The organism is Porphyrobacter sp. GA68 (assembly GCF_022605525.1).
Lineage (GTDB): Bacteria > Pseudomonadota > Alphaproteobacteria > Sphingomonadales > Sphingomonadaceae > Qipengyuania_B.
Genome location: NZ_JAKQYJ010000002.1, coordinates 391,248 through 446,362, shown reverse-complemented (window position 1 = coordinate 446,362; position 55,115 = coordinate 391,248). Strand labels below are relative to the sequence as shown.

Genomic DNA, 55,115 nt, shown 5'->3' with positions numbered 1-55,115 from the left:
GCCGGTCGACCTTGTAGACAACGCCGTCGATTTCATAGCCGAGGTCCGCCCGGCCATCGGCGATCCGCCGATAAGCGGCGAACATCTCATCCAACGTGTTGCACAGCACAAGGTCGCGCGAGATGCGAAACCCCCACTGTTCCAGCTGCGCCATGACCGCATGCTGAGTTTCGCCCGGTACATTCGAGGCCGCGCCCCAGCCGTGCGCCAGAAAGCGCAGCGACCGTTCGGCCGTGACCGCCGCATCCTTCTGCCTTAGCGAACCAGCCGCGGCATTGCGCGGGTTGGCGAACAGCTTGGCCCCGGCGGCCTGCTGCGCGGCGTTAAGGGCGGCGAAGGCTGCGCGCTCCATGTACACTTCGCCGCGCACTTCGAACACGTCCGGCGCGGCCCCGGCCAGGCGCTGCGGTACGTCCGCGATGTGGGCGACATTGGCTGTCACATCCTCGCCCACCTCGCCATCGCCGCGGGTTGCCGCGCGCACCAGCCGCCCTTGTTCGTAACGGAGGGAACACGACAGTCCATCAATCTTGTCCTCGGCCGTGAACGCGACCGGCGCCCCTTCGGTCAAAGACAGGAATCGCCGGACCCGACCTACGAAGTCAGTCACTTCGTCATCGGTGAAGGCATTGTCCAGGCTGAGCATGCGGACTTCGTGCCGCACCTTGGCGAGGGGTGAGGAGGAGACTTCGTGTCCAACCGCCGTTGCCGCGCCGGCGCCCGATGCAAGCTCTGGATAGGCCGCCTCAAGTTCCAGAACCCGCCGCACCAGCGCGTCGTACTGTGCGTCGCTGATTTCAGGCGCGTCCTCGGCATGATAAAGCCGGTTATGACGCGCGATCTCGGCAGACAGGCGAGCGTGTTCTTCGGTGGTTTCGGCCAAAGTGTTTGCCCGGTCGCCATAGCCCTGTGCGGATGAACTGCGCTGGTCGCCCGTGCGTGCCATGTACCCTCCGTGTTCAACGCGCTACTACCGCAGACAACCGGCTGCCGCCAGTAGTCGCCGATCCGCACCTGCCACCCTTCCGGCAAGAAAAAACGGCTGTCGGCGCTAGGCCGACAGCCGCTGCGGTCATTCACGACGCTGACAGAGGATGATCAGGCGTAGCGTACCCGCGCCTGCACTGCCTGCTTGCGGCGCATGGCTCCGCCAACCGCGGCAAACCCGAGGATCATCATCAACCAGGTGGCCGGTTCCGGCACGGCCGGTGTCTGGAACGTGCCAGTGCTGTAGAGCCGTGCGTTGGAGAGTCCTGCACGGTTGAAGCCGATGGTGTCGAGACCGCCCACCAGATTGCCAGCATCGAAAAGGTAGAACGCCGTTCCGCTGTAACCGATGCCTGTCGCCTGCCCGTTGGCGCCTCCGACATGGAAGCTGACCACCGTGTTGCCGTACAGCGGTGTGGCGAAATTGACGCTGTTCCCGCTGATAGAAGGAAGTGTCTCAGTGAAAGTCAGATTGGCAGCGGTAAACGTGCTCACACCCAGCAGCGCATTGAGCGCCGCTGCCTGAGCGGCCCGATCGGCTGGGCTGTTGCTGTTGAGATTGCCTTCATACCAGCCGCGGCAGGCGACGGCAGTCGGCGAAATGTCGCCGAGGCTACAGGTCGTGCTACCCAGTGTCACCGCCGCACTCGCGCCCGATGCTGTCATGGTGGCTGTGCCGACCAGAATTGAGTAAAACAGCTTCCGCATTTTGCACCTCCCGTGGTTTGCGACGAAGGGGCTGCGACTCGGCTTAGTCTGTTCTAAAACGGTACGCCCAATTAGCCCGGTGGATGGTCTTTTACCTAGCTAAACGCTTCTCCGCCAACGTAATCGAGCGGTTGTATCGCTGTGAGACACTTTCTCGCGCTCACATTCTTTCGCCTCAAAGTCTGGCGAGGAGCCGATCAGCTTGTCCGCGAGCTTCCGCTGTAATCTCGGCTCCGGACAGCATTCGCGCGATTTCCTCCTGTCGGCCCTGCGTGTCGAGCAGGTGCACAGAAGTGCGGGTTACGATGCCGCTGCTCGCCTTGTGGATGAGGTATTGATGATCGCCCTTCGCCGCGACCTGCGGGGAATGGGTCACTACCAGCATCTGTCCACCGGCAGCCAGCCGCGCCAGGCGTTCGCCGATGGCACTGGCCACCGCACCGCCCACTCCCCGGTCGATCTCGTCGAAAATGACGGTGGCCGCGCCGCCTTCTTCAGCCAGAGCAACCTTCAGCGCCAGGATGAAACGTGACAGTTCGCCGCCGCTCGCGATCTTCGTCAGGGGCGCGAAATCAGCACCGGGGTTGGTGGCGATCAAGAACTCCACGGCGTCCGCGCCTGCCGCGCTCCACCGTTCGGGCGGCAGCGCATCCACCCGTGTCCTGAACCTCGCCGCGTCCAGCTTGAGCGGAACCAGCTCCGCCGCGACTGCCGCATCCAACCGCCCGGCAGCCGCCAGCCGCTGTTCGTGCAGGCGCGCGGCTGCCGCTTCGAACTCTGCACGCGCTTCCCGCACCTCCGCTTCCAGGGCGTCCAGCTCCGCCTCGCCGCCTTCTATCATGTCAAGCGCGGCGCGGAACTCGCGCATTTTGGCGGGCAGCGCATCCACTTCGCAGCGGTGCTTGCGGGCAATGGCGCGCAGGTCGAACAATCGCGTCTCCGCCGCCTCCAGCGCCGCGGGGTCGAACAACAGCGCCTCGGCCGCTGCGCGCAGCTTGTCCTCCGCCTCCCCCGCCTCGATCACCGCCCGGTCGATCGCGGCCAGGGCATCGGCCAACAAGGGATGTTCTTGCGCTATCCGATCTAGCCGCCGCGCCGCGATCCGCAGCGCCGCCAGCGGCGAGTCCGAGCCATCCCACAGGCTTCGCAGCTCCTCCAGCTCATCGGCCAGCTTCTCGCCCTTCTGCATGGTCGCGCGGGCGTCCGCCAGCCGCGCCTCCTCGCCGGCGACCGGTTCAAGCGCGGTGAGTTCGGTCAGGTGCGCCAGCAGCAGGTCCTGTTCCTCCGCCGCGGACGCCACCCGCTCACGCACGCTGGCCAGGCTGGCCTCGGCCTCGCGCCAGCGGCGATACAGCCGTGCCATCTCCTGCGTGTCGGCACCGGCATAGCGGTCGAGCAGCTGCAGATGTCCGCGCGGGTTGACGAGGCCGCGATCATCATGTTGTCCGTGCAACTCGACCAGCAGCGGGGCGATCATGCGCAGCAGGGCCACGCCCACCGGCTGATCGTTGATGAATGCCTTGCTGCCGCCGTCGGCGCGCAGTTGCCGCCGGATCAGCAGCGGTTCACCTGGCTCCAGCTCGATCTGCGCTTCGTCCAGGGCATCGGCTACGCCTTTCGGCAGCCTCGCGAACTCGAAGGTTGCGGTGACGCTCGCCCGCTCCTCACCGCCGCGCACAAGCCCGCTGTCGGCCCGGTTGCCCAGAACGAGGCCCAACGCGTCGAGCAGGATGGACTTGCCCGCCCCTGTCTCTCCGGTAAGGACGCCCAACCCGTTGCTGAACTCCAGGTCCAGCGCCTCGATCAGGACGATGTTGCGGATGGATAGGCGGGTCAGCATTGCCGCACCCGTCCTAGCGCCTCAGCACGGCCGTGTCAGCGACCAAATCCTGTGCCCCGACAGGATCCCTCAGCGGACGGCTAGATTCGGCGAATGGTTCTGCACCAGGCGGTAGGCTTTGCTGTACCACTCACTCCCCGGATAGTTGGCGCCCAGCACGGCAGCGTATTTGACCGCTTCCTGCGGCAGCCCCAACGCCAGGCTGGTTTCGGTCAGCCGGTACAACGCTTCGGCGGCGTGGCTGGTGGTCTGATAGTCTTCGACCACGTTCTGAAAGCGGATGTTCGCCGCCAGCCAGCGGCCCGACCGCTGATACAGACGGCCGATCTCCATCTCCTTGCCCGCAAGGTGATCGGCGACCAGATCAAGTTTAAGCCGGGCGTCCGCCGCGTATTCCGTGTTGGGATACCGGCGCACCACTTCGGTCAGCGCTTCGCGTGCCTGCTGCGTGGTTTTCTGATCGCGCTGCACATCGCTGATCTGCTCGTAATAGGACAGCGCGATGAGGTAGAAGGCGTAAGGGGCGTCCTTGTTGCCGGGATGAATCGACAGGAACCGCTGTGCGCTCTGGATCGCCTTGTTGTAATCGGCCGCGGCATAGTAACTGAACGCGCTCATCAACTGTGCGCGCCGTGCCCACGGGCTGTAGGGGTGCTGCCGCTCAACCTCGTCGAACAGGGCGGCGGCCACTGTCGGGTTGCCCCGATCCAGCCGGGTCTTGGCCTCGGTGTAGAGGGTTTCCACGTCCCGCGCGACATAGGCGGTGTCCGCCGGCCGGTTGGTGCCGCCGCCGCAGGCGGTCAGCGCGAGGGCGGAGGCAAGGACGACAGCGGAGTTGCGCAGGGTTTTCATGCGCGCCCTATAAGCGCACCGCCGCTGAACGCCAAGTGAAGTTCACGCGGCCCGGCTGTTGCAGCGAGCCGAATATCTCCCACTGGAGCCGGTGGCCACTATCCCGCCGCAGAGCGCCCTATTCCTCGCCCATCCGCAGCGCCGCGATGAACGCCTCCTGCGGGATGCTGACGTTGCCGTATTCGCGCATCCGTGCCTTGCCCTTCTTCTGCTTTTCCAGCAGCTTCTTCTTGCGAGTTATGTCGCCGCCATAGCATTTGGCGGTCACGTCCTTGCGCAGGGCGGCGATGGTTTCGCGGGCGATCACCTTGCCGCCGATCGCGGCCTGGATCGGGATCTTGAACAGATGGCGGGGGATCAGATCCTTCAGCCGCTCGCACATGCCGCGCCCGCGTTCCTCCGCTACCGAGCGGTGAACGATCAGGGACAGGGCGTCGACCGGCTCGTTGTTGACGAGGATGTTCATCTTGACGAGGTCGCCTTCCCTGAGACCAATCTGCTCGTAATCGAATGAGGCATAACCGCGGCTGATCGATTTCAGCCTGTCGTAGAAGTCGAACACCACCTCGTTCAGCGGCAATTCGTACGTCACCTGCGCCCGCCCGCCGACATAGGTCAGCTGGGTCTGGATGCCGCGGCGATCCTGACACAGTTTGAGGATGGAACCCAGGTATTCGTCGGGGGTATAGATCGTCGCCTTGATCCACGGCTCCTCGATGGACTCGATCCGGCTGGGATCGGGGTAATCGGCCGGGTTGTGCAGTTCGATGGTCTTGGCGTCTTCGTTCTTCGTGTGGCCGAGACGGATGCGATACACGACCGAGGGCGCCGTGGTGATGAGGTCGAGGTCGTATTCACGGCTGAGGCGTTCCTGGATGATTTCCAGATGCAGCAGGCCGAGAAACCCGCAGCGAAAGCCGAAACCCAGCGCGGCGGACGATTCCATTTCATAGGAGAACGAGGCATCGTTGAGGCGCAGCTTGCCGATGCTTTCACGCAGTTTCTCGAAATCGGCCGCATCCACCGGGAACAGGCCGCAGAACACGACCGGCTGCACTTCCTTGTATCCGGGCAAAGCCTGCGCCGCGCCGTTCTTTACGGTGGTAATGGTGTCACCGACGCGGGCCTGCTCCACCTCCTTGATCTGTGCGGTGATGAAGCCGATTTCGCCCGGCCCGATCTCGGGCAGGTCGATGCGCTTAGGGGTGAAGGCGCCCACCCGGTCGACGAGATGCTCGGTGCCGCCCTGCATGAAGCGGATGTTCAGCCCCTTGCGGATCACCCCGTCGATGACGCGCACAAGGATGACGACGCCGAGATACGGATCGTACCAGCTGTCGACCAGCATGCCGCGCAGCGGCGCGTCGCGATCGCCCTTGGGCGGAGGGATGCGGGCGACCACCGCCTCCAGCACCTCGTCGATGCCGATGCCCGACTTGGCCGAGGTGAGGACCGCGTCGGACGCGTCGATGCCGATGATGTCCTCGATCTCGGCGCGGACCTTGTCCGGTTCCGCGGCAGGCAGGTCGATCTTGTTGATGACCGGCACGATTTCGTGATCATGCTCGATCGACTGATAGACATTCGCCAGTGTCTGCGCCTCGACCCCCTGCGCGGCGTCGACCACCAGCAGCGCGCCTTCACAAGCCGCAAGGCTGCGGCTGACCTCGTAGGCGAAGTCGACGTGGCCGGGCGTGTCCATGAGGTTGAGGGCGTAGGTCTGACCGTCACGCGCCGTGTAGTTCAGCCGCACCGTCTGGGCCTTGATCGTAATGCCCCGCTCGCGCTCGATATCCATGTTGTCGAGCACCTGTTCGCTCATTTCGCGATCGGTCAGCCCGCCGGTGGCCTGAATTAGGCGATCGGCCAGGGTGGACTTGCCGTGGTCGATGTGCGCGATGATTGAAAAATTGCGGATCAGGTGAAGGTCGGTCATCGCGCCGGGCCTTAGCGGCGGGCGCGTCATCCCACAATCGGGCAATCAGCCCGGCCCGGTCCCCTGCCGCGGCGCATTCAGCGAAAGCGCGAAGCGGGACAGGCCGCTACCCGATGATGGTGCTGGTGCACCGGGGTATCTCCCCGCAGGCAGGGCCGCCAGCGGCGCCCCGGCGGCCGCCAGTTCATAGGGTGAAACGCGGGCACGGGTGCACAATCCCCCTGCCCCGTCATCCACCAGCGGATGTTCGAATTCCAACCCTTGGGTGTCACCATCGGTGCGCACCACCGTTGCGACCGCCAGCTGGCCGCCACCGAAGTCGAGCACGAACTGCATTCCGACCGGCACATCCTCCAGCCCTTCGATCATGGCCCCGGTGCGCGACAGATTGCGCATGGTGACATCATAATACTGATCCTCGTGGATGAGGCCGACGCGGCGGAACACGGTGCGCCGCCCGGATCTATGCGATCCGTCGCGGTCGGGGCTTAGCGACCATCCGCCTGACTCGATGCGCGCGGCAACCTCGTCCGCGGGAAGCGCGTCGGCAAAGACGAAGCCTCGCGCTTCATCAACCCCGCATTCCTTCAGCGCTTCAAGCAGGACGAGCGAGTCGACCTTCGCTGCGCCTGTCTCCAGCCGCAGAACCTTGGCCAGTTGCACGATCCCCTTGACCATTTCCATGTCGCCGAGCGCATCGCCGATATTGCCCTGCAGGAAAGCCTGACCGATCGTGATCGCGCTGAACGGCGCGCGGCGAAGGTAGCTGAGGGACACCGACCCGCTACCGAAATCCTCCAGCGACAGGCGCACTCCGAGCCTGAACAGGGCCGAGACGGTCGCCTCCACCTCTTCGGCACCGGCCGCGAAAACCGCCTCGCTGATCTCGATTTGCAGCCGCTCGGACGCAAGCCCCGACGCATCCAGCGCAGCCTTCACCGCCGGCACAAAGCCGCGGTCCGCGAACTGCACGGGCGTGGCGGAAAACACCAGACGGACCGACGCCGGCCAACCGGCCGCTGCCGTGCACGCCTCGCGCAGCGCCCATTCCCCGATCGGCACGGTTAACCGGCTGCCTTCGGCGATGGGCAGGAAGGTTTCCGGCGTCACGCGCCCGCGTTCGGGATCCTCCCACACATAAACGACCTGCAACGCGACCACCTTGCTGCTGCCGATCGCGACAACCGGCTGGTATTCCAGCACCAGCTGCTCGGCCTCGATGGCGCCCGACAGATCCTCTTCCATGCGCCGGCGCAACCGGTCGTCCAGCTCCAGATCCGCGGAATAGAAGCGGAACTGCCCCCTGCCCCCGTTCTTGGCCGCATAAAGGGCGAGGTCGGCCGCCCGCGTCAGCGCCTCACGGCCGATCCCGTCATAAGGCGAGATGCCCATGCCGACCGACGCGCCGATGGTGCAGCGCCCATCCTCCAGCGAGTAGGGTTGCGACAGGCTGGCGATCAGCTTCTTGGCGATCTCGCCCAGCTGCCCGCGGTCGTCCATGTCGGGCACCAGGATCTGAAATTCGTCACCGCCAAGCCGGCCGATCTGTCCTTTAGCGCCGATCACCCCTTCAATCCGGCGGGCCACCTGGACCAGCAACTCGTCACCGGCGGGATGGCCCAGCGTGTCGTTCACCTGCTTGAAACGGTCCAGATCGATCATGAACAGCGCGCAACTGCGCTTCGCACTGGCAAAGGATGACAGGGTCACATCGATCAGCCGCGCCATCCAGTGCCGGTTCAGCAATCCGGTCAGCGTATCGTGCCGGCTGAGCCGCGCCGTTTCCTGCTGGTGCCGGTATTCATCCGTGATGTCGAGCGCGCTGCCCCTGAACCCCGCAAAGCTACCGTCGGCCGCGTGCACCGGGCGTCCCGACAGGCGCAGAACGGCCGCGTCGGTATGGTCCACCGCCTCCACCACGAAATTGGCAAACGGCTTGCGCATGCCCAGTTTCAGGTTGAGGGAGCGCACTTCCTGGTCAGTGGCGTCGGGCGCGAACAGCGCTTGCAGCGGCATGCCGAGCAGGGCGGTGATAGGCTTGCCGAAACCTTCCGCCAGGCTGGGGCTGAGATAGGCAAGCCGGCCGGCCTCGTCGGTGGCCCAGAACCAGCCGAGCCCGCTTTCCTCCAGATCCTCGACAATCGCCAGCTTCGCCTCCGGGCTCAGCCCGGTGTCCCGCGGCGGCAGGTCCGCCGGAGCGATGGCAGCCGCCGGCTCGTCCCGCCGCCGGGTACGAAAACGGTCAAAGAAGGGCACCTCGCCCATTGGTCAACGGCCTTTCACGAACTCGGTGCAGCGGGAATAACGGAAAATGGTTATCGCCCTGTTAAAGACCGCCGGTTCCGAATAGCCTGGTCCTGTAAGCAGACCGCGTCATTTCAGATACTTGCTCCAATTCAACTCGACCTGTACAAATTTACTGTGCGGCGCAAACGCGTCGGTGACGCCGCGGTCGGCAGGGTCGGAATGCCTGAGCGGTATCGCGGCATTGCTGGCGGCGTGCAGTGCATAAGGTGAAACACGGTAGCGGGTGCACAGCCCGCCTGCCCCGTCGCTGACCAGCGGGGTTTCGAATTCAACCCCCAGTTCGGCCTCCTGCGACCGGCGCACGACCGCCACGGCCAGTTGCCCGTCGCCCAGATCAACGACCACCTGCGTGCCGACCGGCACGTCGAGCAAGCCTTCGATCCGGGCGCCCGTCCGCGACAGGTTGCGCATGAACGCATCGTAGCGGTGGTTCTCGTGCACGACGCCCACCTTGCGGATTACGGTCATGCGGTCGGCACGGAAGTAGGCCGGTCCGCTTGGCTCGTACACGTCGCGCCCTTCCGCCAGGCGGCTCAGGACATCAGCCTGCGCCTCCGCCCTGGCGTAGATGAAGCCTTGCGCGTGGCTGGCACCAAGCGATCGCACCAGTTCCAGTTCATCGTGCGCCTCCGCGCCTTCCGCGACGGTATCCATGCCCAGGCTGCCGGCGAGATCGATGATCGCCTTGAGAATGGCCCGGTTGTTGTTGTCCGGCGCGGTCGCCCCGCGAACGAAACTCTGGTCGATCTTGATCTTGTCGTAGGGTGCGTTGGAAAGGTAGCTCAGCGAGGAGTAGCCGGTGCCGAAATCGTCGAGCGCCAGGCGCACACCCAGCTTTTTCAGCCGGCGCAGCATGTGCTCCGCCACCTCGACATCGCCCAGGAACACACTTTCGGTGATTTCCAGCTCCAGCCGCGCGGGGTGGAGGCCGCTTTCATCCAACGCTTCCCTGACCCTTAGCGGAAAGTCGTCGTCGGCGAACTGAATGGCCGACACGTTGACGGCGACCTTGATGTGCGCGGGCCAGGCGGCAGCGTCGCGGCACGCCTGCATCAGTGCGGCCCGCCCCAGCTCGGCAATCATGCCGGTGTCTTCCGCGACGGGGATGAAGATGGCTGGCGAGATGAACCCGGCGTGCGGCCGGTTCCACCGCAGCAATGCCTCGAAACAGGAGACCTTGTTGCTGCGCAGATCGACGATCGGCTGATAGAACATTGTCAGCTCGTCGCTGGCGATGGCGTCCCGCAGGTTCTCTTCCACCTCCCGGCGCAGTTCTGCATCGCTTTTCAGCTCGCTGGAATAGAAGCGGAACTGTCCACGACCCGCGGCCTTGGCAGCATAGAGCGCCAGATCGGTGGCAGCGGTCAGCGCGTCAGCCCCGTCGCCGTCAAAAGGCGCGACGGCGATGCCGGCCGAAGCGCCAACGGTCGCCCTGCTGCCTTCCACAAGGTAAGGCTGGGAAATGATTTGGATGCACCGCTGCGCCAGACTGCCCAGCAGTCCGCGGTCCTCGCAATCGGGCAGCAGGATCTGGAACTCGTCGCCGCCCAGCCGGCCGATCTCGCCCTGATCGCCGACTATCTGCCTCAGCCGCTGCGCCACCTGAAGCAACAGCGCGTCACCAGCCTGATGCCCCAATGTGTCATTGATGTGCTTGAACCGATCGAGGTCGAGCATGATAAGCGCGCAAGGACGCTTCTGGGTGCGGGTCAGGATCAGTGCCTGTTCCAGCCGTTCGGTGATGGTCCGCCGGTTCACGAGGCCGGTCAGCACGTCGAATCTGACCAGGCGCGTCGCTTCCTCCTTCTCAAGCCGGTCGAGCGTGATGTCCTTGGCGCTGCCGCGATAGCCTTGGAAGGTGCCGCCAGCGTCGTAGCACGGTCTGGCCGAGATTTCCCACCAGACGGGTGGCCCAGCTTTCAGGATGCGAACGGGGAAGCGGTTGAAGGAATTGCGCGCCCGCAGCATGAACGGGAGGGATCGCTGCGCTTCGTCCCTGGCCGCTGCCTGCATGTCGAAGACTTCGCCAACGGCCTTGCCGGCAAATTCCTCGTCCCCGCCCAGTGTCTTTGCCGCGCCCGGCGAAAGGTAGGTGAACGCATCGGCCGCATCGGTGGCCCAGAACCAGCCGAGATCGGCATCCTCGTACACCTCCAGCAGTTCCAGCCTCTGCCGGACGGACAACGAGGAAGCTTTGGCTGCGGCACCGCTGGTCGACGCGTGGCCGGCCCTGCGTGCTAGAAAATTGTTGAACGCCATCGGTCGCGATCTGTGGGCAAGAAACTGTGCGGCCTTCGCGATAGCGGAACAGGTTTTGAGAAATGCTTAACCTCCCTACCCGCATCAAACCGGTGCCCGGGGTTGCATTGCCCGCTGGCGAGGCGCAGTCTGCCGCGCGGCAAGGCAGCAGGGGAGCGGCATACCGATGCGCCATCTCGCGATCGTGGGTTCCGGTCCGGCGGGTTACTACACTGCCGAAGCCGCCGTGAAGGCATGGCCCGACGCGGTGCGGGTCGATGTGATCGACGCCCTGCCCGTTCCGTTCGGGCTGATCCGCGGCGGCGTCGCGCCCGATCACCAGTCGATAAAGGCGGTGTCGCGCCGTTACGAACAGGTGGCGCTGGGCGAACAGGTCCGCTTTGTCGGCAATGTGGCCATTGGCGGGGATGTGGCGGTAGAGGAATTGCTGGAACTGTATGACGCGGTGGTGCTGGCAACCGGCGCGCCGGAAGACCGCCGGCTTGACCTGCCGGGGGAGAGTCTCGCCAATGTCTTCGGCAGCGCAGCCTTTGTCGGCTGGTACAATGGCCACCCCCGTTTCGCGCAGCTTGATCCCGATCTGTCCGGCAAACATGCCGTTGTCATCGGCATGGGCAATGTCGCGCTGGATGTGGCCCGGATCCTGGCCAAGACACAGGAGGAATTCGCCGGGTCGGACATCGTCGCGCACGCCTTGGCCGCGCTGAGTGACAGCGGCGTCGAACAGATCACCATCCTTGGCCGGCGCGGCCCGCACCAGATCGCCATGACTCCCAAGGAACTGGGCGAGCTTGGCCGGCTGGAACGCGCTGTGCCGTGCGTGGACGCGGGCGACCTGCCGCCGGTCGAGGCGGACGCAGCACTGGAGCCTGGACTGCGCAAGTCAGTGGCGCTGCTGCGGCAGTTCGCAGCCATTGGCGCGAATGGTGACAAGCCGCTCGTCATCCACTTCGACCTGTTCGCGGCCCCGGTTGCATTCACCGGCACCGACCGGGTCGCCGGGGTCAGGGTAGAGCGCACCCGGCTGGATGGGGATCGCGCCGTTGGCAGCGGGGACTTCTACGAACTGCCCGCCGATCTGGTGGTGACCTGCATCGGCTATCGCACCTCCCCCATCAAGGGCGTTCCCTATGACGAGCGCGCCGGACGGTTCGTCAATGCCGGTGGTCGGATCTCGCCACGACTGTACTGCGTTGGCTGGGCGCGGCGCGGGCCGACCGGCACGATCGGCACAAATCGTCCTGACGGCTATGACGTTGTGGAGCGCATCGCGGAAGACTGGGCCAGTGACGGCGCCAGCCTCGACAGGAAAGGACGGGACGGGCTGGACGCTTTGGCGGCGCAGCGCGGCCTCGACATCGTCACTTTCCGCGACTGGCAGAAGATCGACGCAGCCGAGGTGGCGGCGGCGCGGGAAGGTGCGCCGCGCGAGAAGTTCGTGGATGTGCCTGCGATGCTTGAAGCGCGAGGGTAGTCTTTACTCGCCCGCCTCCGTAAGGCGCTGCCCTTCCTGCTGCAAGCGCGCGCCCCATTCCTGCAGACGCAGTCCGATTGCCTCGGCTACAGCCTGGCACCGGCCTCCCGCTTCTTCTCCGCCCTTCTGCAGTTCAGTCAAAAGCGCCAGTACATCGGCGGATTCGAAGGAGTTCCCCGTGCGGCCCTCGTATCTGCCGAGCCAGTAGGTGAACACCGAGTACAATCCCGTCTTGGCAGTCTGATCGGCGATCTGTTCGGAAGCGTATATAGCGAGCAGGGCGCACTGCATTTCCTGCTCAGGGCTAAGCTGCGGTGTCGCCTGCACCGCGGATGAGTTTGCCAAGACGATTGCGGCCAACGAGCTCAACACCATGGTCAAACCCGCATCGGCATCAGCACATACAGCGCCGCGCTCTTGTCGTCCTTGCGGATCAGCGTCGGCGCGCCGGCGTCGGCCAGGTGCACTTCCACCACGTCCGAGTCGATCTGGCTCAGGATGTCCTTGAGGTAGTTGGCGTTGAAGCCGATCTCGAAACCGTCCGCAGCGTATTCGGCCGCAACCTCCTCGGCCGCGGTGCCGTTGTCGGGCGAAGTGACGGACAGCGTGACCTTGTCCGCGTCCAGCCCCATCTTGACCGCGCGGGTCTTCTCCGTGGCGATGGTGGCGACGCGGTCCACCGCCTGATAGAAGCTCTTGGGGTCGAGACGCAGGAGCTTGTCGTTGGCGGTGGGGATGACGCGGCTGTAATCGGGAAAGGTGCCGTCGATCAGCTTGGAGGTCAGGACCACTCCGCCCTCGCCGCCGATGGTGAAGCGCACCTTGCTGGGCGACAGGTCGACGCGCACGTCGCCGTCCAGCGCTTCTTCCAGCAGCTTGCGCAGTTCGGCCACTGCCTTTCGCGGCACGATCACGTCAGGCATCCCTTCGGCCCCGTCGGGTCGCGGCAGGGTGAAGCGGGCGAGCCGGTGGCCATCGGTGGCCGCCGCCTTCAACAACGGCTGGCCGCCGTTTTCCCCGTCCGACACATGCAGGAAGATGCCGTTGAGGTAGTACCGTGTTTCTTCCGTGGAGATGGCGAACCGGGTCCGATCGATCAATTCGGCCACCGTGCGGGCCGGCAGAGTGAAGCTGGTCGGCAGGTCGCCTTCCACGATGGTCGGGAAATCGTCCCGCGGCAGGGTCGGCAGCTGGAACCGGCTGCGCCCGGCCTTTACCGTCATTCGGTTGTCCGCCGTTTCGATGCCGACCTGGCTGCCGTCGGGCAGCTTGCGGGCGATGTCGAACAGCAGATGCGCCGACACCGTGATGGCGCCGGGCGCCTCGACACTGGCGGCCTTCATCGTTTCCACCACCTGCAGGTCGAGGTCGGTCGCCATCACCTTGAGCGACCCGTCTGCATCGGCGTCGATCAGGACGTTGGACAGGATCGGGATGGTGTTGCGCCGTTCGACCACCGACTGCACATGCGACAGGCAGCGCAGCAGGGTCGCGCGTTCAAGAGTGGCTTTCATCCGTGGTTCCCTACCCCTGTCCAGTCGCCGGCGCGGCGGAATCGCGCAGCGGTGCCGTCTATCTCGCCCTCATCCATAGCCGCCCCGCGCGTTCCGGCAAGTATCCTTCGCCGCCCTGTGCGCAGCCTTGGGGAAAACCGCTTCAGCCCAGCATCGCCATGCCGCCGTTCACATGCAGGGTCTGGCCGGTGATGTAGGCAGCCTCGGGCGCGGCGAGGAAGGCTACCGCCGCACCGACATCCTCGCCAGTGCCCATACGGCCCATTGGAATGCGCGCGTTCAGCGCCTCCTTGGTTGCATCGGGCAGGGTGTCGGTCATGGCGGTATGGATGAAGCCGGGAGCCACGCAATTGACCGTGATGCCGCGGCTGGCGACTTCCTGCGCGAGCGACTTGGTCATCCCGGTTAGACCCGCCTTGGCTGCGGCATAGTTCATCTGCCCGGGATTGCCGGTCGCTCCCACCACCGAGGTGATGGAGATGATCCGGCCCGAACGCGCCTTCATCATCGGCTTGACGCAGGCGCGCATCAGCCGAAATGCGGCTTCGAGGTTCAGGCGGATCACCTGATCCCACTCCTCGTCCTTCATGCGCAGGGCCAGATTGTCGCGGGTGATCCCCGCGTTATTGACGAGGATGTCGAGGCTGCCCAGCGTTTCCAGCGCCGCCGGGACCAACTCCTCCACCTGCGTGGTATCAGACAGGTCGCAGGTGATTTCCACATGGTCGCCGCCATGTTCGGCCTGCAATTGTTCGCGAAACGCGCGCAGCTTGGCGCCGTTGGAGCCGGAAAGCGCCAGCCGCGCCCCTTGCCGGGCGAGAGCAACTGCGATCGCCGACCCTATTCCGCCGCTCGCTCCCGTGACCAGCGCGGTCTTGCCGTTAAGTGAAAACATTTGCTTCTCTCCAGACAATCTGCCGCCTGCAATGGCGCAAAGGCTAGGCGGGTCAAGCCCGCGCAACCAGGCGGCGCGGCATGGAACCGCCAGCTGGCGCACCCCGCGCCCTGACCTAAAGCGAAGCGGCGAACGCTTCCAGATCGTGCATCGTCACCAGGCTGTGCACCTCTGCCTCCTTGTCGATGCGGCTGACCATCGGGCCGAGCACCTTGCCGCCCAGCTCCACGAACTGCGCCACCCCGTCAGACCGCATGGCCAGCACGCTTTCGCGCCAGCGTACACGGCCGGTCACCTGCTCTACCAGCAGCGCCTGCTCCTCTGCGGGGTCGCAAACCCTTGCGGCCGTCACATTGGCATACAGCGGCAGCGCCAGCCTGCCTGGCGGCGTTGCACTCAACGCCTCTGCCATGCGATCGGCGGCGGGCTGCATGAGCGAGGAGTGAAAGGGCGCCGAAACCGGAAGTTTCACTCCGCGCTTGATGCCGTGTTCCTTCACCATGGCGAGAGCCCGTTCGATGGCTTCGGCATGGCCGGAAATAACAACCTGCGTGGGATCATTGTCGTTGGCAATCTCGCACACCTGCCCCTTTGCCGCCGCATCGCACAAGGCTTTCGCCGCCGCCAAGTCTGCACCCAGCAAGGCGGCCATCGCACCCACCCCGACCGGCACCGCATCCTGCATGGCGGTGCCGCGAAGCCGCAGCAGGCGCGCCGTGTCGGCCAGGCTGAAGGCGCCCGCTGCGCACAGGGCCGCATATTCGCCCAGCGAATGTCCCGCGACCGCAGCGCCGTGCGCGGCAATTTCCACCTCGAAGTCGCGGGCCAGTACCCGCGCCGTGGCAATGGCGTTCGCCATGATCGCAGGCTGGGCATTGGCGGTCAGCGTCAGCTCGTCCTCCGGGCCTTCGCGCATCAGACGCGACAGGTTCTGCCCCAGCGCATCGTCCACTTCCTGCAACACTTCGCGCGCAGCGAGGCTGGCGGAGCATAGGTCCATGCCCATGCCGACCTTCTGACTGCCCTGTCCCGGAAAGATAAAAGCTCTCATGCCGTAAGCACCTGGTTGTAGCGTCCGAACGGCACGATCTTGTTGCCCGCGTCGTGTCCGATGTCGGCGAAGTTGAGATAGGGGATGTCGGACTTCGCGCACCAGTAGCGCGCAATGTCCTCTTCCGACGCGCCGAAGGGGCGGTCGTTTTCCGGCACGTCGCTGATCCGGCCCAGCCTGATGCCCGCGATGCCGCGCAGATGCTGCGTTACATGGAAGAACAGGCGGTCGACGGCATAAAGATGCTCCGACACTTCCTCCACCAGCACCACATGGCCAGCCAGCCCCGGCATGAGATCGGTGCCGACCAGCATGGCCAGCGTCATCAGATTGAAGGCGACGGTCGGCCGTTCGTCCAGTCCGGCTTCCAGCCCCGCCGTGCCGCCGCGCAGGAAGTCGAACACGCGCGCGATTGCGGCCTCGCCGCCGGAATGGCGAATGTCCGCCACCATCGGTCCATGCACCGGCCGACCCACCCCGTGCCGGTACAATCCAGCGAGGAAATAGCCCGCGTCCGAGTAGCCGATAAATGTCTTGGACCGGCCGACCTCGCTAAGCTGCGCCAGCGCGGCACCCGCGATGCGGTTCGTCCCGTAGCCGCCATGCGCGAACCAGACGGCATCGAACGCCGGATCGTTGGCACACGCCACCAGCGCGTCCAGCCGGGTCGCATCGTCACCTGCGAAGTGGCCGTGGCGGGCAAAGCACTGCGGATGAAAGGTGAGGTTGATATCCCCCTCGGCGGCCGCCATGTCCAAGACCCGGTCGGCCAGGTCGCGTTCCAGCCGTTTGCCGGGTGCGCAGATTGCTACATTGATCGTCATGCGCGGTGCCTCTAGCCAGCTTGCCACCGTCCGCACAACCGAATAGCGCATGGCGGCATGAGCGATTTTGCCGATCTCACCGACCTGCTGTCCCGACCGTTCTTCTTCTGCGGCCTGGGCGGTTCCGGCATGCTGCCGCTGGCGCAGATCCTGCAAGCTCGCGGAACGCAGGTCGAAGGGTCCGACCGCTCCTATGATCAGGGGCGCACGCCGGACAAGTTCGCGCAGTTGACGCGACAGGGTTTTGTCCTTTGGCCGCAGGATGGCACCGGCGTCCGCTCGCCCGAACAGGTGCTTGTCACCTCAGCCGCCGTTGAGGGAACTGTGCCCGAAGTGGTCCGTGCGGCGGAGCTGGGTTGCCTGCGAATGAGCAGGGCGGAACTGAACGCCGCGCTGTTCAACGCCGCCGACCTCGGCATTGCGGTCGCCGGAACCAGCGGCAAGTCCACGGTCACCGGCATGCTCGGCTGGATCCTGCACGTCGCTGGCCGCAGCCCCACAGTGATGAACGGCGCCGTGATGAAGAACTTCATCACCGCAGAGCGCCCGCATGCCAGCAGCGTGGCGGGTTCGCACGAGCTCTACGTCAGCGAGGTGGACGAAAGCGACGGGTCCATCGCGCTGTACAGGCCGGCGGTCGGCCTTCTGCTCAATGTCAGCCTCGATCACATGCCGATGGAGGAACTGCGCGAACTGTTCAGTAACTATCTCGCCGCCAGCGAGGTTGCGGTCGTGAATATCGACGATGCGGAGGTGCTGGAACTGCTGCCGGCGGCGAATACGGTTCTTACCTTCGGCATCAGTGAGCCACTGGCCCAGTTGGGCATCGCGCCGGACAGCGTGGTGGGAACCGGACCCGGGCAAAGCGCCACCGTCATCGATCGGGAAAGCGGCGCCGACTACCCGCTGACGCTGAGCATGCCGGGCCGGCACAACCTCGCCAACGCGCTTGCCGCCATTGCTGGCGCAGTAGGGGCGGGAGTGGAGGTCGGCGCAGCGGTCGCGGCACTCGGCTCGTTCAGCGGGCTGGCCCGCCGCTTCGACATCGTGGGCACTTCTGCCGCCGGTGTGACGGTGATCGACGATTTCGGCCACAATCCGGAAAAATGCGCCGCCACGCTGCGGACGCTGAACAGCCAGCCCGGCCGCGTACTCGTGTTCTTCCAGCCCCACGGATATGGACCGTTGCAGCAGATGGGGACGGAACTGGCGCAGACCTTTGCCCGCGAACTCAGGTCGGATGACATGGTGCTGATGTGCGATCCAGTCTATTTCGGCGGCACGGTGAACCGCAGCCAGGGCGCGGAACGGATCGTGCGGCTGATCGAGGAAGCGGGGGGCCGGGCCGAATACATGCCCACGCGCGAGGAGTGTGGAGACCGACTGGTGGAGCTTGCCCAGCCCGGTGACCGGATCGTGGTGATGGGCGCCCGCGACGATACTCTGAGCGGGTTTGCCCGGGCGTTGCTGGATCGGCTGTGACTGGTCAGTGGGCGGCGGCTTCCGCTGTGTCGTCGTGCCCGACCTTCAGCACCTTGTGCAGCACGAACACGATCACTGCCCCGACCAGCAGGCCGAACAGTGCTGACAAACCGGCAAAGGTCACCCAGCCAAGCACGCCGCCGCCGACCGTCTCGGCCGCGTGTTCCAGCCCGTGTGCGTACTTGTAGAGGCCGTCCACACCCAGCTCGTGCAGTCCGTGCAGGATGATACCGCCGCCGACCCACAGCATTGCCACCATGCCGATGAACGACAGTGCCGCCAGCAACCACGGCATCGCGCGCAGCAGAAACCGCCCCGCACTCTTGGCCGCAGCGGACGGTTTCCGGGTCAGGTGCAGGCCGACATCGTCCATCTTCACGATCAGCGCCACCGCGCCATACACCAGCACGGTGATCGCGATCCCGACCACCGCCAGCACTCCGGCCCGCGTCCACAGCGTTTCCGCCGCCACCTCGTTCAGGGTGATTGCCATGATCTCCGCCGACAGGATGAGATCGGTGCGGATCGCGCCGCTGACCCGTTCCTTTTCGAACTGCGCCGGATCCGTGATCGGGTCCTGCAACGTCTTGCCATGCTTGGCGCCGCCCAGCTTCTCCAGCACCTTTTCCGCGCCTTCATAGGCAAGAAAGGCGCCGCCCAGCATCAGGATGAACACAATCACGGACGGCAGGAATTCGCTGAGCAGAAGGGCGCCGGGCAGCAGGATCAGCAGCTTGTTCTTCAGGCTGCCCAGCGCGATTTTCCAGATGATCGGCAATTCGCGCGCCGGGTTGAGGCCCGTGACGTAGGAGGGGGTGACCGCCGCATCGTCGATCACGACACCCGCAGCCTTGGTGCCGGCCTTGCCCGCCGCCACGGTGACATCGTCGAGTGACGCGGCCGCCGCGCGGGCTATCACCGCGACATCGTCGAACAGGGCTACAAGTCCGCTGGGCATCGTGCTTCCTCTAAACTGCTGCTGCAGCGCCCTGCCCGTCGCCGGACGGAGAGGCAAGCCTTGCGCTTCGCCCGAAATCCGCTATGTGCGGCGCTTCCCCAGCATTGGTGGATGGAAGAAAGCCGGAGGGGCTCCTGCGATCCGCGCGGGGCAAGCCAGCGATCGGCATGTGAAAGGACGTGACCAACATGGCTCATTACGAGCACGTGTTCCTGGCGCGGCAGGATCTGAGCCAGGCTCAGGTCGATGCGCTGGCGGCACAGGCAACCGAAATCATCGAATCGAACGAAGGCAAGGTCGTCAAGACGGAGACCTGGGGTCTCAAGAACCTTGCCTACAAGATCGACCGCAACCGCAAGGCGCATTACGTGATGCTGGCCTTCGACGCGCCCGGACAGGTCGTAGCCGAACTGGAACGGCAGACCCGCATCAACGAAGATGTACTCCGCTATCTCACCATCCGCGTGGACGAGCATGAAAGTGGGCCGTCGGCCATGATGCGCAAGCAGGATCGCGAGCGCAAGCGCCGCTCTGACAGGGAGGATCGTGACTGATGGCACGCCCGTTTTTCCGCCGCCGCAAATCCTGCCCGTTCTCCGGCAAGGATGCGCCCAAGATCGATTACAAGGACGTGCGCCTGCTTCAGGGCTTCATGTCCGAGCGGGGCAAGATCGTGCCCAGCCGCATCACCTCCGTTTCCGCGAAGAAGCAGCGTGAACTGGCCCAGGCCATCAAGCGTGCACGCCAGATCGGCTTGCTGCCGTACCTCGTGAAGTAAGGGAGCCAGAACCATGGACATCATCCTCCTCGAACGGATCGAGAAGCTGGGCACCATCGGTGACGTCGTCACCGTCAAGGACGGCTACGCGCGCAACTTCCTGCTCCCGCAGAAGAAGGCGCTGCGCGCAAACGACGCCAACCGCCGCGTGTTCGAAGCGAACCGCGAACGGCTGGAGCAGGAAAACGCCGAGCGCCGAACCGAAGCAGAGAAGCGCGGCAAGACCGTCGAAGGTGCGGAAATCGTGCTGATTCGCGCATCGTCGAACACGGGCCAGCTGTACGGCTCGGTCAACGTCCGCGACATCGTGCAGGGATTGGCCGACAAGGGCCACGACATCGACAAGCGGCAGGTCATCATGGGCGCTCCGATCAAGGCGCTCGGCCTGCATGACGTGCGCATCGACCTGCATCCCGAAGTCAGCGTGACGATCAAGGCCAACGTTGCGCGTTCGGATGACGAAGCCGAACTGCAGCGGCAGGGCGTCGACGTCATGAAGCAGATGTTCGAGGAAGAATCGCAGCAGACGACCGGCTTCACCGAAGCGGTCGACCCGACGCTCGAACCCGGAGAAATTCCGGCTGAGCTGCTGGACCGCGACGCGGATGCGACGGCTGCCTGAACGCACAGGCGCAAAGCCAGTTGTTGATCAAGGCGCGGCTCTCCGGAACCGCGCCTTTTTCATATGCAACGCCGTTGTAAACTGTAACAGCCGCCAGCCATGACCACGATGAAGTCCGACAGCACCGTTGCTGATGTCCTGAACCGCCTGACGCAGACCTATGATGCGGCCACCCAGCGCTTGCGAGACGATGTGCTTGCCTTCGCGCGGCACGGCACCCTGCCATCGCGCGAGCGGCGTACTGACGGTTCCTACGCCTATCCCGAATTGCGCATCCGCTATAATGGCGGAAGACAACCCGAGAGCCGGCGCGAGGCGTTCGGGCGGCTGAACACGCCGGGCATCTATGCCACCACCATCACCCGCCCGCTGCTGTTCACCGATTACCTGACGCAGCAGCTGGAGTTGATTGCCGGCAATTACGACGTCGAGTTCGAAGTCACCCGATCGCGGCAGGAGATACCGTTCCCCTACGTCCTCGACGGTGATGCGGGCGCGGAGCTGGCTGGCACCCCGGCGCTCCACATCGCACGCTACTTCCCGTCCACCGATCTGGCCGACATCGGCGACGAACTGGCCGACGGGTTCGACATCGGCGGGCCCGACGACCCCTTGCCCCTGTCATTATTCGACGGTCTCAGAACCGATTTCAGCCTGGCGCGCCTGGCGCATTACACCGGAACGCAGCCGGAACATTTTCAACGGTTCGTATTGTTCACCAACTACCACCGCTATGTCGACGAATTTGTCCGCTGGGCGGGCCGCCAACTGGGGCAGAACGACTGCACCGCGCTGGCGGGACCGGGCGGGCTGTACCTCACCGAACCGCAGGAGGACGCGGGCCAACAATTGTCGGACGCCGCGTGGCGAAGGCACCAGATGCCCGCATATCACCTGATCGGCGAAGGACACGGCGGCATTACCCTCGTGAATATTGGAGTCGGACCCTCCAACGCCAAGACGATCTGCGATCACCTTGCCGTGCTCAGGCCAGAGGCATGGCTGATGATCGGCCATTGCGGCGGGCTGCGGCCCAGCCAGCGGATTGGCGACTACGTCCTTGCCCACGCCTATCTGCGCGACGATCACGTCCTTGACCCTGTGCTGCCGCCGGAGATCCCCCTGCCCGCCATTGCCGAAGTGCAACAGGCGTTGGCCGCCGCCGCTGAAGCCGTGTCGGGTGCGCATGGCATGTCCTTGAAACAGCGGATGCGGACCGGAACCGTGGTGACGACCGACGACCGCAACTGGGAACTGCGCTACTCCGCCTCGGCCCGCCGCTTCTCGCTCAGCCGGGCGGTGGCGATCGACATGGAGTCGGCCACAATCGCCGCCCAGGGGTATCGGTTTCGCGTTCCTTACGGAACGCTGCTGTGCGTCAGCGACAAGCCGTTGCATGGCGAAATCAAGCTGCCGGGTCAGGCGAATCGCTTCTACGAGGAAGCCATCGGCGCGCATCTGCAAATCGGAATCGACGCCTGCCGCCGCCTGCGCAGCGAAGGGCCGCGGCTGCACAGCCGCAAGCTGCGTGCTTTCAACGAACCGCCATTCCGGTAAGGGTAGAGTTATGCCGAAATTTGCCGCCGGAGTTGTCCATTTCGAAAAGAGCGTCTTTCCCCAGAAGCGCGACCTGTTCTCCCGGCTGGCGGAGGCGCAGACCCCCGACGCGCTGTTCATCGCCTGCTCCGACGCGCGGGTCGAAACGGCGATGATCACGCAAACCGAACCGGGCGAACTCTTCATCTGCCGCAACGCGGGCAACATCATCCCGCCGTATGGCGAACAGGTCGGCGGCATGACGGCGTCGATCGAATACGCAATGGAAGTGCTGAAGGTGCCGCACGCCGTGGTTTGCGGCCATACCCGCTGCGGCGCAATGGCGGGGGCGATGCATCTGGAAAGCGTAGCGCACCTGCCGCACGTATCCCGCTGGCTCGGCTTTGCCCGGGCGGCGGTGGCGGCGATGGAGGCAACGGCTGGCGATGCCGATCCTGAGGAACGGATGCGTCTGCTGCTGGAGCACAATGTGCTGCTGCAGATGCAGCACCTGCGCACCCACCCCGCCGTTGCCGCAAGGCTGGCGCGCAAGGAACTGGTGATCCACGGCTGGGTCTATGACATCGCCACCGGACACGTGTCCGCCTACGACGAAGCGCAGGGCAGTTTCGTCGGCGTGGAAGAGCGCTATGGCGAGCAGGTGGCGCGCCACGCGAGTTATTTCGCGGCGCACTAGCCGATTGGGTGTCTAGAACCGCTCCGGCCGGATCACGTCCGTCGGCGACCTCAGGACCAGCAGGCCATGGCTTTCCAGCAGCGGCTCGATCAGGTCGACGAAGCGGTCCGCCCGCTCCTGATTGGCGACGGCGAGGAAGATGAACTTGGCGGTTGCGCCGCTCACCAGATCTTCCTTCCAGCTGCCCTGTCGCCCTTCGCCGCTGGTCGTGCGGATCAGCGTATGGCCGGTTATTCCCGCCTCGCGCGACAGTTTGACGAGGCGCGGGGCAAGGGGCGCGTCGACCAGCACTTCGATGCGCACGCGGGTAATCATTTCCGGCATCACCAGCCTCCCAGAGTTTCGGCGATCATCCGGTAAAGCGGAATACCGATAACGATGTTGAACGGGAAGGTGACGCCCAGCGACATGGCGAGGTACAAACCCGCATTCGCCTGCGGCAGCGCCAGGCGCATGGCCGCAGGCACCGCGATGTAGGACGCGCTGGCTGCCAGCACAGCCAGCCCTGCGGCCGACGCCGGGTCCAGCCCGATCAGCGTGCCTGTCAACGCGCCCAGCACGCCGTTGACCAGCGGGAAGAAGATGCCCAGCATCACAAGTCGCCCGGTCAGCGCGCGCGTATCGCGCAAGCGCCGCATGGCAACGAGGCCCATGTCGAGCAGGAACAGGCACAACACGCCGGTAAAGCCGCTGCGGAACAGCGGCGCTATCGGCTCGAAACCTGGCTCCCCGATCAGCAGACCGATGGCGAAACTGCCCAGCAACAGGACCACCGATCCGTTGAACAGCACTTCGCGCAGCAGTTCGCGGTCGATGCCGCTCCCTCCGCTGCCGTTCTGCGCCGCCGCATAGCGCCGGGCGAGCAACAGACCGGAAATGATCGCCGGCGTTTCCATCAACGCGAGCACCGCCACCATGAACCCGGCGACGACAAATCCGGTGTTGCCGTAAACCTGGCTGGCAGTGACGAACGTGACGACGCTGACCGAACCGTAATGCGCCGCGACCGCGCCGGCGTTCACCCCGTCCAGCCGGCCGAACCGCCGCAGCACCGGCGCGACGAAGAACGGGATCAGCGCGCTCAGCAGCAGGCCTGCGACGAGGGCCAGAATGAGGTTGGGCGTGATCCCCGCCTTGGCGACTTCCACCCCGCCTTTCAGGCCGATGGCCGCCATGAGGTACAGCGACAGACCCTTCGCCACTGTCTCAGGCACGGCCAGGTCGGACCGTGCCGCGGCGGCCAGCACTCCGAGGATGAAGAACAGGATCGGCGCGGACAGCAGGGTGGCGGCGATGTCGCTCATGATGCTGTGGCCTCCCCCTATTTGCCGTGCTCCGCTTCAGAGAACCACGCGGCGAAGTCAAGGGAAGTCCTGCCTCGGAGCCTAACGGGTCGCTGGTCGTTGGTTAGCGAACGAAGGAGAATTCAAAAGATGGCCATTACTCTCAAGCCCCTGTCCGAGCAGACCATTGTGATAACCGGCGCGTCATCCGGCATCGGTCTTACCACCGCCCGGCGCGCCGCGCGTGAAGGCGCCAACGTGGTGCTCGTCGCCCGCAACGAGGACGCGCTGAGAGAGGCGGTCGAAAGCATTGAGGCAGCCGGTGGTAACGCTTCGTACTGCGTGGCGGACATCGCGGACAGCGACTTTCCCGAACGGGTCGGCAAGGTGGCGGAGGAACGGTTCGGCGGCTTCGACAGCTGGGTCAACAATGCCGCCGCCTCTCTTTACGCGCGCCTCGAAGATGTGACGGAAGAAGAGCACCGGCGGGTGTTCGACGTCGGTTATTTCGGCACGGTCGCCGGATCGCTCTATGCCGTGCGCAAGCTGCGCGAGCGGGGCGGCGGCGCATTGATCAACACCGGCTCGGTTCTGTCGGAACGGGCCGTCGGGGTTCAGGGCGCCTACAGCGCGATGAAGCACGCCGTGCTCGGCTTTACCGAGGCGCTCCGGGTCGAACTGCAGAGCGAGGACGCGGGTATTTCCGTCACCCTTATCAAGCCCAACGGCATCGACACCATGTATCCCGAACACGCCCGCAACAAGATGGATGTTCCGGCATCGGTGCCGCCGATCATCTACGACCCGGAACTGGTCGCCAAGGCGATCTGTTTCGCCTGCGCCAATCCGAAACGCGAATTGCTGGTCGGTGGTCAGGGCTACTTCGTAACCAAGTTCGGCAACCTGTTTCCCGGCATAACCGACGTCATCATGTCGAACTTCATGATGGAAGAAGCCCAATCCAGCAAGACGCCTCCCGAAGCCGGAGTGTCAGACAACCTGTTCGAGCCGCGCAAGGACGGCCGCGAGCGGTCGAACCAGGACAATTTCGTCAGGAAGTCGAGCCTCGCCCTGGAAGCGCAGATGCATCCGGTCGCAACCATACTGGCCGGGGCGGGCGCTCTGGCCGCAGCGGGACTTGTCAGCACCCTGGGCGGCAAGTCACGCCGCGGCCGGTCGGTCACACGCCGGCGCTAGGCGTTCAGTCAGAGAACACCTCGTCGGCGATGGCGGTGAGTGACCAGGAATAAAGATCCAGCGCCTTAAGAAAAACAGGTGCCGGGATCCCGCCAAGGGTTACGATATCGAACTGGATCCATGGATCGCCTTCGTCGTCGAGGAAGACCGAAGCGAAGCGCTGCTTGCGCATGAAGCCGGACACGGCGGCGTTATCGAGCGGTGCGGAACGATCGAGGCCGACACTCAGCTGCAGGGCGTCGCAACCGCTGTGCGTCTGCGTGTCGCAGCCGTAGAACAGGACGGTGCCCTTGTAGCCCGCATATTCGGTTTCGATCATCGGGTCGCCCAGCGCGTCCTTGGTGATGACCGCAGGGTATCCGGCATATCGCATGGCCGCGGCCACGCCGGCGGGATCCTGCGCGGAGATAACGCCGGGCGCACCTTGCGTCCAAGCAGGTCCGGCGCTCATCATCAGCGCACAACCCAGCGCCGCGTAGATTGGCAGTCTCATGCTGTTCTTCCCCCTCTAAGGACGCTCCTCGCGGGCGCGTCCCTTGCTTCAGTCGATGATTGCGAGCCCGTCTCCCCCCGCGCCGACCGTCAGACGCCGCAGCACTGTTCCGGTGGCGAAGTCGACCTCGGCGACGGTATCGGTTCCGGTCTCTGCGACATAGATGCGGCGGCCGTCGCGCGACCACAGAATTGTAACCTGTTGCCGCGCCTCGGCTTCTTCCCGCGAGCTGACCGCGATGGTCCTGGTCCGCCGCCCGGTAGTGGTGTCGATAACGCTCAGCGCCCCGTCGGCCAGGTCTGAGGTGATGGCCACATCCCCTTGCGGCCGCAGGAGGATACGCAGGGGAAAGTCGCCGGTCACCACCTCGCGCCGAACCGTCAGCGACTGCGGATCGAGCGCGTAGGCCCGGTCCGAACCGCGTGCCGACACCCACAGCGTCTCGCCATCCGGCGACAGCGCAATGCCTTCGGGCTCGACCCCGACCTCGACCGACAAAGGGGCGCGGCGCGTCACCAGGTCCAGCCGGGTCACGGTGCGTGAACCCAGATCGGTGGTCCAGGCATACCGGCCATCCGGCGCCACGGCGAGCATATGGCTACCTTCACGCCCGGTGCCGTATTCAAACAGTTCCGCCCGCCCCAACGGATCGCGTATCCAGAAGATCGAACGGCGGCCTTCGGCGGTGGCATACAGATCGCCGTTCTCCAGCCAGACGATGCCGTGCGGACGGGCGTTCGCGCCAAGGTCGATGCTTTTCACCCGCTCGAGATCGGCCGCGCGAAACACGTCCACACTGGTCCCGCCGTAACAGGCCAGCGCCACATGCATGCCATCGGGCGAAGGCGCCAGTTCATGCGGATTGCGGCAGGCATCGACCCGCGCAACCTCTCGCCCGCTGGCAAGGTCGATCTTCGACAGGCTGTCGCCGCGCTTGTTGGCGACGAACAGGGTGCCGGAAGCGGGGTCATTTCCCGCACCAGCCCTCTCTGCCGAAATGGACGCACAAGCGCCCAAGAGGAGCGTCATCGCTGCCGCTAGAGCCACAAACCTGATCATATCGTTGCCCCGCTTCTGCCGCACACAGTCTGGCGCGCAAACGGCGGCACCGTCAAGCGCCGAAGAAATCCGCGAGCGCAGCGCCCATTTCCGGCTTGGTCACGCTGGACATATGGGTGCCGGGGATAAGTTGCAGGCGGGCGTCCGGCAACAGCTCGGCCAGGCGTTCGGGCGAACCATTGTCACGGTCCTCGTGACCGCACAGCACCAGCGTCGGCATGGTCAGATGCGCGGCAAGCTGATCCGGTGTCGCGTCAGCCACAGCCTGCAACAGCAGGCGCGCGGCGACCAGATCGACTTTCATGGTCTTCATGAAGCTGACCGCCATGAACGCGGGGTCGCCGCGCTTCACTTCTGCAAACCGGTCGATGGCGTCGATGAAGAACGCCGCGCGCTTGTCCCACCCCGCCAACCCTTCCAGCCCCATACCGACCAGCGCCAGCCGGCGGGGCTTGAGGCCATTGATCACACACCGCGCCGCCGTCCGCGCGCCAAGCGAGAAACCGGCCAGGTCGAACCCGGTCCAGCCATAGTGCTGCACCAATGCGGCGACGTCGCGCGCCAGCACGTCCGCTGGGTAGGCCGCCGGATCGTGGGGTCGCGCGCTCTGCCCGTGGGCACGCAGATCCGGCATGACCACCTCGAACCCCGCCTCGGCCAGCTTCGCGGCGTGGCCGAACTTGATCCAGTTGGTTTGCGCATCGGAGAACAAGCCATGAAGGAGCAGAATGGGCTTGCCCTCGCCGACGCGGTGGACCGCAAGTTCAACACCATCGAAGGAGGCGATGTCATCGCGCCGCAGTGGCTTCATTCCGGCACCTTTTGTCCTGCCGCCTGCCACCGCGCGACTGTGCTGGCGATGTCCTGTGTGCGGTGACGCGGCAGAGAAGAGGTGTCCAGCCAAGGCTCAAGAATACGCTCGGCTCCCCCATGTGCCACTGGCCTGAACGCCGACGGGTCGTCAAAGCTGCCCAGCATCAGATCCATGTCATCACCCGCGAGTGCCACCCAGGCGAGCGGCGAACCGCAGGTGCGGCAGAACAGGCGCTCGGCAACGGGCGAAGAGCGGTAGCGCGCCGGCTCTCCGCTCCACTGGACGTCCGCGGGATCGACTTGCACAAGAGCGGCAGCAAACCCGCCGCTCGCGCGTTTGCACATCGAACAATGGCAGAGGCCCGCGTGGTGTTCAGCGACGCGGACGGCGTACCGCACCGCTCCACACTGGCACCCGCCGGTCATCGCCTCTGCCATATACCCTACCCCTTCTTGAGGTGCCGCCGTCCCAGCAATTCCGCGATCTGCACCGCGTTCAGCGCCGCGCCCTTGCGCAGGTTGTCGGCCACGCACCACAGCGTCAGGCCGTTCTCCACCGTGGGATCGTCGCGCACGCGGCTGACGTAGGTGGCGCTGTCGCCCGCCGCCTCTACCGGGGTGATGTAACCGCCGTCCTCCCGCTTGTCGATCAGCATCACGCCAGGCGCCTCGCGCAGGATGTCCTGCGCAGCCTCGGCGGAAAGCTCGCGCTCGAACTCGATATTCACCGCCTCGGAATGGCCGAGAAAAACCGGCACCCGCACGCAGGTCGCGTTCAGTTTGATCGCGGGGTCCAGGATCTTTTTCGTTTCCACCACCATCTTCCACTCTTCCTTGGTGGAGCCATCGTCCATGAAGCTGTCGATGTGGGGAATGACGTTGAATGCGATCTGTTTGGTGAAGAACACCGGATCAGTCGGGTCGCCGACGAAAATGGCGCGGCTTTGCTGGAACAGTTCGTCCATTCCCGCCTTGCCGGCGCCGGATACGGACTGGTACGTGCTGACCACCACGCGCTTGATCGTCGCTGCGTCGTGCAGCGGCTTGAGCACCACCACCATCTGCGCGGTCGAACAATTCGGATTGGCGATGATGTTGCGCCGTTTGTACAGGTCGATCGCGTCGGGGTTCACTTCCGGCACGATCAGCGGCACGTCCGGGTCCATCCGGTAAAGCGAAGAGTTGTCGATCACCACGCAGCCCGCCGCGGCGGCCTTGGGCGCGTATTCCTTCGCAGGGCCGCTGCCGGCGGCGAACAGCGCGATGTCCCATCCGGCAAAATCGAAATGTTCGATGTTGCGGCATTTCAGCATCTGGCCGGTATCGCCGTATTCGACCTCCGTTCCATGCGAGCGGGAGGAAGCGACGGCGGCGACCTCGTCCACGGGGAACTCGCGCTCGGCAAGGATCTGCATCATCTCGCGCCCGACATTGCCGGTCGCGCCGACGATCGCTACTCTGTAACCCATGCTCTAAATCTCCGCTGTGTGCCGCGTGCAGATAGCGACTGCCGCGCGCAGGGCAACCGGCGCCTCACTCCGGCGGGGTCACTCCGCTGGCTTCCAGAAACCGGAACACGGTGTTGTAGCGGTGGGGCGAGATCTGTTCTCCGGCCACGCGGTGGGTCAGACCGGGATACAGCATCATGTCGAAGGGGCGGTTGGCAGCCTGCATCGCCGCGATGATCTCCGTCGCGTTCTCGAACACCACGTTGTCGTCCGCCATGCCGTGGATGATGAGCAGCGGGTCGGTCATCGCGGTGGCGCGCGGAATGGCCGACCCGATGCGGTACGCGTCGGGTTCGTCCTGCGGCTTGCCCATGAAGCGTTCGGTATAGTGGGTATCGTAAAGCTCCCACTTCGTCACCGGCGCACCCGACACTCCGGCGGCATAGAGGCCGGGGTCCGCCTGCAACTGAAGCAGGGTCAGATACCCGCCATAGGACCAGCCATCGATCGCGATCTTTTCCGGGTCAACGAACGGCAGGGTCTTGAGGTATTCCGCGCCCAGTTTCTGGTCCTGCACCTCTACGGTGCCCAGCGCCCGGTATAACGGCTGTTCAAAGGCGACGCCGCGATTGGCGCTGCCGCGGTTGTCGATGGCGAACCAGATGTAGCCCCTGTCGACGATCGCCTGCCGCAGCGCCCCGTCCCAGCCTTTGCCCACCACCTGCACGCCCGGACCGCCATAGTGATAGAAGTACACCGGATAACGCTTGCCCGGCTCCATGTCCGGCGTGACCATCTCCCAGTGGAGCAGGGTGCCGTCGTCCGCCGCGATGGTGCCGAACTGCGCCGGGCGATGCCCGGGCAGGAAGGGCGCATAAGGATGATCGGCATCCAGCCGGTTTTCCGCAACCCAGGCTATCCGCTGCCCAGCCTGGTCCGCGATGAACGATTGCGGCGGCTGGCTGTCATTGGATCGCGTGACGAGCAGGGTCTGCCCCTTGCGGTCCATGCTTGCGCTGTGAGCGAAGGCGGGGTCCGACAGCCGGGTGATGGCACCGGGCGCCGCAAGGTCCAGCGCATACAGCTGCTGGGCCAGCACCCCGTCGCGGGTACCGGCGAAGAACACCCGGCCCGCCTGCTGGTCCACGCCGAGCAGTTTGGTGACAACCCACTCGCCCGCGGTCAATTGCTGCCATTGTCCAGCGGCGTAGCGGTAAAGGTGGCCGAAACCGTCGCGTTCGGACCACCAGATGAGCGAGCCGTCATCCAGCCAGCGGTAATCGTCCGACAGGTTGATCCAGTGGCGCGCCGCGGCGCGTTCAGTGAACAACACCCGGCTTTGCCCGGTGGCGGGATCCACCGCCAGCATGTCGAGCGTGGTCTGCGCGCGGTCCTGACGCTGCACGAACAGCGTGTTGCCATCGGGTGCCCAGTCGACCCGCGCGAGATAGATGTCCGGATCGGTCCCGAGATCGACCTTCACCCGCCCGCTCCCGTCCGGGTTCATCACGAACAGTTCGACCAGCGCGTTGGCGCTGCCGGTCGCGGGATAGCGCTGTTCATACACCCGCGTCCCGGCCGCGCCGATGGCCGCCCGTGTGACGATGCCGACGCCGGTTTCGTCAAATCGCTGCACGGCGATACGACGATCGCCTGGCGACCACCAATAGCCGGTCAGCCGCCCCATCTCCTCCTGTGCGACAAACTCCGCCTCGCCCCAGCGCACTGCTTCGTTCGTGTCCGCCGGAGTGACCGGCACCGCGTCGCCGCCGAGCGGGCCAACCCACAACTGGCGATCGCGCACAAAGGATTTGTATGCGCCCGCCGGGCTGATCTGCGGGTTCAGTTCGCTATCAGGGGTGTCGGTCAGCCGTTCTACCGCGCCTCCCACCCGGGCCAGATATAAGTCGCCGTCCAGCGGTACCAGCAGGCTTTGGCTGTCCGCCGCCCACTGATAATCGACAATGCCCCTCAGATTGCCGATCCGCGCCCGCTCGCGCTGCATCTTCTCTTCTTCGGACAACTCTCTGCCGGTGCCCAGCTGAAGGCTGTCGACCAGCATCGACCATGCGCCGCTTGAGCGGTCGTAGCCCCACAGGTCATAGCGTTCCCGGTCATCCTCCCTGTTGCGCAACAGGGTCAGCCAGCGGCCGTCGGGCGACAGTTTCATGTTGCGCGGGGCTGGTCCATCCAGCGAAGGACTGGCGAACACCCGTTCGAAGGTCAGCCGGGGCGCAGGGACGGCGGAGGGAGTTGCCTGCCCCTGTTCGGCAGAAAGGGGCGTAGCGGCAGCAAGTACAGCCGCAAGCGTAATCAATGGTCGCATTTGACGCAGGAGCCTCGTGGTTGTTGCCCGGCAACCCTAGCGGGACCGCTCTCCCGCGCAACCCGCGCTGACGTTGCGGGTCCGCCCAACATCAACTCCCCTGCCCCGCGCCGCAAAGCCAAAAGGGCGCCGCGGTGCCCCCGCGACGCCCTTTTGGCAACAGCAACCGACAGGACGCTCAGGCCTTGGGCGCGTTGTCCCGCCGTTCGGCGATACGCGCGCGCTTGCCCGTGCGGCCGCGCAGGTAATACAGCTTGGCCCGGCGCACCACGCCGCGGCGCACCACTTCGATGCTGTCGATGATGGGCGAATACAGCGGGAACACACGCTCCACCCCCTCGCCAAAGCTCATCTTGCGCACGGTGAAATTCGAGCCCATGCCCCGGTTTGAACGGGCGATGACGACGCCTTCGAAGTTCTGCACACGTTCGCGCGTGCCTTCGACGACCTTTACGCCGACGCGCAGGGTGTCGCCTGCGCGAAATTCCGGAATATCCTTGCCGAGGTTCTGGATCGCTTCCGCCTCGAGCTGTTGAATCAGGTTCACTGGTCCTGGTCCTCATCTGTCTGCCGCGCGCCAGAGGCAGATCGGGCCCGAGCGTCACTGTAACGCCCCCAAAGGTCCGGCCTGCGTAACCGTGTGTCATCCTCGCTCCTGGCGTGGCGCCAGGCGGCAATCTTCGCATGATCCCCCGATCGCAGCACTTCAGGGATCGTGCGCCCTTCCCATTCCTGAGGTCGGGTATATTGCGGGTATTCGAGAAGCCCGCTTTCGAAGCTCTCATCTACCCCGCTTGAAGCCGCGCCCATTACGCCGGGCAGCAAGCGAATGCAAGCGTCAAGGATGGCGAGCGCCGCGGGCTCGCCGCCCGACAGCACGATGTCGCCAAGCGCGACTTGCTCGATGAACGGCCGCGCTTCGAACAGGCGTTCGTCAAATCCTTCGAACCGGCCGCACAGCAGGATCACGCCGGGACCGGACGCGAGTTCGCGGATACGCTGCTGCGTTATCGGAGTGCCACGGGGCGTCATGGCGAGAGCGGGGCGACGGGCATTGCCTTCGCGCACCGACACCGCGTCCACCGCCGCCGCCAGCACGTCTGGCTTCAGCACCATGCCCGCCCCGCCCCCGGCCGGCGTATCGTCGACCGTGCGGTGCTTATCGGTCGCAAACTCGCGGATCTGCACCGCCTCGCACGACCAATCCCCCCGCTCCAATGCCCGCCCTGCCAGGCTCTCGCCCAATGGACCGGGAAACATTTGCGGGTACAGCGTTAGAACGGTCGCGGCGAAAGTCATCGCCGCGTCATGCAAGCACCTGTGGGGCAAGGCAAGAACATGGACGACTGCATCATCATCGGCGGCGGGCCGGCGGGACTGACCGCCGCAATCTACCTTGCCCGCTATCACCTTTCAATCCGGCTGTTCGACTGCGGCACCAGCCGCGCGGCGCTGATCCCGTGCACCCACAATCATGCGGGTTATCCCGAGGGGATCAAGGGTACCGATCTCCTCGACCGGATGCGGCGGCAAGCGGAAAAGTACGGCGCGCACCGCGAAGAAAAGCGGGTGGAAAGACTGGAGCGCGAGGGAGAGGGTTTTCGCGTCCACACACAGGGACAGGTATTTCGCGCGCGTACCGTGCTGCTGGCGACCGGAGTGTTCAACCTCCACCCGCCGGGAATGGACGACGAACTGCACGACGCGGCGCTGTTCAAGGGTGCGCTGCGGTACTGCCCGGTATGCGACGGGTATGAAGTCACCGACAAGCGGGTGGCCGTTATCGGCACGCACACCCACGGCACGGCCGAGGCGATCTTCATCCGCGGCTTCACCAAAGACCTGACGCTGATCGCACCCGATGCGGAGCATGATCTGGACGCCGAATGCATCGCCAGGCTCGACGACGCGGGAATCGTGCGGGTGGACGGTCCGTGCGGTCGTTATCGACTGGAAGGCGACCGGCTGGCGGTGGAAACGGCGCGTGGCTGGATGAGCTTTGACAGCGTGTATCCCGCGCTGGGTTCGCACATCCGGTCCGAACTGGCGGTGGACTTGGGCGCCGCCGCGAACGATGATGGCCGGCTGGAAGTCACCGACCATCTGGAAACCAGCATCGCCGGGCTGTTTGCGGCCGGCGACGTGGTCGAAGGCCTGGACCAGATCAGCCATGCGATGGGGCAAGCCGGCGTCGCCGCGACGCGCATCCGCAACAAGCTGGCAGGAGAGGTCGGTCTGCTGCGATGAAGCGGCGCCGTCCCGGCGCACCATTGGCGCTTCGGATCAAACGTTGAACGCGGCGTTTACGACCAGGCGTTCCGCGTTCCAGTCCGGCACCGCGTCAGGGGTCAAGGGCACCATGAAGCGCCCGCCGCCGTCGCGCTCTACCTCGACGATGTCGGTCGCGCCGAAGTTCTCCACCGCCACGACCCGGCCAACAGGATCGCCACATTCGTTCACGACCGGCAGGTCGAGCAGGTCCGCATGATAGAACTCCCCTTCCGCCAGCGGAGGCAGAGATGAACGTGGCACGGTGAGAGCAGTCCCGCGCAGCGCCTCGGCAGCCGTGCGATCGTGCACGCCATCGACGCGGGCGATCGCGCCGCCCTTCCCGTCGGAACGAATGGAGCTTAGGCGAAGCGCGCCATTGTTGAACAGCTTGTGCGCTCTGAGCCCGTCCACCCCGTCGCCCAGCAGCTTCAGCCGCACTTCGCCCGCCACCCCGTGCGCGCCGGCAATCGCGGCGAGGGTGATGGCCTTATCCGCAGGTTCCCCTCCCGAAAGGGTGCTATCAGCGGGCGTGCCGGACATCAGCCGGGCCGGGCCGCGCACGCCTGACCCCTCCCGCGAACGGGAGGGGGATCGGGCGGTCAACCTTCCGCTTTCCCGGCGTCGGCGTCGTCGCCGGTCGCAGCGCTGTCGCTGCCTTCGACCGGTTCAGTCTGTGCTTCCGGCTCCGGCGCGGCGCTGGCGGCGGCAGCCGCTTCGGCGGCTTCGGCTTCCTTGGCAGCCTTTTCTTCGGCGCGAGTCTTGGCGTTCTCGCCGGGCTCACCCTTCTTCGGATTGTTGCGCGCGGCCCGTTCGCGAATTCCGGCAGCGTCGAGGAAGCGGGCAACCCGGTCGGACGGCTGCGCCCCGACGTTCAGCCAGTGGCGGGCGCGGTCCTCGTTCAGCTTGACCCGGTCACCCGAGTCCTTCGCCAGCAGCGGATTATAGGTGCCGATCTGTTCAAGGTACTTGCCGTCACGCGAGGAGCGGGAATCCGCCACGACGATGCGGTAGTAAGGGCGCTTCTTCGCGCCACCGCGGGAAAGTCGAATTGCAACTGCCATGATTAGATAACCTTTCGTCCGTAAATGTTTAGTTCGGCTTTTTCAGAAACTTTTCCAGCTCGGCCATGTCCGGCATCTGGCCATCCTTGCCGCCCGGCAGTCCGGGCAGACCGGCCAGCGGATTGCCACCGCCCGCCCCGCTTTTGCCGCCAAGCATTCCGCCAAGGCCACCGCCACCGCCCAGAAGGGCGCCAAGACCTTTCAGTCCGCCCATCTTCCTGATCTGCTTCATGGCCCGCGCCATCTCCTGATGCATCTTGAGCAGGCGGTTGATGTCGGACACCTCGGTCCCGGAACCGGCCGCGATGCGCCGCTTGCGCTTGGCATTGAGGAGTTCGGGTTTGGCCCGCTCCTTGGCGGTCATGGACCCGATGATGGCGTCCATGTGGACCAGCACCTTGTCATCGACACCGCTCTGCGCCATCGCGGCCTTGGCTTTCTTCATGCCCGGCATCATGCCCGCCAGAACACCCAGACCGCCCATGTTCTGCATCTGCCGCAGCTGCATCCTGAGGTCGTCGAGATCGAACTTGCCGGCGGCAAACTTCTTGGCCAGCGCCTGCGCATCTTCGGCCTGAATGGTTTCCGCGGCGCGTTCGACCAGGCTGACGACATCGCCCATCCCAAGGATTCGGCCCGCGACCCGTTCGGGGTTGAACGCCTCCAGCGCGTCGAGCTTTTCCCCCGTGCCGGCGAACTTGATCGGCTTGCCCGTGACATGCCGCATCGACAGCGCCGCCCCGCCGCGGGCATCGCCGTCCATCCGCGTCAGCACCACGCCGGTCAGCGGCACCTCGCCGCTGAACGATTGCGCGACGTTGACCGCGTCCTGCCCGGTCAGGGCGTCCACGACCAGCAGCACCTCGGTCGGGGCGGACACGCCGGCCACCGCCTTCATCTCCGCCATCAGCGCGTCGTCGACGTGCAGGCGCCCGGCCGTATCGAGCAGCAGCACGTCGAACGCCTGCATCCGTGCGGCTTCCATCGCGCGGCGGGCAATGTCGACAGGCTGCTGTCCACCGATGATCGGCAGGGTAGCCACGTCGATCTGGCTACCCAGCACCGCCAGCTGCTCCTGCGCTGCAGGGCGCTGCACGTCCAGCGACGCCATCAGCGGTTTCTTGCCGCGCTTGTCGCGGATCAGCTTCGCCAGCTTGGCGGTGGTCGTGGTCTTGCCCGATCCCTGCAGGCCAACCATCATGATCACGACCGGCGGCCGCGCATCCAGCAGCAGGTCGGCGGTGCCTTCCCCGCCCAGCATGGCGGTCAGTTCGTCGTTGACGATCTTGACCACCTGCTGGCCTGGCGTGACAGATCGCAGGACATCCTGTCCGACCGCTTTCTCGGTCACGGCGTCGACGAAGCGGCGGACCACAGGCAGGGCGACGTCCGCCTCCAGCAAGGCGATCCGCACCTCCCGCATGGCGTCGCGCACATCCTGTTCGCGCAGAGCGCCGCGCCCCTTCAGCCGGTCGAAGACGCCGCCAAGCCGGTCGGACAGTGTGTCGAACATGCCTACTCGAACTCCTTCGCCCCGACCCGTATTGCGCGGTCACAGGCAGCAAATGCCAAAAACGCCGGCGAACGAAACCTCGTCGGCCGGCGTGGGAAGGCAGCTTCCCGGTCAATCTTCTCGCCGGACCGTTTGTCGTCCGGATGGTTGGTGGAGCCTAGCGGGATCGAACCGCTGACCTCTACAATGCCATTGTAGCGCTCTCCCAGCTGAGCTAAGGCCCCGTCACCAATTCTGCGCGGCACCCTGGGAGGTGCTGCCTGTGCCTTGCGGCGGAGGCGGCGTTTATTGCCGCCAGCGCGCCGATGCAAGTGTTTTCATGCGCCAGGCATCTAACGCCCCGCCGCGGCTCAGCTTTCGTCGTCCTCGTCGCTGTCGACCGTGGCCACGCCGAGATCGTCGTCTCCGCCCAGGTCGACTTCGTTGTCGGGCGAATCCTCTTCCTCGTCGATGTCTTCCAGATCGTCGTCCGCCAGATCGCTGTCGGCTTCGCGGTCCTTCTTCTTTTCAACTTCCTCGAAGGCGATCGGCTGCTTGGATTTCAGCACCGGTTCGGGCGTCCACTGTTCCCCGCATTCGATGCAGGTTGCAGGATCGTCCTTGTTCAGATCGTAGAAGCGTGTCCCGCACTTCGGGCAGGTGCGCTTGGAGCCCCATTCTGGCTTGACCATAATCGTTCCTTAAAGCAGCGCCAGCCCCGACAGGGCGCCAGGCGCGGTAAGCATGAGCAAATCTGCTGGCGATGCCCGAGATGAGGTATCCGCGAGGTGGAATCAACCTCCTTGAGCAAGCAGGCGGCGCGCCTTGCCATAGGGCGGCACGGCTGTCAAAAGCCGCGCAAACCCGACCCGGTTGCGGTCCGGCACCACCAAGACCCGGCACCGTTACAGCCCGGCACTGCCAAGGATTGTTCATTGCAAGGCTCCCCCGCCCCGCAGCGTTTCATGCCCGCCCGGCGACTGGCGGGCCGCATCACCGTTCCCGGCGACAAGTCGGTCAGTCATCGCGCCCTGATCCTGGGCGGATTGAGCGTGGGCGAAACCCGCATTACCGGGCTGCTGGAAGCCGAAGATGTATTCGCCACGTTGGCCGCCGTGCAGGCGTTCGGCGCCACGGTGGAGCGGGATGGCACGGACTGGGTGGTTCACGGCACCGGCATCGGCAGCGTGCTGCAACCCGAAGGCGCGCTGCACATGAGCAATGCGGGCACCGCCGCACGGCTGCTGATGGGGGTTGCGGCGAGCCACGCCATGACCACGTGCTTCACCGGCGACGCCAGCCTGTCGCGGCGTCCGATGAAACGGGTGATCGAACCGCTGTCGTTGATGGGCGCCAGCTTCGCGGCCGCGCCGGGCGATACCTTGCCGCTGATCGTAACGGGGGCCAGTCCCGCGGTCCCCATTGAATACCGCCTGCCGGTCGCTTCGGCCCAGGTTAAGAGTGCCGTGCTCCTCGCCGCGCTCAATACGCCCGGGATCACCACCGTGATCGAACCGGTCGCCACCCGCGACCATACCGAGCGAATGCTGCGTGCCTTCGGAGCGGACGTGACGGTGGAGGAGGACGCGGGCGAACGCATGGTCAGGCTGCGCGGTCAGGCTCAGCTCAAACCCTTGCCGCTCGAGATCCCCGGCGATGCCTCGTCCGCCGCTTTCTTCATCGTGGCCGCGCTCCTGGTGGAGGGCAGCGAGATCACCATCGAGAACGTCGGCATGAACCCGGCCCGAACCGGCCTCGTCACCGTGCTGCGGCAGATGGGCGGCCGCATCCGCGAATTGAACAGGCGTGAAGTTGGCGGGGAGCCGGTGGCCGATCTCCACGTGTGCCATTCGCCACTGACGGGAATAGAGGTCGATCCGGCAATCGCCCCCTCGATGATCGACGAGTTTCCCGTGCTGTTCATCGCCGCCGCTCTGGCCACCGGGCGCACCACCACCAGCGGGCTGGCGGAACTGCGGGTCAAGGAAAGCGACCGGTTAAGCGCCATGGCCGCCGCGCTGGCGCTTGCCGGGGCGCGGCTTAAGGAGACTGCCGACGGGCTGGTGATCGACGGCACGGGCGGAGATCTGCTGGCCGGCACCGGGCAAGGACAGGAGGTGGCGACCTGCCTTGACCACCGGATCGCGATGAGCATGGCCGTGGCCGGACTGGTGAGCCGGCATGGCGTTGCGATCGACGACGTGCGGCCGATCGCCACCAGCTTCCCTCGCTTCGCAGAGCTGCTGGAAGGGCTGCGTTGATGCAGACAGACATCATCCTGATGGCCGATTGGGCGATGCTGGTGGGCTTCATCGGCACCGGCTGCATCATCGCTGCCTACGCCTATCTGACGTTTGCCGATGCACCCAGTCCCTTCGTGCTGCACGGCACCAACCTGCTGGGCGCGGCGCTGCTCACCGTATCGCTGATGGTGCATACCAACTGGCCCAGCCTCGTGCTGGAAGGATTCTGGGCGGCCATCGCCTTGTGGGGTTTGGCCAAGGCGTGGCGCGCGCGCAGGAAAGCTGCATGATCGTCGCCGTCGACGGCCCCACCGCGTCCGGCAAGGGGACCATTGCCGCCGCGATAGCCCGGCGATTCGGCCTGCCGCATCTGGACACGGGCCTGTTGTACCGCGCCACGGGGTGGCAGACCTCTTGTGCCGGGGGCGATGTCGATGCGCCTGCCGATGCACTGGCGGGCACCAGCTTTCCCGCGAGCCTCCTTTGTGACCCCCGCCTGCGCACCGAGGATGCAGGAGCGCTTGCCAGCCGGGTTTCGGTCCATCCCGCGGTGCGCGAGGCACTGTTCCAGCGACAGCGCGACTTCGCCACCCAGCCCGGCGGCGCAGTTCTGGACGGACGGGATATCGGCACCGTCATCGCACCCGACGCGGACGTAAAGCTGTTCGTCACCGCCAGCGTGCAGGAACGCGCCCGGCGCCGCTGGCTGGAACTGAGCGCGCGGGGCGGCGAGTTCAGTCTGGCGGAAGTTGAGCGGGACATTGCCCGCCGCGACGCGCGGGATATGAGCCGCGCTGACGCGCCGCTGCGCCCGGCGATGGACGCACTGATCCTCGACACCACCGCCTTTGCCAGGGAACAGGCTATCGAAGCGGCAATCGAGGCGGTGGCGCAAGCCATGCGAGCGCGCGGGTAAGCGCCTGGGGCCGCTAGCGCTGCTGTCCTACACCCGGACGATTGTGCATCAGCCGCTGGATGAACCACGTGCTTCAGACCTCCCGCACACGTGAAAGCATGCCTTTCAGGACGGCCGCTTCTTTTCGTCCAGGACAGTGTAACAGGCGGTCCATGTCTCGCCGGTCGGGTGCGCGAAAGCGGGTCAGCCTTGCCTTTGCTCGGCAGGTGGGCTATGCGCCCGCCCGTCCGACGAGCGGGAGACACGCTCGCGACGGGAACTCTTGCATAGCTGTCGCACTCAGGAGCTTTTCTCCGCTGCGCACACTGCCGTTCCCCTCGCGAACCGATCCTGCACGCCGGATGCTGGCGGAGGCATGCGGCCCTGCCGGCGGACTGGCCAAAAGACCGGCGGACCCAACCGCCTGGCCGGAAACAACGATGACTAGGAACTGATACGGTATGGCCACTGCGGCAAATCCCACGCGCGATGACTTTGCGCGACTTCTCGATGAACAACTCGGCGGTGCAGCCGACGGCGGTTTTGAAGGCCGCGTCGTAAAGGGCACCATTACTGCGATCGAGGCAGGCAGCGCCCTCATCGACGTCGGCCTGAAAAGCGAAGGCCGCGTGCCGCTCAAGGAATTTTCGCGCGATGAGGAAGATCACGGCCTGAAGGTCGGTGATGAAGTCGAAGTCTATGTCGACCGGGTGGAAAACGCCGACGGCGAAGCCATGCTCAGCCGCGACCGCGCCCGCCGCGAAGCAGCCTGGGACCGCCTGGAAAACGAATTTGGCGAAGGCAAGCGCGTCGAAGGCCGCATTTTCGGCCGGGTCAAGGGCGGCTTCACCGTCGACCTGGATGGCGCCGTGGCGTTCCTGCCGGGCAGCCAGGTCGATGTCCGCCCCGTGCGCGATGTCGGCCCTCTCATGGATGTGCCGCAGCCGTTCCAGGTCCTCAAGATGGACCGCGCCCGCGGCAACATCGTCGTGTCGCGCCGTGCCGTGCTGGAAGAAACACGGGCAGAGCAGCGCAGCGAGCTGATCGACAACCTGGCCGAAGGTCAGGTGATCGAAGGGGTGGTCAAGAACATCACCGATTACGGCGCGTTCGTGGATCTGGGTGGCATCGACGGTCTGCTGCACGTGACGGACATGAGCTACAAGCGGATCAACAATCCCAGCGAAATGATCGACATCGGCCAGACCGTGACGGTGCAGATCATCCGCATCAACGCCGAAACGCAGCGAATCAGCCTGGGCATGAAGCAGCTGGAAAGCGACCCGTGGGATGGCGTGTCCGCCAAGTACCCGGTCGGCGCGAAGCTGAAGGGCACGGTCACGAACATCACCGAATATGGCGCGTTCATCGAACTGGAACCCGGCATCGAAGGTCTGGTCCACGTCTCGGAGATGAGCTGGACCAAGAAGAACGTTCATCCCGGCAAGATCATTTCGACCAGCCAGGAAGTCGACGTCATGGTGCTGGAGGTCGACTCCGACAAGCGGCGCATTTCGCTGGGCATCAAGCAGGCGCAGGGCAATCCGTGGGAAGACTTCGCAGAGAAGTACGCCGTGGGCAGCAAGGTGACCGGCGAAGTCAAGAACGCCACCGAATTCGGTCTGTTCATCGGTCTGGACGGCGACGTGGACGGCATGGTGCACATGTCAGACATTGCGTGGGGCATCTCGGGCGAGGACGCGCTGGCGCTGCACCGCAAGGGCGAGGAAGTCGAGGCGGTCGTGCTGGACGTGGATGTCGAGAAGGAGCGAATCTCGCTCGGCATGAAGCAGCTTGAAAAGGGCGCGCCTTCCGAAGGCGGCGCCGCCGGCAGTGTCAAGCGCGGCGATGTGGTCACGGTGACGGTGCTGGAAGTGCGCGACGGCGGACTGGAAGTGCAGGTTGGCGAAGACGGGGCAACCGGCTTCATCAAGCGCACCGATCTTGGCCGCGACCGCGACGAACAGCGGCCCGACCGCTTCCAGGTGGGGCAGAAGCTGGATGCGATGGTCACTGGCTTCGACCGTTCGAAGAAGCCGAACTTCTCGGTCAAGGCGCGCCAGATCGCCGAAGAGAAGCAGGCGGTGGAACAGTACGGTTCTTCCGACTCGGGTGCTTCGCTGGGCGACATCCTCGGCGAGGCGCTGAAGAAGCGCGGCGAGTAAGTCGCAAGACCAGCAACGGCAAGCAGAGCCCGCTCACCTCAGAACAGGTGGGCGGGCCTTTCCTTTTGCAGGGAGCGGCGTAGATTGCCCGCATGCTCCACATCCATCTCTTCCCCTGCCTCAGCGACAACTACGGCTTTCTGCTGCACGACGATGTCAGCGGAGAGACGGTCGCCGTCGATACGCCAGAGGCGGCGGTGATCCTGCAGGAGGCCAAGCGCAAGGGGTGGCTCATCACGCAGATCTGGAACACCCATTGGCATCCTGACCATGCCGGCGGCAATTCAGCCATCAAGGACGAAACCGGCTGCCGGATCGTGGCACCGGCGGAGGTCGAACGGATGAGCAGTGTGAGCCGCGTGGTCGCCGATGGCGACACGGTTCAGATCGGCCGGCATGAAGCGGTTGTGATCGATGTTGGCGGCCACACCAGCGGGCATGTCGCCTACTACCTTCCCGACGCGGCGATCGCCTTTGTCGGCGACAGCCTGTTTCCGCTAGGCTGCGGCCGGATGTTCGAAGGCGAGGCCGAGCAGTACTGGAACAGCTTGCAACGGATCATGGCCCTGCCGCCGGCGACGCTGCTCTACTGCGCGCATGAATATGCCGCGGCCAATGCGCGCTTTGCGCTCCACGCCGACCCTGACAACGCCGATCTCGCCGCCTACGCGGCCGAGATCGAGAGCTTGCGGGAACGGGATCAGCCCACCGTGCCGACGTCCCTGGCTCGGGAAATGGCCACCAATCCGTTCCTGCGCGCAGAACGGCCGGAGATCAGGGAACGCTGGGGCGGTGCGCACCCGGCTGAAACATTCGCCAGTTTGCGCGTCGCGAAGGACAGCTTCTAGCCCTCGGGGCCGGGATAGGGCGCCTGCTTGAGCAGCCGGGCAAGATGCGCCGCGTTGCTGGCCACTGCCGCCGCGGTCTCGGCGACCTTGGCGGGAGTGTCGGACAAGTCCTTGAAGTCCTTTGAACCCATTGCCTCTCCCACCCAGTAGCACGCCGCCACCGCCGGTATGGTCCAGCCCACGTCATTCAGACCCTGAAAAAGCTGGGCGGACGAAGCATGCGCGCCGTCCTCGTTACCCACGATCGCGGCCACGGCAACCTTGCCGAAACTCGGCATCCGCCCCTTCTCATCGGTTTCCGACAGGAAGGCGTCCATCCGTTCCAGCACCCGCTTGCCGATGGAACCGATCTGACCCAGCCAGATGGGTCCGCCGAAGACAAGGATGTCGTGTGACAGGATCGTTTCCCGCAGCGCGGGCCACTCGTCACCGTCGCCCTCATCCGAGGTGACTCCAGGCAAGACGTTGTAATCCGCGATCCGCAGTGTTTGCGCGAGGTGCACGCCGTGTTTGGACAATGCCTTGTCCAGCACGGCTATCAGCGCATCGGTGGAGCTTTCCTCACCGTTCGATTTCTTGAGTGAACAATTGATTGCGACCGCGCTCAGCTTCATTCGTCGTCTCCATCTGGTATGGAAACGAAGCAACCGGGTTCGGGATGGTTCCAACCATTTGCGGAAGGTTCACGCCGGCACGGCGCGCTGAACCGCGGGTTAGATAGAAGCGATTACCTCATCCGTCATGCGACGGTCGGCTTCCCGATCATGCTGCTGCGCGATGATCGTCCGTGACGCTTCGGCCGCAGCCTGCGCCGCGCGGACACGCACTTCGGCAAGGGCTTCGCGCTCTGCTCCGGCGATCTTGTCTTCGGCCATGCGCTGCCGACGGGCAACCAGCGCCTCTCCCTCGACGCGCGCCGTCTCCAGAATGGCTGCCGCCTCATGCTCAGCGGTGCGGATCATCGCTTCAGCATCCCGTTCAGCGAAGCGGATCTTCTCGGCATATTCCTCGCGTAGCGATTCCGCTTCAGCGCGAAGCCGCTTTGCTTCGTCAAGCTGGGTCCGAATGGCGGCGATCCGTGAGTCCAGCCCGCCGGCGATCGTCTTGTGCGCCTTGGCCACGAAGAAGACGATCGCCAGGAGGACCAGCATGGCAACCGAGACGATCTGATACGGCTCAAGCCCCAAAAGCGAGGGTTCGACATGTTTGGGCGCCCCGCCATGCCCGGCTTCGATAAAGCCTTGGGCGGGTTCCGTGGTGAAAACCTGCGGGGCGTTAGCCATGACTCATCACCTGCTTCACTGCTTCCCGCGCGCTTTCCTCCGGCACGGTCGTTCCGGTTAGCCGCGCAACGATATCTTGTGCCGCCTCGGCTGCCACGAATTCGATTTCGGCGAGGGCCGATCCGCGCGCCGCAGCGATGTCCTGTTCGGCTGCGGCCAGACGCGAGTCGATGGCAAGCTGCGCTTCGGCCAGCTTCGCCTCGTTCGCGGCCGCGGCCGCTGCCTTTGCCTGTCCAATCAGGCTCCGCGCCTGTTCACGATTGGCATTTTCCCGCTGCCGCCATTCCGCTTCCTGCGCTTCCGCTTCGTCCCGGGCGGTTTTCGCCGCAAGCAGGTCCGAAGAAATCTGACTATCGCGCCGGTCGACCGTGCTCATCACCTGCGGCAGCATGGTGCGACCGACGACGAGATAAACGAGGCCGAAGAAGATCACCAGCCAGAAGAACTGACTGGAGAATGTCTCGGCTAGCTGAGCGATCTGAGGCATGGGCGGCTATCCTGGCGAAAGGATCGGGAGGTTGCGGGCATGCCCGCAGGCGCCCGCCCCCTTTTCCGACGGTCGGATCAGGCCACGAAGACCAGGATCATGGCGACGACGAACGCCAGCAGACCCAGAAGCTCCGCCGCGGCGAAGCCGATGAACAGACGGCCCTGCTGACCATCGGCGGCACCCGGATTACGCAGCGCGCCTTCGAGATACTTGGCGAACACATTGCCCACGCCCAGCGCGGCCAGACCGGCACCAATGGCGGCCAGACCGGCGCCCAGCATCCGTGCTGCTTCTACGTCCATGTTGCAAACTCCTTAGATAATAACGTGTTAGAAAAAGACTTTGATTGAAGTCAGTGAAGATTTTCCGCGTCGGCGATGTACAGCGAACTGAGCAGAGCGAAAACGTAAGCCTGAATGCCGGCGACGAGGATCTCGAGAGCGCTGATCCCGACCATCAGGACGAAGGCAGGCAGGGCGACCACGCCACCCCACACCAATCCTGCATTCCCACCATCGATGACGAAGCTGGAGAGAACCTTCAGCAACAGGTGCCCCGCCATCATCGCGACGAACAGCCGCAACGCCAGGCTGAAGGGCCGGACAAGAAAGCTGACCAGCTCGATCGGGAAAATGACCGGGATCATCGGCCACGGCGTTCCATGCGGCACGAACAGGGTGAAGAACTTCAACCCGTGCTTGGCGAAACCGACGATCAGCACGATTGAAAAGCTCATCAGCGCCAGTACGCCGGTCACCGTAAAGTGGCTGGTGAAGGTGAACGGGTGTATCCCGACGACCCCGAAGGGCATCAATCCCAAAAGGTTGGCGAACAGGATGAACATGAACAGGGAGAATATATACGGCAGATACTTGCGGCCCGCCTTGCCGATGTTGGCTTCCAGCATTCCGTCGATGAAGCCGGTGAAGCTTTCCACGGCCATCTGCCAGCGGCCCGGAACCAGTTCGCGCTTCATGCCGCCGATCATGAACATCCACAGCAGCACGGCCGTGATCAGCATCCACAGCGCGCTGTTGGTGAAAGCGATGTTGTAACCCGCCAGCTGCCAGCCCGCCGAACCGAACAGCGGCTCGATCGTGAACTGGTACATCGGGTCGACCTTGGCCGGTTCAGGTGCCACGCGCGTTCTCTTGCCCTACGACTGTTGCATCACGTTCATGGCTACCCCACCCGGCCTGCCGCCGGGCAGGATCAATCCGGACGCTGGTTCGCCGCTCTCAAAACATTCCTGAAGGCGACCACTATCCCAAGGAACAGTCCCACCAGCAGGCCCCACGGCCCGGTTCCGGCGAAGTAATCCACAGCTCCGCCGATCACCAGTCCACCCAGTATTCCCCCCAGCAGGTCGGCCAGCACTCGGCTGCCGCTGCGATAGTTTGCATCGGCGGACGCGGCTTTGGGCCGGATACGCTGATCCTCGCGCTCTTGAGCGGCACGGAGCCGTTCCTCAAGCGCGTCGATCCGCGCGTCCTCACCAAGGGGTCTGCGTGCAGGAGGATCGTCGCTCATACCGATGCCCTAAAGGACACTTCCGACACAGGCAACACACCGCCCGCACAGGGCGCCGTCGCCTTAGAAGCGGGCCAGAGAGGTGTCAACCTGCCGTATTCACAACGCAGTTCGCCGTTGCGCGCTGACCCGGGGATCCTTCCGGCATGATCTTGCGCCCACGCCGGCAACGCGGCAATGCCCCCGGCCATGTCCCGCGCTACGGATGAGAGCCACGCCGACCCGCCCCGGCCACAGCGGCCAACAGTGCACGCGGGTCACGGACACCGCGAACGGCTTCGCGAACGGCTCCTGAACGGTGGCCCGGCCGCGCTCGCAGACTACGAACTGCTGGAGTATCTGTTGTTCGCCGCCAGCGCGCGGGGCGACACCAAGCCGCAGGCAAAGGCGCTGCTGCTTCGCTTCGGCTCGCTCAAGGATGTTCTTCATGCCGATCCGGCGGCATTGCAGCAGGTAAAGGGCGTCAGCAAGGCGACCGCGGCGGCCCTGACGGCGGTGGCCGCCGCGGCGCACCGCATGGCCAAAACGGAAGCGGCGAAGGGGCCCATCCTTGCCTCCTCGACGGCTCTCATCGACTATCTCAGAACGGACATGTCGGCCCTCAAGCACGAAAGGGTCCGGGCGCTGTTCCTCAACGCCAGAAACCGGCTGATCCTAGACCATCTGGTCAGCGACGGCACGATCGACGAGGCAGCCATTCACCCGCGCGAGATCATCCGCAAGGCGTTTGACGTGGGCGCGGCCGCGCTGATCCTGGTGCATAACCATCCCAGCGGCGAACCGGAGCCAAGCCAGGCTGACATCACGATAACCCGCCGTATCGCCGAAGCCGGTCGGCTGATGGGCATTGCCGTGCATGATCACATCATCATCGGCGCCGCAGGCCACACCTCGCTACGGGCAAAAGGCCTGTTCTGATCTAGCGCCTGCACCACCCTGCCTTGCCTTCGCGAGGACGACTGCCTAGCGGCGGATGCGCATCGCATCCGGAGTTCACAGATGGTCCCCCGTTACGCCCGCCCCGCCATGAGCCGCCTATGGGAGCCTGAAGCGCGTTACCGAATCTGGTTCGAGATCGAAGCGCATGCCACCACCAGGCTGGCGGAGCTTGGCGTCGTGCCTCATACCGCGGCCAAGGCGCTGTGGGACTGGTGGGCGACCGAACCTGCCATCGACGTTGCCGCTATCGACGCCATTGAAGCGGTGACAAAGCACGACGTCATCGCCTTCCTCACCTGGGTGGCCGAGCAGGTCGGGGACGAAGCCCGCTTCATGCACCAGGGCATGACGTCGAGCGACGTGCTCGACACGACGCTTGCGGTTCAACTGGCGCAGGCGTCGGATATCCTGCTGGCTGACCTTGATGCACTGCTGGCGGCGCTGGAGCGGCGGGCCCGCGAACACCGCCACACGCCCACGATCGGCCGTAGCCATGGCATCCATGCGGAGCCGACCACCTTCGGCCTCAAGCTGGCCCAAGCCTATGCCGAATTCGACCGCTGCAGAACACGGCTTGAGCACGCACGGGCAGAAATCGCGACCTGCGCCATTTCCGGCGCGGTTGGCACCTTCGCCAATGTTGCGCCGGAAGTGGAAGCCTATGTGGCCGAGAAGCTGGGCCTCGCGGTCGAACCGGTCAGCACACAGGTGATCCCGCGCGACCGGCACGCGATGTTCTTCGCCACGCTGGCGGTGATTGCCGGCTCGATCGAACGGCTGGCGGTAGAGATTCGGCATCTTCAGCGCACGGAAGTTCTCGAGGCGGAGGAATATTTTTCTCCCGGCCAGAAGGGGTCATCCGCGATGCCGCACAAGCGCAACCCGGTGCTGACCGAGAACCTGACGGGACAGGCGCGGATGATCCGGGCCTATGCCCTGCCCGCGCTCGAAAACGTGGCGCTGTGGCATGAACGGGATATCTCCCACTCCTCGGTCGAACGGTTCATCGGCCCGGATGCGACCATTACGCTGGACTTCGCGCTGGCCCGGCTGACGCAAGTAGTCGACAAGTTGTTGGTCTATCCCGAACGCATGCAGGCGAACCTCGACCGCATGGGCGGGCTGGTCCATTCCCAGCGCGTCCTGCTGGCGTTGACGCAGGCGGGGTTGAGCCGCGAAGACGCCTACGCCATCGTTCAGCGCAACGCGATGAAGGTGTGGGAATCCGACGGGCGCCTGTCGCTGCTCGATCTCCTCAAGAACGATGAAGCGGTAACGAACGCGCTGCCCCCTGCCGAACTGGAGGAGCAGTTCAACCTGGATTATCACTTCCGGCACGTGGACACTATCTTCGCCCGGGTTTTCGGCAAGGATTAGCGCGCTGGACGACAGCAGGCGCTGCGCCTAGGCTGGCTGACAACGCCGCTCCGGGTGGGGCTTGCTAGGGGAGTTGAGAGCAGCGATGCTTGTCCTGCGCACCGCGATATGGGTGCTGATCTTCATCGGTCTGTTCCTGTTCAGCTGGGCCAACTGGCAGCCCGGCATATCTGTGCGCATCTGGTCCAACATGGTGGTCGATACGCGCTTACCCGCAGTAGTGGCGATTTCCTTCCTCCTGGGCTTTGTGCCCATGTGGCTTGTCCATCGCGGAGCGATATGGCGCTGGCAGCGGCGGGTCCGTCACCTGGAAAGTTTGCAGCCGCCAATCACGTCCGCTCCCGCGCCAGCCGGCATGACAGCATCAACTTCGGTCGAGCCGGAGTTGCATCCTTGACCAGTCCGCTCTGCCTCGCCGTTGACCTGCCACAACTGGAGCCGGCCAAGGCGCTGGTCCGTCAGGTCAAGGCGCATATCGGAATGGTGAAGCTGGGGCTGGAGTTCTTCTGCGCTCACGGCCATCACGGCGTTCACGAAGTGGCGCAGATGGGACTGCCGGTGTTTCTCGATCTGAAGCTGCATGACATTCCCAACACTGTGGCGAGCGCGATGCAGGCGATACGGGTGCTCGAACCGGCGATCGTTACCGTGCACGCCAGCGGAGGCCGCGCCATGATGGAAGACGCCAAGGCCGCCGCCGGAGAGCGGACGAAGGTGGTTGCCGTGACCCTGCTCACCAGCCTGGACGAACGCGATCTTCAGCGCACCGGCATCGCCGGCAGCGCGCACGACCAGGTGCTGCGCCTGGCCGAGCTGGCCGAGGCGGCCGGGCTGGACGGCGTCGTGTGTTCGGGACACGAGGTCGCAGCCGTGCACAGGCAATGGAAGGGTGGCTATCTGGTGGTGCCCGGACTGCGCCCAGCCGCGGCCGGAGCGGCCGACCAGAAGCGCGTGGTCACACCCCGCCAGGCGCGCGACGATGGCGCCAGCCTGCTCGTCATCGGCCGCCCGATCAGCCGCGCCGATGACCCTGTCGCGGCGGCCCGCGCGATCGAGGCGACGCTGTAGCCGCCCATGACCGTCACCATCCGGCCAGCCGAAGCTGCCGACCTGCCCGCACTCTATTCGCTGGTGGAGCGCGCCTATCGCGGCGAGGATGCTCGGCGCGGCTGGACGCATGAGGCAGACCTGCTGTCTGATCGACGCACAGAACCCGGCGAACTTGAAGCCATTGTCACCGATCCGCATCAGGCGCTGCTGATGCTGGACGACGGCACCGCACCGCTTGGTTGCGTCAGGATCGCGGATCTGGGGCAAGGGCTGGCCTATCTCGGCCTGCTGTGCGTCGAGCCAGCCCGCCAGGGCGAGCAGCTTGGCCGCAAACTCATGCAGGAAGCCGAACGCTACGCCCGCGACGTGCTTGCCTGCAACGTCATCGAAATGACGGTGATCGAGCAGCGCCGTGAACTGATCGCCTATTACGAGCGGCGCGGCTGGCAGCGGACCGGAGAGCGGCGGGATTTCCCCGTTCCGCTAGACCCGCCGCTATTCATGTGCGTGCTGACGAAGTCGCTGGCTTGATCGGCAAGCGCGGTTGCCCTTGACTTCCCCGATGCCTCGCGGCTTTGAGCATGCCTTGACATTTCGAGGATTTTTTATGCGCCGTCTGCTTTGCTCTGCTGCCGCCCTGTCGCTACTCGCCGCGCCTGCGATGGCCCAATCCGAACGGGCCGCGGCGGGCAGTGGGGTCGTCCCGGCAGAGGTGGCGAACACACCGGAACGTCAGATCGCCTTCGCCACTCAGGCCCCTGCCGCCGGTGTGCTGGCCGTGCCGATGACCGAAGCGGCCGACCTTTCCCGCGTTCCGGCAAGCGCGCGCGAAGCCGTTAGCCGGGCAGTGTCCGCTGCCAGCTTTCAGGCTGCCACCGGTGACCGGCTCGACCTGTACGGCGTGGGTGGGTACGACCGCCTGATGCTGGTCGGGGTAGGCGGCGAACAGCTTGACGCGGTGGCTCTCGCCGACCTCGGCGGGCGGGTCGCTCAGGCGGCGCGCGATGTGGCGGCTCCGGTGGCGCTGGTAGCGACCGACCTTCCCTCTTCGGTAGCTGATCCTGCCGCGCACGTCGCACGCGGCTTCGGACTTGGCGACTGGCGATTTGACCAGCTCAAGACGTCGGAGCGGGGACTGGCTCAGGCGCAGCCGGTAACGATTGTTGCGCCGGCCGGGACGGCCGAGACATTCCGCCGCCTGCATCAGGGTCAGATCGACGGAATGCGGCTGACGCGCGACCTCATCACCCTGCCTTCCAATCTCAAGCATCCCGAAAGCTTCGTGGCGCAGGCCCGCGCCGCGTTTGTAGGCGTGCCCAACACCCGCATCACCGTTTTGGACGAGCGGCAGATGCGCGAACTGAACATGGGCGCGCTGCTGTCCGTGTCGCAGGGTTCCCGGCGGCCCGCCCGTTTAATGATCGTCGAGTACCGCGGCGGGGGTGATACGGCACCGCTGGCCTTGGTTGGCAAGGGGATTACTTTCGATACCGGGGGCATTTCGCTGAAGCCGGGTGCAGGAATGGAAGCGATGCGCGGCGACATGGCCGGTGCCGCAGCTGTCATGGGTGCCGTACTCTCGGCCGCCAAGCGCGGCGCACGGGCCAACGTCGTCGGCGTTGCCGCGCTGGCGGAGAACATGCCGGGTGACAACGCAACCCGTCCGGGCGACGTCGTGCGCACCATGAACGGACAGACAATCGAGGTGATCAGTACCGATGCCGAAGGGCGCATGGTGATGAGCGACGCCAATCAGTATGTCATCGACCGCTACCGTCCGGCCGCTCTGGTCAACCTGGCGACATTGACGGGGGCGATCACCACCGCGCTGGGTGACGATTATGCCGGGCTATTCGCGCGCGACGACGCGCTTGCGCAGCGGATCGCTCAGGCTGCGGCGACATCGGGCGAACCGGTCTGGCGGCTGCCGGTGCATCCCAGCTACGCTCGGGACATGGCGTCTCCGATCGCGGATATCGCCAACGGCACGCGAGCACCGGGCCCGGGCGCCGGCCGCGCCGCCTATTTCCTCAGCTTCCTTACCCCTGAACCCACTCCTTGGGCGCATATCGACATGGCGGGAATGGACTCAACAACCGCCACACCGACCACCCCGGAAGGTGCGCCCGGTTACGGCGTGCGGTTGTTCGATGAGCTGATACGCAGTTTCGAACGCTAAGTGGTTCGGCGGCTCTCCACGCTCATGCAAATCAAAATATGCGGCCTTTCCACAGCGGACACGCTTGACGCTGCGGTCGATGCCGGCGCGACTCACCTCGGCTTCGTCCACTTCGCCCCTTCGCCTCGTCATGTCACGGTCGAACAGGCACGGGCGTTGCGGGCGCGGGTGCCGGCCGATCGCAAGGTCGTGCTGCTCACAGTCGAGATGCAGCCGATGGCCTTGGCGCAGGCGATTGAGGCGGTGCGGCCCGACGTGCTGCAATTCCATGGCCGGGAGACGCCGGAATGGGTGGGGGCCATCCGGCAGCAACTCGGCATGGAGGTCTGGAAGGCCGTGGGCCTGCGCGATGCGGGCACGCTGGAGCGGGCGCGCAAGTGGGTGGGTCAAGCCGACCGGCTGATCTTCGACGCTCCGGCCAAGGCGCTGCCCGGCGGGAATGGAGAGGCATTCGACTGGAACCTGCTGGCGAACCACGAACATGCGATGGCGTGGGGACTGGCGGGCGGCTTGACGCCCGGCAATGTCGCTGAAGCCATCCGCGAGACCGGTGCAGAACTTGTGGACACGTCGAGCGGCGTGGAAAGCGCACCGGGCGTCAAGGATGCGGCCCTGATCCGTGCCTTCTGCGCAGCTGCGCGCGCACAAAGCACTTGACCCGATCTGCGTGACCTTGTCGAACCGTAAACAGTCGGTTGCCGTCGGCTTTCCCAGCAGGATCGGTTTAGCATGAACCAGTTGACCAACTCTTTCCGCAACCAGCCAGACGAACGGGGTCACTTTGGCGACTATGGCGGCCGTTTCGTTGCCGAAACCCTGATGCCGCTGATCCTGGAACTGGAACGGGAATACCGCGCGGCGCAGGCGGATCCGGCGTTCACCGCTGAGTTCGATGGCCTTCTGGAACATTATGTCGGCCGTCCCTCGCCGCTCTACTTCGCAGAGCGGCTGACACAGAGCCTTGGCGGGGCGCAGGTGTGGTTCAAGCGGGACGAGCTGAACCACACCGGCGCGCACAAGATCAACAATTGCATCGGGCAGATCCTGCTCGCCATCCGCATGGGCAAGACGCGCATCATCGCGGAAACTGGTGCCGGGCAGCACGGCGTCGCTACCGCCACCGTCTGCGCGCGGTTTGGCCTGCCCTGCGTCATCTACATGGGCGCGACCGACGTCGCACGGCAGCAGCCCAACGTGTTCCGCATGAAGCTGCTGGGGGCCGAGGTCGTGCCCGTGACCAGCGGGCGCGGCACGCTGAAGGACGCGATGAACGAAGGGCTGCGCGACTGGGTCGCGAACGTCCACGACACTTTTTACATCATCGGCACCGCCGCCGGCCCGCACCCCTATCCCGAGATGGTCCGCGACTTTCAATCCGTGATCGGGCGGGAGGCGCGGGCGCAGATGCTGGACCGTATCGGCCGCCTGCCCGACCTGCTGGTCGCAGCGATCGGCGGCGGATCAAACGCGCTCGGCCTGTTCCATCCGTTCCTCGATGATCCGGACATCAAGATGCTCGGCGTCGAGGCGGCGGGCCGCGGCCTGCATGGGGAGGAGCACGCAGCCTCGCTGCTGGGCGGTTCGCCCGGCATCCTCCACGGCAACAGGACCTATCTGCTCCAGGACGCTGACGGGCAGATCACCGAAGGCCACTCGATCAGCGCCGGGCTGGACTATCCCGGCATCGGCCCGGAACACGCTTGGCTGAAGGACACCGGCCGGGTCGAATACACCGCCGTCACCGACCAGGAGGCGCTGGAGGCGTTTCAACTGCTTTGCCGCACGGAGGGGATCATTCCCGCGCTGGAGCCGAGCCACGCCATCTACGCCGTGGCTCAGCGGGCTAAGGCGATGCCGAAGGATAGCGTGATCCTTGCCAACCTGTGCGGCCGCGGAGACAAGGACATCTTCACGGTGGCCGAGGCTTTGGGGGTGGAGATGTGAAGCGATTGAGGAACATTGGAGCCCTTCTATTCTTCATCGGATGGGTTCCGGCTGTTATCCTCCGCTATACCACGTCTGAAGCATCAGCGGCCTTCCTGATTGCAGGCAGCATTGCAATGCTTGGTGCGTTCATGGTGATTGCCACCAGCGTCGTCAGGCTCGCCAATGGCAACACTCGGCTTCGCCCGTTTGCAGCGATGAAGCGTATGCCGCTCTACTTTGTAGTGTACCTAGCTATGTGGTGGGTCTTGCAACTGCTTTTCCCGAAGGACGAGAGAAGCTTACATTCCGCGCTGATGAGTGCAGCTGCCGTGTCACTAACTCTCAGCTTCTATTTCTCAGCATATCGGAAACAGGAATGACCCGCCTCTCCTCCGCCTTCGCCAAGCCGCACCCCGCCCTTGTCACCTTCATCACCGCCGGCGACGGCGACACCGCGGCCAATCTCGACGCGCTTGTCGAAGGCGGCGCGGACGTGATCGAGCTGGGGATGCCGTTCACCGATCCCATGGCGGACGGTAAGGCTATTCAGGAGGCGAACATCCGCTCCCTTGGCGCGGGAACGACCACGGCCGAAGTGTTGCGCATCGCCGCCGCCTTCCGCGCCCGCCATCCACAGGTGCCGCTGGTGCTGATGGGTTATGCCAACCCGATGGTTCGGCGCGGCGCGGAGTGGTTCGCGGCCGAGTGCGCCAAGGCGGGCGTTGATGGTGTGATCTGCGTCGACATCCCGCCGGAGGAGGACGACGCGCTCGGCCCCGCCCTCCGCGCCCACGGAATCGCGCCCATACGTCTCGCGACGCCAACCACCGACAGGGCGCGCCTGCCGCAGGTGCTCGCGGGGTCGCAAGGGTTCCTCTACTATGTCTCGGTCGCAGGCATCACCGGCAGCCAGCAGGCGACGAAGCAGTCGATCGCCGACGCGGTAAAGCGGCTGAAGGATACAACCAACCTGCCTGTAGCCGTCGGGTTCGGGGTCCGCACCGCGCAACAGGCCGCCGGGATTGCGCAAGTTGCCGATGGTGTGGTCGTCGGCTCGGCACTTGTCGAACTGGTCGGACAGCATGGCGACAGCGCGCCCGAACACCTGCGACGCCTCACGCAAGGTCTTGCCCAAGCCGTGCACTCGGCGCAGAGGGTGCCGGCATGAGCTGGCTCAACCGCGTTCGCAACACCCTCCCCTTCCTCGCCAAGCGGGAGACGCCCGATAATCTCTGGGTCAAATGCCCGGCGTGTCAGGAGATGATCTTCACCCGCGAGTACGAGGACAACCTGCGCGTCTGCCCCCGCTGCGATCACCACGGCCGCATCGGCGCGGATGACCGGCTGAAGCAGTTGCTGGACGAAGGTTACGACCTGGTCCCGCTTCCCAGGGTTCCCGAAGATCCGCTGAGGTTTCGCGACCAGAAGCGCTATACCGAGCGCCTGAAGCAGGCGCGCGCCAAGAGCGTCCATGCCGATGCATTCGTCGTGGCCGCCGGATCGATCGAGGGTCGCCGGGCCGTGGTCGGCGTGCAGGATTTCGGTTTCATGGGCGGCTCCATGGGACTGGCGGTGGGCGCGGCGTTCTGCGCGGGCGCGGAACGGGCGCTGGCCGATCGCAGCGCGTTTGTCGTCGTTACCGCTGCTGGCGGCGCCCGGATGCAGGAAGGCATATTGTCCCTGATGCAGATGCCGCGCGCCACGGTGATGACACGGCGGCTGCGCGAGGCGGGCCTGCCTTACGTCGTGGTGCTGACCGACCCCACCACCGGCGGCGTCACGGCGAGTTACGCGATGCTGGGCGACCTCCACATCGCAGAGCCGGGCGCGTTGATCGGCTTCGCGGGCCAGCGCGTGATCCAGGAAACAATTCGCGAACAGCTGCCCGACGGGTTTCAGCGGGCCGAGTATCTGCTGGAGCATGGCATGGTGGACATGGTGGTGCGGCGGCACGACCTGCGCACCACGCTGGCAAGCGTGCTCGACTACCTGCAGCCCCGCGCCGCCGCCTGACAGGTGCGCGACCT

At 65.1% G+C, this 55,115-nt stretch carries 59 protein-coding genes and 1 tRNA gene (2 of these 60 cut by a window edge); 26 read left to right on the top strand and 34 right to left on the bottom strand.

All coding sequences use genetic code 11. From position 1 onward, the window contains the following. The 7 genes from ligA to LHJ54_RS09910 all read right to left on the bottom strand — a co-directional run. Positions 1-946: the 5' end (the start) of an NAD-dependent DNA ligase LigA gene (ligA, locus tag LHJ54_RS09940; protein WP_228243735.1), read on the bottom strand. The gene continues 1,160 nt to the left of window position 1, outside the view; only the first 946 of its 2,106 coding nucleotides appear in the window; the start codon lies at positions 944-946; the stop codon falls past the left edge of the window. A gap of 152 nt (positions 947-1,098) precedes the next feature. Continuing rightward, entirely contained in the window at positions 1,099-1,695 is a 597-nt protein-coding gene (locus tag LHJ54_RS09935) for a PEPxxWA-CTERM sorting domain-containing protein (protein WP_228243734.1), read from the bottom strand. Positions 1,696-1,870: 175 nt separating this feature from the next. Further along, positions 1,871-3,535, bottom strand: a complete 1,665-nt coding sequence (gene recN, locus LHJ54_RS09930; RefSeq protein WP_228243733.1) for a DNA repair protein RecN — start codon at positions 3,533-3,535, stop codon at positions 1,871-1,873. 69 nt (positions 3,536-3,604) lie between these two features. After that, a complete protein-coding gene (locus LHJ54_RS09925) occupies positions 3,605-4,387 on the bottom strand; it encodes an outer membrane protein assembly factor BamD (protein WP_228243732.1) in 783 nt (260 codons plus the stop codon). A 118-nt stretch (positions 4,388-4,505) separates the two neighbouring features. Further along, positions 4,506-6,323 (bottom strand): translation elongation factor 4, encoded by a 1,818-nt coding sequence (gene lepA, locus LHJ54_RS09920; protein WP_228243731.1) that lies wholly within the window; start codon positions 6,321-6,323, stop codon positions 4,506-4,508. Positions 6,324-6,368: 45 nt separating this feature from the next. Continuing rightward, a complete protein-coding gene (locus LHJ54_RS09915; protein WP_228243730.1) occupies positions 6,369-8,588 on the bottom strand; it encodes an EAL domain-containing protein in 2,220 nt (739 codons plus the stop codon). A gap of 108 nt (positions 8,589-8,696) precedes the next feature. Next, positions 8,697-10,889 (bottom strand): EAL domain-containing protein, encoded by a 2,193-nt coding sequence (locus LHJ54_RS09910; protein WP_228243729.1) that lies wholly within the window; start codon positions 10,887-10,889, stop codon positions 8,697-8,699. A gap of 166 nt (positions 10,890-11,055) precedes the next feature. Here LHJ54_RS09910 and LHJ54_RS09905 point away from each other — a divergent pair, with 166 nt between their 5' ends. Beyond that, positions 11,056-12,363: an FAD-dependent oxidoreductase gene (locus LHJ54_RS09905; RefSeq protein WP_228243728.1), complete on the top strand. Its 1,308-nt coding sequence runs from the start codon at positions 11,056-11,058 to the stop codon at positions 12,361-12,363. A gap of 3 nt (positions 12,364-12,366) precedes the next feature. Here the strand turns inward: LHJ54_RS09905 and LHJ54_RS09900 are convergent, their stop codons facing one another. From LHJ54_RS09900 to LHJ54_RS09880, 5 genes are all read right to left on the bottom strand, one after another. Continuing rightward, a complete protein-coding gene (locus LHJ54_RS09900) occupies positions 12,367-12,708 on the bottom strand; it encodes a hypothetical protein (protein WP_228243727.1) in 342 nt (113 codons plus the stop codon). A 32-nt stretch (positions 12,709-12,740) separates the two neighbouring features. Then, positions 12,741-13,877 (bottom strand): DNA polymerase III subunit beta, encoded by a 1,137-nt coding sequence (gene dnaN, locus LHJ54_RS09895; RefSeq protein ID WP_228243726.1) that lies wholly within the window; start codon positions 13,875-13,877, stop codon positions 12,741-12,743. A gap of 142 nt (positions 13,878-14,019) precedes the next feature. Then, positions 14,020-14,772: a 3-oxoacyl-ACP reductase FabG gene (gene fabG, locus LHJ54_RS09890; protein WP_228243725.1), complete on the bottom strand. Its 753-nt coding sequence runs from the start codon at positions 14,770-14,772 to the stop codon at positions 14,020-14,022. Positions 14,773-14,887: 115 nt separating this feature from the next. Continuing rightward, entirely contained in the window at positions 14,888-15,823 is a 936-nt protein-coding gene (gene fabD / locus LHJ54_RS09885) for an ACP S-malonyltransferase (protein ID WP_228243724.1), read from the bottom strand. After that, the gene (locus LHJ54_RS09880) at positions 15,820-16,647 is read right to left on the bottom strand and encodes an LD-carboxypeptidase (RefSeq protein WP_228243723.1); all 828 of its coding nucleotides are present in this window, start codon (positions 16,645-16,647) and stop codon (positions 15,820-15,822) included. The genes fabD and LHJ54_RS09880 overlap by 4 nt, the downstream gene beginning before the upstream one ends. Before the next feature lie 57 nt (positions 16,648-16,704). Here LHJ54_RS09880 and LHJ54_RS09875 point away from each other — a divergent pair, with 57 nt between their 5' ends. Beyond that, complete coding sequence (locus tag LHJ54_RS09875) at positions 16,705-18,129, top strand: glutamate ligase domain-containing protein (protein ID WP_228243722.1); 1,425 nt, start codon at positions 16,705-16,707, stop codon at positions 18,127-18,129. 4 nt (positions 18,130-18,133) lie between these two features. Here LHJ54_RS09875 and LHJ54_RS09870 read toward each other — a convergent pair whose 3' ends face one another. Continuing rightward, on the bottom strand, positions 18,134-19,087 hold the full coding sequence (locus tag LHJ54_RS09870) for a DUF808 domain-containing protein (protein WP_228243721.1): 954 nt from the start codon (positions 19,085-19,087) through the stop codon (positions 18,134-18,136). A 188-nt stretch (positions 19,088-19,275) separates the two neighbouring features. On the opposite strand from LHJ54_RS09870, the gene rpsF reads away from it, so the two are divergent. From rpsF to LHJ54_RS09845, 5 genes are all read left to right on the top strand, one after another. Next, positions 19,276-19,641: a 30S ribosomal protein S6 gene (rpsF, locus tag LHJ54_RS09865; RefSeq protein WP_228243720.1), complete on the top strand. Its 366-nt coding sequence runs from the start codon at positions 19,276-19,278 to the stop codon at positions 19,639-19,641. After that, a complete protein-coding gene (rpsR, locus tag LHJ54_RS09860; RefSeq protein WP_228243719.1) occupies positions 19,641-19,865 on the top strand; it encodes a 30S ribosomal protein S18 in 225 nt (74 codons plus the stop codon). Before rpsF ends, rpsR begins: the two co-directional genes overlap by 1 nt. A 13-nt stretch (positions 19,866-19,878) precedes the next feature. Then, positions 19,879-20,487 (top strand): 50S ribosomal protein L9, encoded by a 609-nt coding sequence (gene rplI, locus LHJ54_RS09855; RefSeq protein WP_228243718.1) that lies wholly within the window; start codon positions 19,879-19,881, stop codon positions 20,485-20,487. Positions 20,488-20,595: 108 nt separating this feature from the next. Continuing rightward, positions 20,596-22,044, top strand: coding sequence for an AMP nucleosidase (locus LHJ54_RS09850; protein WP_228244349.1), 1,449 nt, complete (start codon positions 20,596-20,598; stop codon positions 22,042-22,044). A gap of 10 nt (positions 22,045-22,054) precedes the next feature. After that, positions 22,055-22,720: a carbonic anhydrase gene (locus LHJ54_RS09845; protein WP_228243717.1), complete on the top strand. Its 666-nt coding sequence runs from the start codon at positions 22,055-22,057 to the stop codon at positions 22,718-22,720. Between the two features lie 12 nt (positions 22,721-22,732). Here the strand turns inward: LHJ54_RS09845 and LHJ54_RS09840 are convergent, their stop codons facing one another. Together LHJ54_RS09840 and LHJ54_RS09835 are read right to left on the bottom strand one after the other, a co-directional pair. Next, positions 22,733-23,044 (bottom strand): P-II family nitrogen regulator, encoded by a 312-nt coding sequence (locus LHJ54_RS09840; protein ID WP_228243716.1) that lies wholly within the window; start codon positions 23,042-23,044, stop codon positions 22,733-22,735. Further along, on the bottom strand, positions 23,044-24,024 hold the full coding sequence (locus tag LHJ54_RS09835) for a sodium-dependent bicarbonate transport family permease (protein WP_228243715.1): 981 nt from the start codon (positions 24,022-24,024) through the stop codon (positions 23,044-23,046). The genes LHJ54_RS09840 and LHJ54_RS09835 overlap by 1 nt, the downstream gene beginning before the upstream one ends. Positions 24,025-24,153: 129 nt before the next feature. On the opposite strand from LHJ54_RS09835, the gene LHJ54_RS09830 reads away from it, so the two are divergent. Beyond that, positions 24,154-25,200, top strand: a complete 1,047-nt coding sequence (locus tag LHJ54_RS09830) for an SDR family oxidoreductase (RefSeq protein WP_228243714.1) — start codon at positions 24,154-24,156, stop codon at positions 25,198-25,200. Positions 25,201-25,204: 4 nt separating this feature from the next. Here the strand turns inward: LHJ54_RS09830 and LHJ54_RS09825 are convergent, their stop codons facing one another. From LHJ54_RS09825 to trmD, 8 genes are all read right to left on the bottom strand, one after another. Beyond that, the gene (locus LHJ54_RS09825) at positions 25,205-25,693 is read right to left on the bottom strand and encodes a YbjN domain-containing protein (RefSeq protein ID WP_228243713.1); all 489 of its coding nucleotides are present in this window, start codon (positions 25,691-25,693) and stop codon (positions 25,205-25,207) included. 48 nt (positions 25,694-25,741) lie between these two features. Then, entirely contained in the window at positions 25,742-26,722 is a 981-nt protein-coding gene (locus LHJ54_RS09820) for a YncE family protein (protein WP_228243712.1), read from the bottom strand. A gap of 82 nt (positions 26,723-26,804) precedes the next feature. Then, a complete protein-coding gene (locus LHJ54_RS09815; protein WP_228243711.1) occupies positions 26,805-27,563 on the bottom strand; it encodes an alpha/beta fold hydrolase in 759 nt (252 codons plus the stop codon). Beyond that, positions 27,560-27,991 (bottom strand): GFA family protein, encoded by a 432-nt coding sequence (locus LHJ54_RS09810; protein WP_277754204.1) that lies wholly within the window; start codon positions 27,989-27,991, stop codon positions 27,560-27,562. Before LHJ54_RS09810 ends, LHJ54_RS09815 begins: the two co-directional genes overlap by 4 nt. A 17-nt stretch (positions 27,992-28,008) precedes the next feature. After that, a complete protein-coding gene (locus tag LHJ54_RS09805) occupies positions 28,009-29,034 on the bottom strand; it encodes an aspartate-semialdehyde dehydrogenase (protein ID WP_228243709.1) in 1,026 nt (341 codons plus the stop codon). Between the two features lie 64 nt (positions 29,035-29,098). Next, positions 29,099-31,339 carry a S9 family peptidase gene (locus LHJ54_RS09800; protein ID WP_228243708.1) on the bottom strand — a complete coding sequence of 747 codons (2,241 nt, stop codon included), beginning with the start codon at positions 31,337-31,339 and terminating at the stop codon, positions 29,099-29,101. A gap of 178 nt (positions 31,340-31,517) precedes the next feature. Continuing rightward, complete coding sequence (gene rplS / locus LHJ54_RS09795) at positions 31,518-31,886, bottom strand: 50S ribosomal protein L19 (RefSeq protein ID WP_373457070.1); 369 nt, start codon at positions 31,884-31,886, stop codon at positions 31,518-31,520. After that, positions 31,883-32,638 (bottom strand): tRNA (guanosine(37)-N1)-methyltransferase TrmD, encoded by a 756-nt coding sequence (gene trmD, locus LHJ54_RS09790; RefSeq protein WP_228243707.1) that lies wholly within the window; start codon positions 32,636-32,638, stop codon positions 31,883-31,885. Before trmD ends, rplS begins: the two co-directional genes overlap by 4 nt. A gap of 39 nt (positions 32,639-32,677) precedes the next feature. Here trmD and LHJ54_RS09785 point away from each other — a divergent pair, with 39 nt between their 5' ends. Next, positions 32,678-33,586, top strand: coding sequence for an NAD(P)/FAD-dependent oxidoreductase (locus tag LHJ54_RS09785; RefSeq protein WP_228243706.1), 909 nt, complete (start codon positions 32,678-32,680; stop codon positions 33,584-33,586). Positions 33,587-33,622: 36 nt separating this feature from the next. Here the strand turns inward: LHJ54_RS09785 and rimM are convergent, their stop codons facing one another. The 5 genes from rimM to LHJ54_RS09760 all read right to left on the bottom strand — a co-directional run bounded on the left by rimM (position 33,623) and on the right by LHJ54_RS09760 (position 36,855). After that, a complete protein-coding gene (gene rimM, locus LHJ54_RS09780; RefSeq protein ID WP_228244347.1) occupies positions 33,623-34,150 on the bottom strand; it encodes a ribosome maturation factor RimM in 528 nt (175 codons plus the stop codon). 59 nt (positions 34,151-34,209) lie between these two features. After that, positions 34,210-34,671, bottom strand: coding sequence for a 30S ribosomal protein S16 (gene rpsP, locus LHJ54_RS09775; RefSeq protein ID WP_228243705.1), 462 nt, complete (start codon positions 34,669-34,671; stop codon positions 34,210-34,212). A gap of 28 nt (positions 34,672-34,699) precedes the next feature. After that, positions 34,700-36,184, bottom strand: coding sequence for a signal recognition particle protein (gene ffh, locus LHJ54_RS09770; RefSeq protein ID WP_228243704.1), 1,485 nt, complete (start codon positions 36,182-36,184; stop codon positions 34,700-34,702). 148 nt (positions 36,185-36,332) lie between these two features. Beyond that, positions 36,333-36,408 (bottom strand) — tRNA-Ala (locus LHJ54_RS09765). A 126-nt stretch (positions 36,409-36,534) separates the two neighbouring features. Beyond that, positions 36,535-36,855, bottom strand: a complete 321-nt coding sequence (locus LHJ54_RS09760) for a TIGR02300 family protein (RefSeq protein ID WP_228243703.1) — start codon at positions 36,853-36,855, stop codon at positions 36,535-36,537. A gap of 273 nt (positions 36,856-37,128) precedes the next feature. On the opposite strand from LHJ54_RS09760, the gene aroA reads away from it, so the two are divergent. From aroA to gloB, 5 genes are all read left to right on the top strand, one after another. After that, positions 37,129-38,424 carry a 3-phosphoshikimate 1-carboxyvinyltransferase gene (aroA, locus tag LHJ54_RS09755; RefSeq protein WP_228243702.1) on the top strand — a complete coding sequence of 432 codons (1,296 nt, stop codon included), beginning with the start codon at positions 37,129-37,131 and terminating at the stop codon, positions 38,422-38,424. After that, positions 38,424-38,696, top strand: a complete 273-nt coding sequence (locus LHJ54_RS09750) for a permease (RefSeq protein ID WP_228243701.1) — start codon at positions 38,424-38,426, stop codon at positions 38,694-38,696. Before aroA ends, LHJ54_RS09750 begins: the two co-directional genes overlap by 1 nt. Further along, positions 38,693-39,322, top strand: a complete 630-nt coding sequence (locus tag LHJ54_RS09745; protein WP_228243700.1) for a d(CMP) kinase — start codon at positions 38,693-38,695, stop codon at positions 39,320-39,322. Before LHJ54_RS09750 ends, LHJ54_RS09745 begins: the two co-directional genes overlap by 4 nt. A gap of 440 nt (positions 39,323-39,762) precedes the next feature. Continuing rightward, entirely contained in the window at positions 39,763-41,466 is a 1,704-nt protein-coding gene (gene rpsA / locus LHJ54_RS09740; RefSeq protein WP_228243699.1) for a 30S ribosomal protein S1, read from the top strand. A 92-nt stretch (positions 41,467-41,558) separates the two neighbouring features. Further along, positions 41,559-42,314, top strand: coding sequence for a hydroxyacylglutathione hydrolase (gene gloB / locus LHJ54_RS09735; RefSeq protein ID WP_228243698.1), 756 nt, complete (start codon positions 41,559-41,561; stop codon positions 42,312-42,314). Here the strand turns inward: gloB and LHJ54_RS09730 are convergent. From LHJ54_RS09730 to LHJ54_RS09705, 6 genes are all read right to left on the bottom strand, one after another. Continuing rightward, the gene (locus LHJ54_RS09730; RefSeq protein WP_228243697.1) at positions 42,311-42,928 is read right to left on the bottom strand and encodes a flavodoxin family protein; all 618 of its coding nucleotides are present in this window, start codon (positions 42,926-42,928) and stop codon (positions 42,311-42,313) included. The genes gloB and LHJ54_RS09730 overlap by 4 nt on opposite strands. 99 nt (positions 42,929-43,027) lie before the next feature. Then, positions 43,028-43,597: a hypothetical protein gene (locus tag LHJ54_RS09725; protein ID WP_228243696.1), complete on the bottom strand. Its 570-nt coding sequence runs from the start codon at positions 43,595-43,597 to the stop codon at positions 43,028-43,030. After that, on the bottom strand, positions 43,590-44,084 hold the full coding sequence (locus LHJ54_RS09720) for an ATPase (protein WP_228243694.1): 495 nt from the start codon (positions 44,082-44,084) through the stop codon (positions 43,590-43,592). The genes LHJ54_RS09725 and LHJ54_RS09720 overlap by 8 nt, the downstream gene beginning before the upstream one ends. 77 nt (positions 44,085-44,161) lie before the next feature. Then, entirely contained in the window at positions 44,162-44,389 is a 228-nt protein-coding gene (locus tag LHJ54_RS09715) for a F0F1 ATP synthase subunit C (protein ID WP_130004382.1), read from the bottom strand. A 50-nt stretch (positions 44,390-44,439) separates the two neighbouring features. Next, positions 44,440-45,198: a F0F1 ATP synthase subunit A gene (locus LHJ54_RS09710; RefSeq protein WP_277754202.1), complete on the bottom strand. Its 759-nt coding sequence runs from the start codon at positions 45,196-45,198 to the stop codon at positions 44,440-44,442. Positions 45,199-45,299: 101 nt separating this feature from the next. Further along, positions 45,300-45,617 carry an AtpZ/AtpI family protein gene (locus LHJ54_RS09705; protein WP_228243691.1) on the bottom strand — a complete coding sequence of 106 codons (318 nt, stop codon included), beginning with the start codon at positions 45,615-45,617 and terminating at the stop codon, positions 45,300-45,302. 189 nt (positions 45,618-45,806) lie between these two features. On the opposite strand from LHJ54_RS09705, the gene radC reads away from it, so the two are divergent. The 12 genes from radC to LHJ54_RS09645 form a co-directional block, all read left to right on the top strand. After that, on the top strand, positions 45,807-46,535 hold the full coding sequence (gene radC, locus LHJ54_RS09700; RefSeq protein WP_228243690.1) for a DNA repair protein RadC: 729 nt from the start codon (positions 45,807-45,809) through the stop codon (positions 46,533-46,535). An 81-nt stretch (positions 46,536-46,616) separates the two neighbouring features. Next, positions 46,617-47,933 (top strand): adenylosuccinate lyase, encoded by a 1,317-nt coding sequence (purB, locus tag LHJ54_RS09695; protein WP_228243689.1) that lies wholly within the window; start codon positions 46,617-46,619, stop codon positions 47,931-47,933. Between the two features lie 85 nt (positions 47,934-48,018). Beyond that, positions 48,019-48,330 (top strand): DUF1049 domain-containing protein, encoded by a 312-nt coding sequence (locus LHJ54_RS09690; protein ID WP_228243687.1) that lies wholly within the window; start codon positions 48,019-48,021, stop codon positions 48,328-48,330. Next, positions 48,327-49,001, top strand: a complete 675-nt coding sequence (pyrF, locus tag LHJ54_RS09685) for an orotidine-5'-phosphate decarboxylase (RefSeq protein WP_228243686.1) — start codon at positions 48,327-48,329, stop codon at positions 48,999-49,001. The genes LHJ54_RS09690 and pyrF overlap by 4 nt, the downstream gene beginning before the upstream one ends. Positions 49,002-49,007: 6 nt before the next feature. Beyond that, a complete protein-coding gene (locus LHJ54_RS09680) occupies positions 49,008-49,514 on the top strand; it encodes a GNAT family N-acetyltransferase (protein ID WP_228243685.1) in 507 nt (168 codons plus the stop codon). Between the two features lie 76 nt (positions 49,515-49,590). Beyond that, positions 49,591-51,162 carry a M17 family metallopeptidase gene (locus LHJ54_RS09675; protein ID WP_228243684.1) on the top strand — a complete coding sequence of 524 codons (1,572 nt, stop codon included), beginning with the start codon at positions 49,591-49,593 and terminating at the stop codon, positions 51,160-51,162. Positions 51,163-51,186: 24 nt separating this feature from the next. Then, complete coding sequence (locus LHJ54_RS09670) at positions 51,187-51,819, top strand: phosphoribosylanthranilate isomerase (RefSeq protein WP_228243683.1); 633 nt, start codon at positions 51,187-51,189, stop codon at positions 51,817-51,819. Positions 51,820-51,891: 72 nt separating this feature from the next. Then, complete coding sequence (gene trpB / locus LHJ54_RS09665) at positions 51,892-53,106, top strand: tryptophan synthase subunit beta (protein WP_228243682.1); 1,215 nt, start codon at positions 51,892-51,894, stop codon at positions 53,104-53,106. Then, on the top strand, positions 53,103-53,468 hold the full coding sequence (locus LHJ54_RS09660; protein WP_228243681.1) for a hypothetical protein: 366 nt from the start codon (positions 53,103-53,105) through the stop codon (positions 53,466-53,468). Before trpB ends, LHJ54_RS09660 begins: the two co-directional genes overlap by 4 nt. After that, positions 53,465-54,256, top strand: coding sequence for a tryptophan synthase subunit alpha (trpA, locus tag LHJ54_RS09655; RefSeq protein WP_228243680.1), 792 nt, complete (start codon positions 53,465-53,467; stop codon positions 54,254-54,256). The genes LHJ54_RS09660 and trpA overlap by 4 nt, the downstream gene beginning before the upstream one ends. Continuing rightward, the gene (gene accD / locus LHJ54_RS09650; protein ID WP_228243679.1) at positions 54,253-55,101 is read left to right on the top strand and encodes an acetyl-CoA carboxylase, carboxyltransferase subunit beta; all 849 of its coding nucleotides are present in this window, start codon (positions 54,253-54,255) and stop codon (positions 55,099-55,101) included. The genes trpA and accD overlap by 4 nt, the downstream gene beginning before the upstream one ends. A 3-nt stretch (positions 55,102-55,104) precedes the next feature. Next, on the top strand, positions 55,105-55,115 hold the beginning of the coding sequence (locus LHJ54_RS09645; protein ID WP_228243677.1) for a folylpolyglutamate synthase/dihydrofolate synthase family protein. 1,294 nt of this gene lie beyond the right edge of the window; the window shows 11 of its 1,305 coding nt (coding positions 1-11); it begins with the start codon at positions 55,105-55,107; the stop codon falls past the right edge of the window.

Excerpts from the sequence above, each read along its gene's own strand:
- LHJ54_RS09820 (WP_228243712.1), bottom strand. The coding sequence starts at position 26,722 with ATGACGCTCCTCTTGGGCGCTTGTGCGTCCATTTCGGCAGAGAGGGCT.
- aroA (WP_228243702.1), top strand. The coding sequence starts at position 37,129 with ATGCCCGCCCGGCGACTGGCGGGCCGCATCACCGTTCCCGGCGACAAG.
- LHJ54_RS09720 (WP_228243694.1), bottom strand. The coding sequence starts at position 44,084 with ATGCCTCAGATCGCTCAGCTAGCCGAGACATTCTCCAGTCAGTTCTTC.
- fabG (WP_228243725.1), bottom strand. The coding sequence starts at position 14,772 with ATGTTTTCACTTAACGGCAAGACCGCGCTGGTCACGGGAGCGAGCGGC.
- lepA (WP_228243731.1), bottom strand. The coding sequence starts at position 6,323 with ATGACCGACCTTCACCTGATCCGCAATTTTTCAATCATCGCGCACATC.
- LHJ54_RS09835 (WP_228243715.1), bottom strand. The coding sequence starts at position 24,024 with ATGAGCGACATCGCCGCCACCCTGCTGTCCGCGCCGATCCTGTTCTTC.
- LHJ54_RS09725 (WP_228243696.1), bottom strand. The coding sequence starts at position 43,597 with ATGGCTAACGCCCCGCAGGTTTTCACCACGGAACCCGCCCAAGGCTTT.
- LHJ54_RS09875 (WP_228243722.1), top strand. The coding sequence starts at position 16,705 with ATGAGCGATTTTGCCGATCTCACCGACCTGCTGTCCCGACCGTTCTTC.
- LHJ54_RS09680 (WP_228243685.1), top strand. The coding sequence starts at position 49,008 with ATGACCGTCACCATCCGGCCAGCCGAAGCTGCCGACCTGCCCGCACTC.
- LHJ54_RS09880 (WP_228243723.1), bottom strand. The coding sequence starts at position 16,647 with ATGACGATCAATGTAGCAATCTGCGCACCCGGCAAACGGCTGGAACGC.
- LHJ54_RS09915 (WP_228243730.1), bottom strand. The coding sequence starts at position 8,588 with ATGGGCGAGGTGCCCTTCTTTGACCGTTTTCGTACCCGGCGGCGGGAC.
- LHJ54_RS09870 (WP_228243721.1), bottom strand. The coding sequence starts at position 19,087 with ATGCCCAGCGGACTTGTAGCCCTGTTCGACGATGTCGCGGTGATAGCC.
- rpsA (WP_228243699.1), top strand. The coding sequence starts at position 39,763 with ATGGCCACTGCGGCAAATCCCACGCGCGATGACTTTGCGCGACTTCTC.
- dnaN (WP_228243726.1), bottom strand. The coding sequence starts at position 13,877 with ATGAAAGCCACTCTTGAACGCGCGACCCTGCTGCGCTGCCTGTCGCAT.
- LHJ54_RS09690 (WP_228243687.1), top strand. The coding sequence starts at position 48,019 with ATGCTTGTCCTGCGCACCGCGATATGGGTGCTGATCTTCATCGGTCTG.
- LHJ54_RS09710 (WP_277754202.1), bottom strand. The coding sequence starts at position 45,198 with ATGTACCAGTTCACGATCGAGCCGCTGTTCGGTTCGGCGGGCTGGCAG.
- LHJ54_RS09845 (WP_228243717.1), top strand. The coding sequence starts at position 22,055 with ATGCCGAAATTTGCCGCCGGAGTTGTCCATTTCGAAAAGAGCGTCTTT.
- rimM (WP_228244347.1), bottom strand. The coding sequence starts at position 34,150 with ATGTCCGGCACGCCCGCTGATAGCACCCTTTCGGGAGGGGAACCTGCG.
- LHJ54_RS09785 (WP_228243706.1), top strand. The coding sequence starts at position 32,678 with ATGGACGACTGCATCATCATCGGCGGCGGGCCGGCGGGACTGACCGCC.
- LHJ54_RS09810 (WP_277754204.1), bottom strand. The coding sequence starts at position 27,991 with ATGACCGGCGGGTGCCAGTGTGGAGCGGTGCGGTACGCCGTCCGCGTC.
- fabD (WP_228243724.1), bottom strand. The coding sequence starts at position 15,823 with ATGAGAGCTTTTATCTTTCCGGGACAGGGCAGTCAGAAGGTCGGCATG.
- LHJ54_RS09730 (WP_228243697.1), bottom strand. The coding sequence starts at position 42,928 with ATGAAGCTGAGCGCGGTCGCAATCAATTGTTCACTCAAGAAATCGAAC.
- LHJ54_RS09715 (WP_130004382.1), bottom strand. The coding sequence starts at position 44,389 with ATGGACGTAGAAGCAGCACGGATGCTGGGCGCCGGTCTGGCCGCCATT.
- LHJ54_RS09750 (WP_228243701.1), top strand. The coding sequence starts at position 38,424 with ATGCAGACAGACATCATCCTGATGGCCGATTGGGCGATGCTGGTGGGC.
- radC (WP_228243690.1), top strand. The coding sequence starts at position 45,807 with ATGTCCCGCGCTACGGATGAGAGCCACGCCGACCCGCCCCGGCCACAG.
- LHJ54_RS09815 (WP_228243711.1), bottom strand. The coding sequence starts at position 27,563 with ATGAAGCCACTGCGGCGCGATGACATCGCCTCCTTCGATGGTGTTGAA.
- LHJ54_RS09800 (WP_228243708.1), bottom strand. The coding sequence starts at position 31,339 with ATGCGACCATTGATTACGCTTGCGGCTGTACTTGCTGCCGCTACGCCC.
- LHJ54_RS09670 (WP_228243683.1), top strand. The coding sequence starts at position 51,187 with ATGCAAATCAAAATATGCGGCCTTTCCACAGCGGACACGCTTGACGCT.
- rpsF (WP_228243720.1), top strand. The coding sequence starts at position 19,276 with ATGGCTCATTACGAGCACGTGTTCCTGGCGCGGCAGGATCTGAGCCAG.
- LHJ54_RS09840 (WP_228243716.1), bottom strand. The coding sequence starts at position 23,044 with ATGCCGGAAATGATTACCCGCGTGCGCATCGAAGTGCTGGTCGACGCG.
- LHJ54_RS09760 (WP_228243703.1), bottom strand. The coding sequence starts at position 36,855 with ATGGTCAAGCCAGAATGGGGCTCCAAGCGCACCTGCCCGAAGTGCGGG.
- LHJ54_RS09745 (WP_228243700.1), top strand. The coding sequence starts at position 38,693 with ATGATCGTCGCCGTCGACGGCCCCACCGCGTCCGGCAAGGGGACCATT.
- LHJ54_RS09905 (WP_228243728.1), top strand. The coding sequence starts at position 11,056 with ATGCGCCATCTCGCGATCGTGGGTTCCGGTCCGGCGGGTTACTACACT.
- trpB (WP_228243682.1), top strand. The coding sequence starts at position 51,892 with ATGAACCAGTTGACCAACTCTTTCCGCAACCAGCCAGACGAACGGGGT.
- recN (WP_228243733.1), bottom strand. The coding sequence starts at position 3,535 with ATGCTGACCCGCCTATCCATCCGCAACATCGTCCTGATCGAGGCGCTG.
- LHJ54_RS09675 (WP_228243684.1), top strand. The coding sequence starts at position 49,591 with ATGCGCCGTCTGCTTTGCTCTGCTGCCGCCCTGTCGCTACTCGCCGCG.
- LHJ54_RS09705 (WP_228243691.1), bottom strand. The coding sequence starts at position 45,617 with ATGAGCGACGATCCTCCTGCACGCAGACCCCTTGGTGAGGACGCGCGG.
- rpsP (WP_228243705.1), bottom strand. The coding sequence starts at position 34,671 with ATGGCAGTTGCAATTCGACTTTCCCGCGGTGGCGCGAAGAAGCGCCCT.
- LHJ54_RS09830 (WP_228243714.1), top strand. The coding sequence starts at position 24,154 with ATGGCCATTACTCTCAAGCCCCTGTCCGAGCAGACCATTGTGATAACC.
- LHJ54_RS09925 (WP_228243732.1), bottom strand. The coding sequence starts at position 4,387 with ATGAAAACCCTGCGCAACTCCGCTGTCGTCCTTGCCTCCGCCCTCGCG.
- LHJ54_RS09935 (WP_228243734.1), bottom strand. The coding sequence starts at position 1,695 with ATGCGGAAGCTGTTTTACTCAATTCTGGTCGGCACAGCCACCATGACA.
- gloB (WP_228243698.1), top strand. The coding sequence starts at position 41,559 with ATGCTCCACATCCATCTCTTCCCCTGCCTCAGCGACAACTACGGCTTT.
- rplI (WP_228243718.1), top strand. The coding sequence starts at position 19,879 with ATGGACATCATCCTCCTCGAACGGATCGAGAAGCTGGGCACCATCGGT.
- trpA (WP_228243680.1), top strand. The coding sequence starts at position 53,465 with ATGACCCGCCTCTCCTCCGCCTTCGCCAAGCCGCACCCCGCCCTTGTC.
- LHJ54_RS09805 (WP_228243709.1), bottom strand. The coding sequence starts at position 29,034 with ATGGGTTACAGAGTAGCGATCGTCGGCGCGACCGGCAATGTCGGGCGC.
- accD (WP_228243679.1), top strand. The coding sequence starts at position 54,253 with ATGAGCTGGCTCAACCGCGTTCGCAACACCCTCCCCTTCCTCGCCAAG.
- LHJ54_RS09850 (WP_228244349.1), top strand. The coding sequence starts at position 20,596 with ATGAAGTCCGACAGCACCGTTGCTGATGTCCTGAACCGCCTGACGCAG.
- purB (WP_228243689.1), top strand. The coding sequence starts at position 46,617 with ATGGTCCCCCGTTACGCCCGCCCCGCCATGAGCCGCCTATGGGAGCCT.
- LHJ54_RS09825 (WP_228243713.1), bottom strand. The coding sequence starts at position 25,693 with ATGAGACTGCCAATCTACGCGGCGCTGGGTTGTGCGCTGATGATGAGC.
- rpsR (WP_228243719.1), top strand. The coding sequence starts at position 19,641 with ATGGCACGCCCGTTTTTCCGCCGCCGCAAATCCTGCCCGTTCTCCGGC.
- trmD (WP_228243707.1), bottom strand. The coding sequence starts at position 32,638 with ATGACTTTCGCCGCGACCGTTCTAACGCTGTACCCGCAAATGTTTCCC.
- LHJ54_RS09910 (WP_228243729.1), bottom strand. The coding sequence starts at position 10,889 with ATGGCGTTCAACAATTTTCTAGCACGCAGGGCCGGCCACGCGTCGACC.
- ffh (WP_228243704.1), bottom strand. The coding sequence starts at position 36,184 with ATGTTCGACACACTGTCCGACCGGCTTGGCGGCGTCTTCGACCGGCTG.